Source organism: Rudaea sp. 3F27F6, assembly GCF_005503555.1.
In the GTDB taxonomy this organism is placed as follows: Bacteria; Pseudomonadota; Gammaproteobacteria; order Xanthomonadales; family Rhodanobacteraceae; genus Rudaea.
The window spans coordinates 1-56,093 of sequence record NZ_SCNG01000001.1; the positions used below are offsets into that span (position 1 = coordinate 1).

Annotated in this window: 55 protein-coding genes and 1 tRNA gene (1 of these 56 running past the window's edge); 27 read left to right on the forward strand and 29 right to left on the reverse strand. The window is 65.5% G+C overall.

Annotated features, from left to right (window positions below; genetic code table 11):
• On the reverse strand, positions 1-395 hold a 395-nt coding region (ssb, locus tag FFS30_RS00005), incomplete at its 3' end, for a single-stranded DNA-binding protein (protein WP_137911071.1).
• Positions 396-584: 189 nt separating this feature from the next.
• Positions 585-1,214, reverse strand: a complete 630-nt coding sequence (locus FFS30_RS00010) for a TetR family transcriptional regulator (RefSeq protein ID WP_212742369.1) — start codon at positions 1,212-1,214, stop codon at positions 585-587.
• A gap of 330 nt (positions 1,215-1,544) precedes the next feature.
• Here FFS30_RS00010 and FFS30_RS23690 point away from each other — a divergent pair, with 330 nt between their 5' ends.
• Positions 1,545-1,760, forward strand: a complete 216-nt coding sequence (locus FFS30_RS23690) for a hypothetical protein (RefSeq protein WP_171014330.1) — start codon at positions 1,545-1,547, stop codon at positions 1,758-1,760.
• A 41-nt stretch (positions 1,761-1,801) separates the two neighbouring features.
• Here FFS30_RS23690 and FFS30_RS00015 read toward each other — a convergent pair whose 3' ends face one another.
• Positions 1,802-2,503 carry a TetR/AcrR family transcriptional regulator gene (locus FFS30_RS00015; protein ID WP_212742370.1) on the reverse strand — a complete coding sequence of 234 codons (702 nt, stop codon included), beginning with the start codon at positions 2,501-2,503 and terminating at the stop codon, positions 1,802-1,804.
• Between the two features lie 177 nt (positions 2,504-2,680).
• On the opposite strand from FFS30_RS00015, the gene FFS30_RS00020 reads away from it, so the two are divergent.
• The 8 genes from FFS30_RS00020 to FFS30_RS00055 all read left to right on the forward strand — a co-directional run bounded on the left by FFS30_RS00020 (position 2,681) and on the right by FFS30_RS00055 (position 13,047).
• On the forward strand, positions 2,681-3,820 hold the full coding sequence (locus FFS30_RS00020; protein ID WP_212742371.1) for an acyl-CoA dehydrogenase family protein: 1,140 nt from the start codon (positions 2,681-2,683) through the stop codon (positions 3,818-3,820).
• Between the two features lie 422 nt (positions 3,821-4,242).
• A complete protein-coding gene (locus FFS30_RS00025; RefSeq protein WP_137911074.1) occupies positions 4,243-6,873 on the forward strand; it encodes a peroxisomal multifunctional enzyme type 2 in 2,631 nt (876 codons plus the stop codon).
• Positions 6,870-8,051 (forward strand): lipid-transfer protein, encoded by a 1,182-nt coding sequence (locus tag FFS30_RS00030; RefSeq protein ID WP_137911075.1) that lies wholly within the window; start codon positions 6,870-6,872, stop codon positions 8,049-8,051. The genes FFS30_RS00025 and FFS30_RS00030 overlap by 4 nt, the downstream gene beginning before the upstream one ends.
• 55 nt (positions 8,052-8,106) lie before the next feature.
• The gene (locus FFS30_RS00035) at positions 8,107-8,427 is read left to right on the forward strand and encodes an SCP2 sterol-binding domain-containing protein (RefSeq protein ID WP_137911076.1); all 321 of its coding nucleotides are present in this window, start codon (positions 8,107-8,109) and stop codon (positions 8,425-8,427) included.
• 4 nt (positions 8,428-8,431) lie between these two features.
• Positions 8,432-9,577, forward strand: a complete 1,146-nt coding sequence (locus FFS30_RS00040) for a CoA transferase (protein WP_137911077.1) — start codon at positions 8,432-8,434, stop codon at positions 9,575-9,577.
• Positions 9,574-10,353: an SDR family NAD(P)-dependent oxidoreductase gene (locus FFS30_RS00045; RefSeq protein ID WP_137911078.1), complete on the forward strand. Its 780-nt coding sequence runs from the start codon at positions 9,574-9,576 to the stop codon at positions 10,351-10,353. The genes FFS30_RS00040 and FFS30_RS00045 overlap by 4 nt, the downstream gene beginning before the upstream one ends.
• A 40-nt stretch (positions 10,354-10,393) precedes the next feature.
• The gene (locus tag FFS30_RS00050) at positions 10,394-12,064 is read left to right on the forward strand and encodes an AMP-binding protein (RefSeq protein ID WP_137911079.1); all 1,671 of its coding nucleotides are present in this window, start codon (positions 10,394-10,396) and stop codon (positions 12,062-12,064) included.
• Complete coding sequence (locus FFS30_RS00055) at positions 12,055-13,047, forward strand: alpha/beta fold hydrolase (RefSeq protein WP_137911080.1); 993 nt, start codon at positions 12,055-12,057, stop codon at positions 13,045-13,047. The genes FFS30_RS00050 and FFS30_RS00055 overlap by 10 nt, the downstream gene beginning before the upstream one ends.
• A 36-nt stretch (positions 13,048-13,083) precedes the next feature.
• On the opposite strand, the gene FFS30_RS00060 is transcribed toward FFS30_RS00055, so the two are convergent.
• Positions 13,084-13,160 (reverse strand) — tRNA-Pro (locus FFS30_RS00060).
• Positions 13,161-13,268: 108 nt separating this feature from the next.
• Positions 13,269-13,910 (reverse strand): glycine zipper 2TM domain-containing protein, encoded by a 642-nt coding sequence (locus tag FFS30_RS00065; protein WP_212742372.1) that lies wholly within the window; start codon positions 13,908-13,910, stop codon positions 13,269-13,271.
• A gap of 254 nt (positions 13,911-14,164) precedes the next feature.
• On the opposite strand from FFS30_RS00065, the gene cysS reads away from it, so the two are divergent.
• The 3 genes from cysS (at position 14,165) to FFS30_RS00080 (ending at position 18,060) form a co-directional block, all read left to right on the forward strand.
• Complete coding sequence (gene cysS, locus FFS30_RS00070; RefSeq protein ID WP_137911081.1) at positions 14,165-15,586, forward strand: cysteine--tRNA ligase; 1,422 nt, start codon at positions 14,165-14,167, stop codon at positions 15,584-15,586.
• Between the two features lie 2 nt (positions 15,587-15,588).
• Positions 15,589-16,041: a SufE family protein gene (locus tag FFS30_RS00075; protein WP_137912523.1), complete on the forward strand. Its 453-nt coding sequence runs from the start codon at positions 15,589-15,591 to the stop codon at positions 16,039-16,041.
• A 288-nt stretch (positions 16,042-16,329) separates the two neighbouring features.
• A complete protein-coding gene (locus FFS30_RS00080) occupies positions 16,330-18,060 on the forward strand; it encodes a S53 family peptidase (RefSeq protein ID WP_171014334.1) in 1,731 nt (576 codons plus the stop codon).
• A gap of 53 nt (positions 18,061-18,113) precedes the next feature.
• On the opposite strand, the gene FFS30_RS00085 is transcribed toward FFS30_RS00080, so the two are convergent.
• Positions 18,114-18,677, reverse strand: coding sequence for a hypothetical protein (locus FFS30_RS00085; protein ID WP_137911083.1), 564 nt, complete (start codon positions 18,675-18,677; stop codon positions 18,114-18,116).
• Positions 18,678-18,729: 52 nt separating this feature from the next.
• Positions 18,730-19,215, reverse strand: coding sequence for an RNA polymerase-binding protein DksA (gene dksA, locus FFS30_RS00090; RefSeq protein WP_137911084.1), 486 nt, complete (start codon positions 19,213-19,215; stop codon positions 18,730-18,732).
• 151 nt (positions 19,216-19,366) lie between these two features.
• Between dksA and FFS30_RS00095 the strand changes: the two genes are divergently transcribed.
• The 5 genes from FFS30_RS00095 to FFS30_RS00115 are packed head-to-tail and all read left to right on the forward strand — an operon-like array spanning position 19,367 to position 22,599.
• The gene (locus tag FFS30_RS00095; RefSeq protein WP_137911085.1) at positions 19,367-19,693 is read left to right on the forward strand and encodes a hypothetical protein; all 327 of its coding nucleotides are present in this window, start codon (positions 19,367-19,369) and stop codon (positions 19,691-19,693) included.
• Complete coding sequence (gene yidD, locus FFS30_RS00100) at positions 19,690-19,959, forward strand: membrane protein insertion efficiency factor YidD (protein ID WP_137911086.1); 270 nt, start codon at positions 19,690-19,692, stop codon at positions 19,957-19,959. The genes FFS30_RS00095 and yidD overlap by 4 nt, the downstream gene beginning before the upstream one ends.
• Positions 19,956-21,290, forward strand: a complete 1,335-nt coding sequence (locus FFS30_RS00105) for a dihydroorotase (RefSeq protein WP_137911087.1) — start codon at positions 19,956-19,958, stop codon at positions 21,288-21,290. The genes yidD and FFS30_RS00105 overlap by 4 nt, the downstream gene beginning before the upstream one ends.
• Entirely contained in the window at positions 21,287-22,114 is an 828-nt protein-coding gene (locus tag FFS30_RS00110) for a M23 family metallopeptidase (protein WP_137911088.1), read from the forward strand. Before FFS30_RS00105 ends, FFS30_RS00110 begins: the two co-directional genes overlap by 4 nt.
• Entirely contained in the window at positions 22,111-22,599 is a 489-nt protein-coding gene (locus tag FFS30_RS00115; protein WP_137911089.1) for a GNAT family N-acetyltransferase, read from the forward strand. The genes FFS30_RS00110 and FFS30_RS00115 overlap by 4 nt, the downstream gene beginning before the upstream one ends.
• Here the strand turns inward: FFS30_RS00115 and FFS30_RS00120 are convergent.
• Positions 22,596-23,228, reverse strand: coding sequence for a TetR/AcrR family transcriptional regulator (locus tag FFS30_RS00120; protein WP_137911090.1), 633 nt, complete (start codon positions 23,226-23,228; stop codon positions 22,596-22,598). The two genes, FFS30_RS00115 and FFS30_RS00120, sit on opposite strands and share 4 nt — an antisense overlap.
• Positions 23,229-23,312: 84 nt before the next feature.
• Between FFS30_RS00120 and FFS30_RS00125 the strand changes: the two genes are divergently transcribed.
• The 3 genes from FFS30_RS00125 to FFS30_RS00135 all read left to right on the forward strand — a co-directional run bounded on the left by FFS30_RS00125 (position 23,313) and on the right by FFS30_RS00135 (position 25,139).
• On the forward strand, positions 23,313-24,347 hold the full coding sequence (locus tag FFS30_RS00125; RefSeq protein WP_137911091.1) for an NADP-dependent oxidoreductase: 1,035 nt from the start codon (positions 23,313-23,315) through the stop codon (positions 24,345-24,347).
• Between the two features lie 124 nt (positions 24,348-24,471).
• Positions 24,472-24,909: a MarR family transcriptional regulator gene (locus tag FFS30_RS00130; protein WP_137911092.1), complete on the forward strand. Its 438-nt coding sequence runs from the start codon at positions 24,472-24,474 to the stop codon at positions 24,907-24,909.
• On the forward strand, positions 24,906-25,139 hold the full coding sequence (locus FFS30_RS00135) for a hypothetical protein (RefSeq protein WP_137911093.1): 234 nt from the start codon (positions 24,906-24,908) through the stop codon (positions 25,137-25,139). The genes FFS30_RS00130 and FFS30_RS00135 overlap by 4 nt, the downstream gene beginning before the upstream one ends.
• A 166-nt stretch (positions 25,140-25,305) precedes the next feature.
• Here FFS30_RS00135 and FFS30_RS00140 read toward each other — a convergent pair whose 3' ends face one another.
• The 6 genes from FFS30_RS00140 to efp all read right to left on the reverse strand — a co-directional run bounded on the left by FFS30_RS00140 (position 25,306) and on the right by efp (position 29,849).
• Complete coding sequence (locus tag FFS30_RS00140; RefSeq protein ID WP_137911094.1) at positions 25,306-26,145, reverse strand: squalene/phytoene synthase family protein; 840 nt, start codon at positions 26,143-26,145, stop codon at positions 25,306-25,308.
• A gap of 6 nt (positions 26,146-26,151) precedes the next feature.
• Positions 26,152-26,811, reverse strand: a complete 660-nt coding sequence (gene gph / locus FFS30_RS00145; RefSeq protein ID WP_137911095.1) for a phosphoglycolate phosphatase — start codon at positions 26,809-26,811, stop codon at positions 26,152-26,154.
• Positions 26,812-26,872: 61 nt separating this feature from the next.
• Positions 26,873-27,592, reverse strand: coding sequence for a bifunctional 2-polyprenyl-6-hydroxyphenol methylase/3-demethylubiquinol 3-O-methyltransferase UbiG (ubiG, locus tag FFS30_RS00150; RefSeq protein WP_137911096.1), 720 nt, complete (start codon positions 27,590-27,592; stop codon positions 26,873-26,875).
• A gap of 22 nt (positions 27,593-27,614) precedes the next feature.
• Positions 27,615-27,869: a YciI family protein gene (locus FFS30_RS00155; protein WP_137911097.1), complete on the reverse strand. Its 255-nt coding sequence runs from the start codon at positions 27,867-27,869 to the stop codon at positions 27,615-27,617.
• Positions 27,870-27,872: 3 nt separating this feature from the next.
• A complete protein-coding gene (locus tag FFS30_RS00160) occupies positions 27,873-29,192 on the reverse strand; it encodes a TRZ/ATZ family hydrolase (protein ID WP_137912524.1) in 1,320 nt (439 codons plus the stop codon).
• Between the two features lie 87 nt (positions 29,193-29,279).
• Positions 29,280-29,849, reverse strand: coding sequence for an elongation factor P (gene efp / locus FFS30_RS00165; RefSeq protein WP_137911098.1), 570 nt, complete (start codon positions 29,847-29,849; stop codon positions 29,280-29,282).
• Between the two features lie 144 nt (positions 29,850-29,993).
• Here efp and epmB point away from each other — a divergent pair, with 144 nt between their 5' ends.
• The 4 genes from epmB to FFS30_RS00185 all read left to right on the forward strand — a co-directional run bounded on the left by epmB (position 29,994) and on the right by FFS30_RS00185 (position 36,076).
• Complete coding sequence (epmB, locus tag FFS30_RS00170; RefSeq protein ID WP_137911099.1) at positions 29,994-31,016, forward strand: EF-P beta-lysylation protein EpmB; 1,023 nt, start codon at positions 29,994-29,996, stop codon at positions 31,014-31,016.
• A gap of 102 nt (positions 31,017-31,118) precedes the next feature.
• Positions 31,119-33,179, forward strand: coding sequence for an EAL domain-containing protein (locus FFS30_RS00175; RefSeq protein WP_137911100.1), 2,061 nt, complete (start codon positions 31,119-31,121; stop codon positions 33,177-33,179).
• Positions 33,180-33,294: 115 nt separating this feature from the next.
• Positions 33,295-35,376: an FUSC family protein gene (locus tag FFS30_RS00180; RefSeq protein WP_137911101.1), complete on the forward strand. Its 2,082-nt coding sequence runs from the start codon at positions 33,295-33,297 to the stop codon at positions 35,374-35,376.
• A gap of 154 nt (positions 35,377-35,530) precedes the next feature.
• A complete protein-coding gene (locus FFS30_RS00185) occupies positions 35,531-36,076 on the forward strand; it encodes a hypothetical protein (RefSeq protein WP_137911102.1) in 546 nt (181 codons plus the stop codon).
• Positions 36,077-36,118: 42 nt separating this feature from the next.
• On the opposite strand, the gene FFS30_RS00190 is transcribed toward FFS30_RS00185, so the two are convergent.
• The 4 genes from FFS30_RS00190 to rlmE form a co-directional block, all read right to left on the reverse strand.
• A complete protein-coding gene (locus FFS30_RS00190; protein WP_137911103.1) occupies positions 36,119-36,769 on the reverse strand; it encodes an HAD family phosphatase in 651 nt (216 codons plus the stop codon).
• A complete protein-coding gene (gene folP / locus FFS30_RS00195; protein ID WP_137911104.1) occupies positions 36,756-37,658 on the reverse strand; it encodes a dihydropteroate synthase in 903 nt (300 codons plus the stop codon). Before folP ends, FFS30_RS00190 begins: the two co-directional genes overlap by 14 nt.
• Before the next feature lie 88 nt (positions 37,659-37,746).
• The gene (gene ftsH / locus FFS30_RS00200) at positions 37,747-39,666 is read right to left on the reverse strand and encodes an ATP-dependent zinc metalloprotease FtsH (RefSeq protein WP_171014335.1); all 1,920 of its coding nucleotides are present in this window, start codon (positions 39,664-39,666) and stop codon (positions 37,747-37,749) included.
• Between the two features lie 75 nt (positions 39,667-39,741).
• Complete coding sequence (gene rlmE / locus FFS30_RS00205) at positions 39,742-40,365, reverse strand: 23S rRNA (uridine(2552)-2'-O)-methyltransferase RlmE (protein WP_137912526.1); 624 nt, start codon at positions 40,363-40,365, stop codon at positions 39,742-39,744.
• A 60-nt stretch (positions 40,366-40,425) separates the two neighbouring features.
• On the opposite strand from rlmE, the gene yhbY reads away from it, so the two are divergent.
• Positions 40,426-40,722 (forward strand): ribosome assembly RNA-binding protein YhbY, encoded by a 297-nt coding sequence (yhbY, locus tag FFS30_RS00210; RefSeq protein ID WP_137911105.1) that lies wholly within the window; start codon positions 40,426-40,428, stop codon positions 40,720-40,722.
• Positions 40,723-40,785: 63 nt separating this feature from the next.
• Entirely contained in the window at positions 40,786-41,160 is a 375-nt protein-coding gene (locus tag FFS30_RS00215; protein WP_137911106.1) for an MTH938/NDUFAF3 family protein, read from the forward strand.
• A gap of 13 nt (positions 41,161-41,173) precedes the next feature.
• Here the strand turns inward: FFS30_RS00215 and FFS30_RS00220 are convergent, their stop codons facing one another.
• Together FFS30_RS00220 and FFS30_RS00225 are read right to left on the reverse strand one after the other, a co-directional pair.
• Entirely contained in the window at positions 41,174-41,821 is a 648-nt protein-coding gene (locus FFS30_RS00220; protein ID WP_212742373.1) for a response regulator transcription factor, read from the reverse strand.
• Positions 41,818-43,152, reverse strand: coding sequence for an ATP-binding protein (locus tag FFS30_RS00225; protein ID WP_137911107.1), 1,335 nt, complete (start codon positions 43,150-43,152; stop codon positions 41,818-41,820). Before FFS30_RS00225 ends, FFS30_RS00220 begins: the two co-directional genes overlap by 4 nt.
• 135 nt (positions 43,153-43,287) lie before the next feature.
• Between FFS30_RS00225 and FFS30_RS00230 the strand changes: the two genes are divergently transcribed.
• Positions 43,288-44,586 carry a SpoIIE family protein phosphatase gene (locus FFS30_RS00230; protein ID WP_212742374.1) on the forward strand — a complete coding sequence of 433 codons (1,299 nt, stop codon included), beginning with the start codon at positions 43,288-43,290 and terminating at the stop codon, positions 44,584-44,586.
• Positions 44,587-44,707: 121 nt separating this feature from the next.
• Here FFS30_RS00230 and FFS30_RS00235 read toward each other — a convergent pair whose 3' ends face one another.
• The 9 genes from FFS30_RS00235 to FFS30_RS00275 form a co-directional block, all read right to left on the reverse strand.
• A complete protein-coding gene (locus FFS30_RS00235; protein WP_137911109.1) occupies positions 44,708-46,441 on the reverse strand; it encodes a hypothetical protein in 1,734 nt (577 codons plus the stop codon).
• Positions 46,442-46,792: 351 nt separating this feature from the next.
• Positions 46,793-50,743 carry a YhdP family protein gene (locus FFS30_RS00240; RefSeq protein WP_137911110.1) on the reverse strand — a complete coding sequence of 1,317 codons (3,951 nt, stop codon included), beginning with the start codon at positions 50,741-50,743 and terminating at the stop codon, positions 46,793-46,795.
• Positions 50,744-50,854: 111 nt separating this feature from the next.
• Positions 50,855-52,339 (reverse strand): ribonuclease G, encoded by a 1,485-nt coding sequence (gene rng / locus FFS30_RS00245; protein ID WP_137911111.1) that lies wholly within the window; start codon positions 52,337-52,339, stop codon positions 50,855-50,857.
• Between the two features lie 85 nt (positions 52,340-52,424).
• Positions 52,425-52,997 (reverse strand): Maf family nucleotide pyrophosphatase, encoded by a 573-nt coding sequence (locus tag FFS30_RS00250; RefSeq protein WP_137911112.1) that lies wholly within the window; start codon positions 52,995-52,997, stop codon positions 52,425-52,427.
• Between the two features lie 3 nt (positions 52,998-53,000).
• A complete protein-coding gene (locus FFS30_RS00255; protein WP_137911113.1) occupies positions 53,001-53,942 on the reverse strand; it encodes an alpha/beta hydrolase in 942 nt (313 codons plus the stop codon).
• 52 nt (positions 53,943-53,994) lie between these two features.
• Positions 53,995-54,465, reverse strand: a complete 471-nt coding sequence (gene rlmH / locus FFS30_RS00260; RefSeq protein ID WP_137911114.1) for a 23S rRNA (pseudouridine(1915)-N(3))-methyltransferase RlmH — start codon at positions 54,463-54,465, stop codon at positions 53,995-53,997.
• 27 nt (positions 54,466-54,492) lie between these two features.
• Positions 54,493-55,176 carry a phytanoyl-CoA dioxygenase family protein gene (locus tag FFS30_RS00265; protein ID WP_212742375.1) on the reverse strand — a complete coding sequence of 228 codons (684 nt, stop codon included), beginning with the start codon at positions 55,174-55,176 and terminating at the stop codon, positions 54,493-54,495.
• Positions 55,173-55,538 (reverse strand): ribosome silencing factor, encoded by a 366-nt coding sequence (rsfS, locus tag FFS30_RS00270; protein WP_212742421.1) that lies wholly within the window; start codon positions 55,536-55,538, stop codon positions 55,173-55,175. The genes FFS30_RS00265 and rsfS overlap by 4 nt, the downstream gene beginning before the upstream one ends.
• Before the next feature lie 303 nt (positions 55,539-55,841).
• Positions 55,842-56,093, reverse strand: partial view of a nitronate monooxygenase gene (locus FFS30_RS00275; RefSeq protein ID WP_137911115.1) — the 3' end only. 825 nt of this gene lie beyond the right edge of the window; only the last 252 of its 1,077 coding nucleotides appear in the window; its start codon lies beyond the right edge, outside the window — the gene reads right to left on this strand; it ends in the stop codon at positions 55,842-55,844.

Below are 56,093 nucleotides of genomic sequence, written 5' to 3' on the forward strand. Positions count from 1 at the left end.
CCACCGCCGTATCCACCACCGCCGCCACCGCCGCCATAGCCGCCGCCCTCGCCGCCGCCTTCACGGCCGCCGAGCATCTGCATTTCGTCGGCGACGATCTTGGTCGAGTAGCGCTTGACGCCGTCCTTTTCGTATTCGTCGGTGCGCAGCTTGCCTTCGACGTAGACCTGACGGCCCTTCTTCAGGTATTCGCCGGCGATTTCGGCGAGACGGCCGAAAAAGTCGACGCGGTGCCATTCAGTGCGCTCCTGCTGTTCGCCGGTCTGCTTGTCTTTCCACGACTCGCTCGTGGCGATGCGGATGCTCGTGATGGCCGTGCCCGAGGGCGTGTAGCGCGTCTCCGGATCGGCGCCAAGATTGCCCACCAGGATGACTTTGTTGATACCGCGTGCCATGTGTTTTTTTCTCCGATCCGGCGCTATTGCTTGAAACAAATGATACCACGCGCACCCGGCCCCGCCGTGGGAAAGCATGGCCTGCCGCGGTAGGAAAATGCCGCCGGCGTGGGGATTTGCCCGAGGCGACGCAAAGACTTCCAGCCGCATGCGGCTGACTTGGCCCACTCCGGCGCATGGTCGCGCAAACTATGCGCTCAAGTTCTTCAGGGCGATGCGGCCGAGGAACTGCGCATGGATGAAGCTCACGATGTCGTCGCGGATGCGCCGGCGCTGGCGCGGATGCTCGATGTAGTCGAGCGCGCGGTAGAAGCTGTAGTACGTCGTTGCGCGCGTCGCCTGCAGCAGCGTGTCGCGGTCCATACCTCCGAACAGATTCAATTCGGCGAGCTGGTCGGCGCGGTTCGCGGCGATGTCGTTCATGGCATGCTGCAGGATGCGCCGCATGGCCGAGTCGTGGCTGTGCAGTTCGCGCAGACCGACGACGATGGTTTCCGGATGGTCGCGCACGAAATCGAGAAAATACTCCGTCGTACGGATCGTCGCGTCCACAGGGTCGGCCACCTTACTGCGAATTTTCTTCAGTTCCGTCATAAGCCGCAGTGCGACGCGCTCCGCGGCGAATCGCCCAAGTTCCTCTATGCTTTCGAAATGCCGGTAGAACGTGTTGTGATTGAGGCCGGCCTCGCGCGCAAGCTCGCGCAGGCCGAGCGAAGACACCGCTCTGCCGTCGCGCGCAGCGAGGCGCACTGCGGCATCGATCAGACGCGCCTTGCCTTCGGGCAGGGGCTCGGCAATAACCGGCGGCGATTTTTTCACTGCAGTCCGCCTTGACAACGAGCAATCAGAGGCATAGCTTTTTTTGTATCCAACTGGATACCGAGTTCCATTTGCGAAACGACCGGCTGACAGGAAACACAGAGCGGCTGCAAAGCCACCGGGGATGGCAGGCCTGCCTGCATCCGCCGCCGCTTGGTACGCAACCGCGGTCGCCACTGTGCGAGCCCGACGCAGGAAGCGCAAGTCCCGTTCGTACCGTTTCCGCAGGGCCATATTCGAACCGCGCCGCTGTACGCCACGGCGGCGAAGCCGGGGACATTCTCCCCGGCGTCGCCTTCGGCCCAAGCCGTCAATCTCTCGGAATCTCGCATGCCGGATGATCTGAAGAAAGTTGCGCTCTCCGCCACTCTCGCAGCAGAGGTGGAGTTCCTCACGCGTTCGAGTCGGCCGATATCGATTCGCGCGCGCCCGCAATGGCAGACCGTGGATATGGCGGTCGACGTGGAAATCGACCCGGGCCGCGGCATTCTCGATTGGGTCACCGCGCTCGGGCTCGAGCCGGTCCATCTGCAACGGGAAAATTGAAACGGCCGCATGGCCGGCCGCGGCGCCCGATTCCATTGAGGCTACTGCGATGCCTCGCCCCAGCCGAGCGGCCGCGGTGGCGGCGTACGTACGCCTTTGCGCGCACGCATATGCATACCGGCATGCTTGATCCACGCCGATAGCTGCGCCGGAATGAACTGCGGGCCCGGCATCAGATGCGCGTGACTGATCAAGCCGTGGAGCAAGGCGGTGAACTGGGTGAACAGGGCCTTGATGTCGGCATTAGAACCCGGCGCAACCGCGAAGTAGTGGTCGATCGCGACGTCGAACACCTCGGCCTGACGCAGCAGTAGCTTGCGCAGCGCTGCGGCCAGAGCCGCATCGCGCTGACTCGCCGCAAGCAGTTCGTTGTAGGCACGATACAGCTCGGTCGCGAACAACTGCTGCCAGATCGCCTCGACCAGGGCCTGCAGGCGGTCGTCTTCCTTGGCGACCGACAACATCAGTTCGCCGAGCGTGCGGTAGATGCGTCGCAGCAGATTCTCGGCCGCGTCGATCATCAGGGCCTGCTTGTTCGGGTAGTGATGCACCTGGGCGCCGCGCGACACCCCGGCGCGACGCACGATCGAGGACAGGGTCGAGCCCGTGTAGCCGTCCTCGGCAAGACTTTCCAGGGTCGCCGCGAGCAAGCGCTCGCGCATCGCCGCGCTGCGGTCGGACTGCTTGCGCCGCGGTTTCTTCCTGGCCGGCTTCTTCGCCGCTGTGCTCGTTTTTTTCTTCATCGATCGCTTTCCCAAAAGCGCTTCGGACATCGGCAGGAGCGCGGCGCTAGTGTGCAGTTTTCCATCTGCATCGGCCAGCCCGCCGCGGACGCGGCGCGACTTGACTTCGCTTTCCGCCGCGGATATTTTCGCATTTACATACAGTCCAGACTGCAAAATATTTCGCAGGAACCGTACGTGATCCCGAGAACCCTGTTCAAGCCCGAGCACGACGAGTTCCGCCGCAACGTGCGGCGCTTTCTCGAAACCGAGTGCACCCCGCACCGCGAGCGATGGGAAGAGCAGCAGCACGTCGACCGCGCGATCTGGAACCGCGCCGGCTCGCTCGGCATGTTGTGCATGACCATGCCCGAGGAATACGGTGGCGCCGGCGCGGACCGCGCGTTCAGCGTCGTGCTCATGGAAGAGCTGATGTACGCCGGCAACAGCAGCATCGGCTTCGTCCTGCACAACGATATCGTCGCCAACTATCTCAATAATTTCGGCAGCGACGCACAGAAGCGGCTATGGCTGCCGCAGATGGCGAACGGCGAGGTCGTCGGCGCGATCGCGATGACTGAGCCGGGCACCGGTTCCGACCTGCAGGCGGTCAAGACCAGGGCGATCGTCGACGGCGACGACTACGTGATCAACGGCTCGAAGATCTTCATCACCAACGGCTATCTGTGCGATCTCGTCGTCGTCGTCGCCAAGACCGGCGACGCCACGGGCGGCGCAGAAAACGTCTCCCTGCTTCTGGTCGAGGCCGATCGCAAGGGCTTCGGCAAGGGCAAGCCGTTGAAGAAGATCGGCATGAAAGGCCAGGACACTTGCGAGCTGTTCTTCGACGACGTGCGCGTGCCGCGCGCGAACCTGCTCGGCGACGAGGGCACCGGCTTCTTCGCCCTGATGAAGGAGCTCGCCTGGGAACGCCTAATCATTGCGATCAACGCCATCGCGGCGTGCGAAGCGGCGATCGCCTGGACGCTCGACTACGCGCGCAGCCGCAAGGTATTCGGCAAACCGGTCGCGAGCTACCAGCATTCGCGCTTCAAACTCGCCGAACTGAAAGCGGAAACCGCGATCGGCCGCGTCTTCGTCGATCGCTGCATCGAACAGGTACTGGCCGGCGAATTGAGCGTCGAAGCCGCGGCCGCGGCGAAATACTGGACCACCGATCTGCAAGGCAAGGTGATGGACGAATGCCTGCAACTGCACGGCGGCTACGGCTACATGCTCGAATACCCGATCGCACGCGCCTGGGCCGACTCGCGCGCGCAGCGCATCTACGGCGGCACGAATGAGATCATGAAAGAGCTGATTGCCAGGAGTATGTGAGGGCCGGGATTCGGGATTCGGGATTCGGGATTCGGGATTCGGGAAGAGCTTAAAGTCTTGCGCTTTTGATCTCTGCTCGATCTTTTTATTCTTCGGGTCCCCGTCTGCCGCGGCGAGGGCATGACGAAAAGGCCCGCAGGGTCGGCGCGATGGATCGCGCCGATTCCGCTGCCAGTACAGGGACGTGCAGTCAGCGAACCCGGCATGTCCTCGCGAACCGCCGCAGGCGGCGCGGCATCCGGGCGCATTCTCTTTGGTGACTTTCTCTTGTGCGAGCAAGAGAAAGTCACCCGCTCGCGGGATGCGAGCGGAAAAACGAATGGACGCGCCCGCCGATTGGACATACCTGCACACAGAGTCAGATAGAAGAGCCCAAGATACCAACCTCGTCGAAACGACGAGCCAGAACCACCGAGGACAAGATGACGCAGCAATTGAGATACGACGGCAAAGTCGCCGTCATCACCGGCGCCGGCAATGGTCTCGGGCGCGCCTACGCGCTGATGCTCGGCGCGCGTGGTGCCAAGGTCGTGGTCAACGACCTCGGCGGCGGCGCGTTCGGCGACGGGAAATCGTCGAACGCCGCGGACACGGTCGTCGATGAGATCAAGGCACTCGGCGGTCAAGCGATCGCGAACTACGACTCCGTAACCGACGGCGACAAAATCGTGAAAACCGCGCTCGACGCATTCGGCACGGTCGACATCGTCATCAACAACGCCGGCATCCTGCGCGACATCAGCTTCGCTAAGATGAGCGACGATGACTGGAATCGCATCTATCAGGTGCACGTCTACGGCGCCTACAAGGTGACGCACGCGGCGTGGCCGGTGCTGCGCGAGAAGAACTATGGGCGCATCATTTTCACCGCGTCGGCTGCAGGCATCTACGGCAATTTCGGCCAGGCCAACTACAGCATGGCCAAGCTCGGCTTGCACGGTTTCGCCCAGACACTCGCCGAGGAAGGCCGCAGCAAAGGCATCCACGTCAACACGATCGCGCCGATCGCCGCCTCGCGCCTGACCGAGACGATTCTGCCCCCCGACGTGCTCGCCAAGCTCAGCCCCGACTACGTCAGCCCGCTGGTCGGCTGGCTCTGTCACGAGGACTGCGCCGAGACCAAGGGCTTGTTCGAAGTCGGCGCGGGTTTTGTCGGCAAGCTGCGCTGGGAGCGCAGCGAGGGCCACTTCTTCCATGCCGGGCGCAAGATCGACGTCGAGAACGTCGCCGCCGCCTGGAACGAGATCGGCGACTTCACGCGCAAGAACGAACATCCGGCGGCGATGGCCGAAGCCTTCGCGCCGCTGCTCGCCCGCGTCGACAAGCCGAGCCTCGGCGGCAACGAATACATCGATCTCGACGAAGCACTTGCGGCCAAGCTCGAATCGGAATCGAGCTACGACGAACGCGACCTCGCCCTCTACGCGCTCGGCATCGGCGCGGCGCGCGACGCACTCGACGCGAACGAACTGAAGTTCGCCTACGAACTCGGCGACGGCTTCCAGGCGCTGCCGACCTACGCGGTGATTCCGCCGACCAGCGCGATGCTGGCGATGGTCAAGGAAGGCCGCTCGGTGCCGGGCATCCGCTTCGGCCTCGAAACCGTTCTGCACGGCGAGCAGTACACTGAAGTGTTCCGCCCGCTGCCGCCGAAGGCGAAGCTGCGTCACGTGTTCAAGGTCAAGGCCGCCTATGACAAGGCGCCGAATGCGGTCGTCGTGTTCGCGACGGAGACCTTCGACGAGAGCGGCGAACGACTCGCCTACAACGAGATGAGCGCGTTCGTGCGCGGCGCCGGCGGCTGGGGCGGCGAGCGCGGTCCGGCGGGCGAGATCAATGTGCCGCCGGCGCGCGAAGCGGATGCGACGCTCGAAGAGCGCGTCGATGCGAACCAGGCGCTGCTGTACCGGTTGTCCGGCGACTGGAATCCGCTGCACGCCGATCCGGCCTTCGCCCAGGCGTTCGGTTTCGAGAAGCCGATCCTGCACGGCCTGTGCACCTTCGGCATCGCCGGGCGTCACGTGGTCCGCGCATTCTGTGCGGGCGACGCACGCAAGTTCAAAAGTATAAAAGTGCGCTTCGCCGAAAGCGTGTATCCAGGGGAGACCCTCGTCACGCGCATGTGGAAGGAGTCGGACACGCGCATCGTCTTCGAAACGCGCGTCAAGGAGCGCGACAAAGTCGTGCTGCGCAATGCGGCGGTCGAACTGTACCGCGAGATTCCGCAGATTCAGGCCAAGCCGGCCGTCGCCGAAGCCACACCTCGGACCGAAGCGGCGACCACTGCGACTGCGCTGTCCGCCGCTGATGTTTTCGCTGCGATCGGCAAACATCTGGCCTTGCACAAGGGCCTTGGCGACCAGATCAAGACCTCGTTCCAATTCGACCTGTGCGCGCCCGACTCGACCTGGACGCTCGACCTCAAGTCGGGCGACGGCGCGGTCAGACAAGGGCCGGCCGACAAGCCCGACACCACGCTGAGCCTGAGCCACGCCGATTTCATCGACATGTCGACCGGCAAGGTCGATCCGAACAAACTCTACTTCGGCGGCAAGCTCAAGATCGCCGGCAACGTGATGGCCTCGCAGAAGCTCGGCTTTCTGCAGAAGATCGATCCGAAACTGCTGCGGGATATCGTCGCTCAGCGCGGCGAGAACGCAGTGCCTGCCGCAGCCGCCCCTGCCGCGCATGCGGTGGAATCGGCGCAGGCCGCGGCGCAAGCGAGCGCCGCCGCGCCGCTCTTCGCTGCGCTTGCCGACAAGCTGAAGACGAATCCGAAGGCCGCCGACGGTCTCGGCGGCCGCGTCGTCGTGTTCAAGCTGCGCGATCCCGATGCTAGCTGGGTGATCGACCTGTCGGGCAAGACACCGAAGGTCGAACTAGGCGAGAACGCGCAGGCGACAGCCGTATTCGGTCTGTCCGACGCCGATTTCATCGCCCTCGCCAAAGGCAACGCCGATGCGCGCGACCTGTATCAGCGCGGCAGCCTGCGCGTCGACGGTGACATGCGCCTCGCGCACGAACTCGATTTCCTCAAAGGAACACACTCATGAAACGCAAAGTCAACGTGATCGGCGTCGGCATGACCAAGTTTGCCAAGCCCGGCGCGAGTCCCGAGTATTACGAGATGGCGCGCGACGCGGGCCGTATCGCGCTCGAAGACGCCGGCATCGAGTACCGCGAAATCGCACAGGCTTACGTCGGCTACGTTTATGGCGATTCGACCTGCGGCCAGCGCGCCGTCTACGAACTCGGCCTCACCGGCATCCCGGTCGTCAACGTCAACAACAATTGTTCGACCGGATCGACCGCGCTCTACCTCGCCCGCCAGGCGATCGAAGGCGGTCTTGCCGAGTGCGTGCTCGCGCTCGGCTTCGAGCAGATGGAGAAAGGCGCGCTCAACTCGAAGTTCAACGACCGCGAAACGCCGCTCGGCAAGTTCGCCCAGGTGATGAACGACGTGCAAGGCATGAACGGCGCGCCAGTGGCAGCGCAGATGTTCGGCGGCGCGGGCCGCGAGTACCGCTGGCGGCACGGCACGAAGAAGGAAACCTTCGGCAAGATTTCGGAGAAGGCGCGCCGGCATGCGGCGAACAATCCCTACGCGCTGTTCAATCAGCCGCTGACCCTCGACCAGATCATGGCTTCCGACGAAGTGTTCGATCCGCTGACGCGCTTCCAATGCTGCCCACCGACCTGCGGCGCTGCGGCGGCCGTGCTGTGCTCGGACGAATTCGCGGCCAAGCACAGCATCGCCAAGCCCGTGTACATCGCCGCGCAGAGCATGACGACGGACTATGCGACTTCGTTCGAGCCGCAGAGCATGATCAAGATGGTCGGCTTCGACATGAGCCGCAGTGCAGCGAAGCAGGTCTACGACCAAGCCGGCCTCGGCCCCGAAGACGTCGACGTGGTCGAACTGCACGACTGCTTCACCGCCAACGAATTGCTGACCTACGAAGCGCTCGGCCTGTGCAAGGACGGCGAAGCGGAAAAATTCATCTGGGACGGCGACAACACCTACGGCGGCCGCTACGTGACCAACCCTTCGGGCGGCCTGCTCTCCAAAGGCCACCCGCTCGGCGCGACCGGGCTGGCGCAGTGCACCGAGCTTGTCTGGCAATTGCGCGGCACGGCCGACAAGCGCCAGGTCGCAGGCGCGCGCGTCGCCCTGCAGCACAATCTCGGCCTCGGTGGCGCGTGCGTCGTCACTATGTATCGCAACGATTGATTTGTTTGTTCCCGCGCCGCTGCGCCGGCGCTCATTGCAACCTTGAGGAAACCCGATGGACGCCAATACCCTCGTGCAGCAACTCCCGAAAGCCTTCCGCCCGGCCGAAGCGGCCGGCAAGTCGCACACGATCCAGCTCAACATTTCGCAGCCGGCCTATGCGGTCATCGAGAACGGGGCATGCTCGATCCATTCCGGCACGGCGCCGAAGAGCGATCTGACCTTGACCGTGTCGGACGAAAATTTCGTCGAGCTGATGCAGGGCCGGCTCAACGGCGTCGCCGCATTCATGAGCGGCAAGCTCAAGGCGTCGGGTGACCTGATGCTCGCGCAGCGGCTGTCGAAGATTTTCGACGCGAGCGCGCTGCAAGGCTGATCGCATGAGTCCGCTCGCCGGCGTGCGCGTGCTCGATCTGACCCGGCTGCTGCCGGGTCCGTTCTGCACGCTGTATCTGGCGCAGCTCGGCGCGGACGTGATCAAGATTGAAGATCCCGACGGCGGCGACTACGCACGCCTCATGTCGCCGGAACTGTTTGCGCTGATCAATCGCGGCAAGGCTTCGGTCACGCTCGATCTGCGCAAACAGACGGATGCGGAAACCTTCCGCCGCCTCGCAATCGATGCCGATGTCGTCATCGAATCGTTCCGCCCCGGCGTGATGGACAAATCGGGCTGCGGCTATGCGGCGCTCAAGGCGATCAATCCGCGCCTCGTCTATGCCGCACTGACCGGCTACGGCCAGACCGGGCCGTATCGCGACCGCGCCGGCCACGATATGAATTTCCGCGGCTATGCCGGCGAACTGGAGCAGACCGGCGCCGGCGGCGGCGCGCCCGCATCGGGCAACTTCCAGACCGCCGATCTTGCCGGCGGCGCGCTCACCTGCGCGGTCGGCATTCTCGCCGCATTGCTCAAGGCGCGCGAAACCGGCGAGGGTTCGTTCGTCGACGTCGGCATGCTCGACGGCACGCTAGCCCTGCAGGTGGTCGCATTGTCGACCTTGCGCATGCTCGGCCACGGCCTGCCGCGCGGCGCCGACGCCTTGTCCGGCGCCATGGCGAATTATCGGGTCTATGCCTGCGCGGATGGTCGCCATCTCGCCGTCGCGCCGCTCGAGTACAAATTCTTCGTGCGCCTCTGCCGTCTCGCCGGCCGGCAGGATTTGCTGGAACTGGCGCTCTCGCCCGACGAATCCGGGCAGCCTTTGCACGACGCCCTGTCCGTACTGTTCGCCGGCAAGCCGCGCGACGAATGGGAACGCCTGCTCGCCGGCGAAGACACTTGCGTCAGCGCAATACTGAGTCTCGAAGAAGCGCTCGCCAACGAACACGTGCAGGCGCGCGGCATGATCGCCGATGACGCCGGCAAGCCGGCGTTTCGCCTGCCGATCCATTTCGACCGGCCGCTGCCGGAAGTCGGCGCCGCACCGGAACTCGGCGCCGACAACGCGCGCATTCTCGGCGCCGTGGTCATGGCCACCAAGGTCGACGAGGAAACCGAAATGCGCAGCGGAGCCGAGACATGAACCTGCACGGCGTGGCCGCAGTCGTCACGGGCGGCGCGTCGGGCCTCGGCGAGGCGGCCGCACGCGCGCTTGCGAGCGAAGGCGCGAAAGTCGCGATCTTCGACTTCAATGCCGAGCGCGGCGACGCGGTCGCACGCGATATCGGCGGCGTGTACTGCAAGGTCGATGTGACCTCGGACGCCGAAGTCGATGCGGCATTCACGCATGCGCGTACGATCCACGGACAGGAACGCGTGCTGATCCATTGTGCGGGCACGGGATTCAACGGGCGCACCGCGTCGCGGTCGAAGTCGAGCGGTGAAATCCGTCATTTCCCACTCGAACATTTCGAAGCGCTGATCAGGATCAATCTCGTCGGTACGTTCCGCTGCATCGCCAAGTCGGCGGCCGGCATGCTCGCGCTCGACCCGCTCGAAGGCGGCGAACGCGGCGCGATCGTCGGCACCGCCTCGGTCGCGGCCGAAGACGGACAGATCGGCCAAGCCGCCTACTCGGCCTCGAAGGCCGGCGTTGTCGGCATGACTCTGCCAATCGCGCGCGACCTGATGGACGAAGGCATCCGCGTCAACACGATCATGCCGGGCACGTTCGACACGCCGCTGCTGCATCTGCTGCCGCCCGAGGTACAGGCTGGGCTCGACGCCGCGGTGCCGTTTCCGAAGCGCGCCGGCCGCCCCGACGAATTCGCCTCGCTCGCGTTGGAGATGTGCCGCAACAGTTATTTCAACGGCGCGGTCGTCCGCCTCGACGGCGCGATCCGCATGCCACCGCGGTGATTTAGATACTTGGGAAAACCGATCCGGACGAGGCATCACGATGAGCATCGCGCCAGGCATCTTCGATTACGTGCACCTGCTTCTGCAGCGCGGCCGCGACATACCGGAGCGGCCGTGGCTGTATCAACCCATCGATGGCACGGAACGCGTCTACACGTGGGGCGAATGCGCATCCCAGGTGCAGCGCATGGCCAGCGCGCTGCGCGCTCGCGGCTGGCCGCCCGGCAGCCGCATCGCAATTTCCGGGCGCAATACGGCGCATTGGTTTCTCGCCGACCTCGCCATCACCATGGCCGGCTACGTCAGCGTCGGCCTTTATCCGAAACAAAGCGCAAAGGTCACGAAGTATATTTTTGAGCATGCCGAAGTGCGCGCGGTCTTCGTCGGTCCGGCGCTCGACGTCGACGAGCTGATCACCGCGGTACCTGCGGGCATTCCGCGCTGGTCGCTGCCCTACCCCGGCGTGCCGCAGCTCGACGACGGCTGGGACGCGATGCTCGAAGGCCACACGCCCTACACCGACTATCGCCTGCCGCCGCCGGAGCAGATGGTGATGCTCGTCTACACCTCGGGCACGAGCGGTTTTCCAAAGGCGGTGATGCTCAGCGCGGGCAATGTACAGTTCACCGCCCAGCGTCTGCTCCAACACATCCTGATCCCGCACGGTTTCATGCAGCCCGGAGGCAGCGACCGCCTGCTGTCGTATATGCCGCTTGCGCACTTCTTCGAGCGGCTCGTCGGCGAAGGCGCTTCGCTGATCACCGGCGCGCAGGTGCACTTCCTCGAAAACCTCGAGGTGTTCGCCGCCACGCTCGCGCGCGTGGCGCCGTCGATGTTCTGCGGCGTGCCGCTGGTCTACAGCCGCATTCAATCCGGCGTGCTGAAAAAGATGCCGCACCTCGACACGCTGGTGCGCGTTCCTGTGGTCAACCGCATCGTCCGGCGTTCGCTGCGCAAGGCGATCGGTCTGCAGAATGCGAAATTCATTCTGTCCGGCTCCGCGCCGATCGCTTCGTCCCTGGTCGAATGGTACGAGCGGCTCGGCATCCGCGTGCTCAACGGCTGCGCGCCGACCGAAGCGTTCGCTTACATCGCCTGCAATCTCAACTGGGCCAACCGCATCGGCTCGACCGGCAAGGTGCTGCCCGACGCCGAGGTGAAGCTCGGCGAGGACGGCGAAATCCTCGTGCGCCATCCGGGTGTCATGCTCGGCTATCTCAAGGACGAGGAAGCCACGCGCAACGCGTTCACCGAAGACGGTTTTCTGCGCACCGGCGACAAGGGCCGCTTCGACGAGGACGGCTATCTGCACGTGATCGGCCGCACCAAGGAAATTTTCAAGACGATGAAAGGCAAATACGTCGCGCCGGCACCGATCGAAGAAGCAGCGCGCACGCCCGACGTCGAAACCTGCTGCCTCGTCGGCCCCGGCGTGCCGCAGCCGATCCTGCTCGTATCGCTCGCGCCGGACGCGCTGAAGAAACCGCGCGACGCGATACAGCGCGATCTCGCTTCGGCGATGGAACGCGCAAACGCGTCGCTCGACTCGAACGAGCAGATCGGCAAGATCGTCATCGTCGCGCAACCGTGGACGATCGACAGTGGCTTGCTTACACCGACAATGAAAATCAAGCGCGAGCCGATCCAGCAGCACTATGCCGAGCTGATCGCGCGCGAGTCGGCCAATCGCAAGGCCATCGTATGGGAATGAATTCCTCGGCGCCGGAGTCGTCGGCGAACGCCGCGGCCGTCGCGCACGTCCCGACTCACCCGGCGCTGCGTGGCGGCGAACCGGTCGAGCTGATCGCCGCCGACGGCGTGCGCCTGCGCGGCGAGCTGCTTATGCCGCGCGAGCCGCCGCGCGTCGCGATCGTGCTGTCGCACGCGATGATGGCGAATCGCCGCTCGCTCGACCGCCCCGAAGGCAAAGGCCTGCTCAGCGCGCTGTGCCGAGCCGGCGCCGCCGTGCTCTGGATGGATCTGCGCGGCCACGGCCAGAGCGATCTCGCCAACAGCAAGGGCGCGAACTGGACTTACGACGATCACGTTGCCGACGCGGGCCTAATGGCTGCCGAACTCGCGCGCCGATTTCCGGACGCGGAGCGCGTCGCCGTCGGCCATAGCCTGTTCGGTCACGCGGCGCTCGCGCACCAGATCAGAGTGACGGAAGGCGCGATCGCCCGCGGTGTCGCCTTCGACCGCTTCGTCCTGCTCGGCGTCAACGTATGGACACCGGCACTGGAACCGAATCGTGCGCGCTGGTGGGCGAAACGGGCCGTTGTGGCCGTGCTGCTCGGTCTGACGCGCCTGTACGGCCGCTTCCCGGCACGCCGTCTGCGTATAGGCTCGGACGACGAAGCGCTGGGCTTCGTGCAGCAAATGCACGAATGGACGCGAAGCTACTGGAGCGACCGTGCCGGGCATTCCTTCCGCACCTCGATGCGCCTGGTCAAAGTGCCCATGCTCAGCATCGCCGGCGCGAACGACCGACTACTCTCGGTGCCGCAATGCCAGCAGAATTTCGTCGCCCAGCTCGGCGGCAAGGTGGAGCACCGCGTCGTCGGCCGTGCGACCGGCTATGCCTGCGATCCGGGCCACATGGATCTCGTGCTCGATGCACGTATGGAAAAGCTCTGGGACGAGGTCGCGCAGTTCGCCGTCGCGGGCGGCCGAACGGATGCCGCCAGCCAATAAAAAAGCCACCGCGGCGGGTGGCTTTTTTAGCAAATCTGGTCGGGGTGAGAGGATTCGAACCTCCGACTTCTACCTCCCGAAAGTAGCGCTCTACCAGGCTGAGCTACACCCCGACTTGGGTGGTCCGCTGCCTTGACGGGATTGCGCGGTGAACGCGCTGCGGCAGCGAGCCGCGCATGATAATGGTCGATCGCCTCGCGCGCAACCTCTGCGCGAAGAATTCACTCGGCGGGGACAACCGTGATCTTCACGCGCATGCGGTCACCCGGATCGAACGGCAGGCGCGCCATGTAGATTTCGCCCTTGTAGCGATACTCGACGTCGTAGCCGATGATGCGGCGTTCCGGCTGTGCGTGTGGGCGGATCGTGCGTACGTCACGACAGTCGCGCAGCGACGCGGCGACGGCATCGCGCTCGGCGTCGGCTTGCTGCTGCATCTGGTTGTTCGTCGCCTGGTCCTGCGCGGCGGCGATGCGATTGCCGGCGACGCCGCCGGCGACCGCGCCGACTGCCGTCGCGGCCTTGTTGCCGTCGCCGTGACCGAAAGCATGACCGATGACGCCGCCGATCAGCGCGCCGATCACCGTGCCGGTCGCGCGGTTGTCGGCCTGTTCGTTGTTGCCGTTGGCCGGCGGAGGCGGCGGTGACTCGTCATTGCAATTGGCCAGCGCCGCACGGTTCTGCTCCGCCTCGACGGCGGGATCGGGCGCGGGCTCGTAAACGGCATCGACCCGCAGCACGTCGGCCCAACCATAACGGGTCGACTCCGCAGCGATCGGCTGCGGGTGCGCGGCGGTGTGGTCCTGCGCGTGGCAGAGTTCCACAAGCAGCATGCTCGCAATGAGAATGCCGGGTAGCTTCATTTTGTTCACGGCTCCAAACGACATGTTTCGACGATCGCGCTGGCGATGGCGAACTCATAAAACGTGTCCGCATCGCGGCATCGGTTCCCCCCGATCGTCGCGCGCGCCACGTTGAACTGGCCGGCATTACAGCATGGGCAGGCTGAATGCGGACTAAGGAAAACCTGAAGAAATCCGCAGCGAAACCGCGTCACACCAAGGGTTTAGCGCAACTTTGGAAGCTGAACGCAAAGCCGTTGCGCTACAATTCAATTATGAAACTACGACTGCACAATTCCCTGACGCGCCGCGTCGAAGAGTTCGTTCCGCTCGACCCGAAGCGCGTCACCATGTATCTGTGCGGCCCGACCGTCTACAACTACGTGCACATCGGCAACGCGCGCGGACCGGTGGTATTCGGCCTGCTCGTGCGCCTGCTGCGGCGCATCTACGGCGCGCAGCATGTGGTTTTCGCGCGCAACATCACCGACGTCGACGACAAGATCAACAACGCCGCGGCCGAAGCCGGCGTACCGATCGGCACGATCACTACGCGCTTCGCCGATGCCTATGCACAGGACATGGCCAAGCTCGGCGTCGACGCGCCGGACATCACGCCCTACGCGACGGCGCATATCGGCGAAATCATCGCGATGTGCGAACGTCTGATCGCCGGCGGCCATGCGTACGCGGCCGAAGGCCATGTGTTGTTCGACGTCGCCTCGTTCCCTGCTTACGGTGCACTCTCAGGCCGCTCGACCGACGAAATGATTGCCGGCGCGCGTGTCGAGATCGCGCCGTACAAGAAGAATCCGGCCGACTTCGTGCTGTGGAAACCGTCGACATCCGACCTGCCCGGCTGGGACAGCCCCTGGGGCCGCGGCCGCCCGGGCTGGCATATCGAATGCTCGGCGATGAGCGAGGCGCATCTCGGCGAAACGATCGACATCCACGCCGGCGGCAACGACCTGCTCTTTCCGCATCACGAGAACGAAGTCGCGCAGTCGACCTGCGCGCACGGCGGCAAGGTGTTCGCGCGCTACTGGCTGCACAACGGCATGCTTGCGATCGAAGGCAAGAAGATGTCGAAATCGCTCGGCAATACCTTGGTGCTGCACGACCTGCTCGAACAGCATCCGCCGGAACTGCTGCGCTACATGCTGATGAAGGCGCATTACACCCAGCCGCTGGACTGGTCCGCCGCGTCACTGGAGCAGGCGCGGCGCACGCTCGACGGTTTGTATACGACGCTGCGCGATCTCGCCGTCGTGCCTTCAACGACGTCGACCGACTTGCCGGAAGAATTCCTCGGCGCGCTCGCCGACGATCTCAACACACCCGAAGCGCTGGCCGTGCTATCGCGCCTTGCCGACGCGGCGCGCCGTGCTGGCGATGCGCAGGCGCAACTCGAAGCGAAGTCTGCACTGCTCAGTGCCGGCGCGTTCCTCGGTCTGCTGCAGATCGATGCGGAAGCATGGTTCCAGGGCTCGACCGCAGACTCCGCGCTCGACGAGGCCGAAGTGCAGCAACTCGTCGACGCACGCCAGGCGGCAAAGAAGGCAAAGAACTTCGCCGAAGCCGATCGCCTGCGCGCCCGGCTGCTCGAACTCGGCATCGTCGTCGAAGACACGCCGCAGGGTCCGCGTTGGAAACGCGTTGCTCCGCCCAAAGATTCGGGTACCGAGGAACCTCGATGACCATGCAGCCTGACCTTTCCGCTACCGGCCAGTTGGGCGAAGCGACCGCGCAAGCCGCGCAGAACGCGATCGCCGAGGAATTCGCCTTCTTCGGCGACTGGACCGAACGCTACCAGTACCTGATCGACCTCGGCCGCAAGCTGCCGCCGTTTCCGGAGGCGTTGAAGACCGAGGAGCACAAAGTGCAGGGCTGCCAGTCGCAAGTCTGGCTCGTGGCGAGCGGCGACGCGCAAAGGCTGGATTTCCAGGCGATCAGCGACTCGGCGATCGTCTCCGGCCTGATCGCCCTGCTCCTACGCGTCTACTCGGGCCGTTCGGCCCAGGAAGTGCTCGATACCGAGCCGCGCTATGTCGAAGCGATCGGTCTGGCCAAGCATCTTTCGCCGACACGCAGCAACGGCCTCGCCGCGATGCTGCAGACGATCAAGGCCCACGCGCGCGCCGCGCTCGGCTGATCTCCCTACTGAAGTTCGCCGCGCAATCGGCTGATCCGCCAGCATCCTGACGCCCGGCGCTCGACGCATCGGGCGAATTCGGCATTTGCTTATTGCTGCGCGGCGCCTTTTCTTTCCCTCTCCAGTAGTGTTAACTCGATCACTGGTTACGTTTCTTTACAAAGAAACGTAACGCTGTCGGGGTGCTTCAGTGTTTTCGGGGTTTGTGGTTCCAGTGCGGTCATGGCACGCGGCTCGGGAGGCTGCATGCCGAAACCTACTCGTCACCAACTTTACGGAGAAACCTACGTGAGCATCGAAAGGATTGCAAAGTCGCCCACGCGCAACGGTCTGGCCGTCGCGCTCTCCCTGGCTATCGCCGCGATCGGCACGGCTTCGGCCGCTTCCGGCCCGCGCACTGTCCAGGCACCGTCATCGTGGGCCGCGACAGCGACGCGCGCCTTCGACGTCGGCAATGCGGCGATCGACGGTTTTGCCCAGGACACTCATCCCGTCTCGATCGTAGTTACGCTGAAGCTGCGCAATGAAGCGCTGATGGACAGCTACATTGCCGAACAGCATCGACCCGGCAGTCCGGCCTATCATCAATGGCTGAACAGCGCCGAGGCGACCGAGTATTTTTCGCCGACCCAGGATGAAGCTCAGGCCGTCGCGGACTACCTGACCGCACAGGGATTCGAGCACGTCGAAATCGCACCCAACCGCCTGCTCGTCTCGGCCAACGGCGACATCGGTAGCGCGCGTCATGCGTTCAACACCGAATTCGTCCGCGTCTCGCGCGGCGGCGAGGAAGGTATCGCCAATATCGGCGGCGCGCAGGTTCCGGCGGCGATCGCCGACCAGGTACAAGCCGTGCTCGGCCTGCAGACCGTCGAGAAAATGCAGGTCTATTCGCACGCGGAGCCGGCTTTCGTCAGCGCGGCGCGCGTGCCTGCGCAAGGCGTCGGCAGCAACGGCTATCCCTACTATCTGCCGCACGATTTCCAGATCGTCTACCACGCCGGCACCACGTCGAACGGCCGCCAGACGAACGTCGCCATCGTCGGCTGGGGCAGCATGACCTCGTCGGTCGCCGATCTCGCCCACTACGAGTCCGACTACGGTATCAGCGCAGTGCCGACCTCGGTCGTCACCGTCGGCGGATCGAGCACGGACAATTCCGGTGAAGGCGAATGGGCGCTCGACGCCGAAGCCATCGTCGGCATTTCCGCCGGAGTGAAGTCGCTGACCTTCTACGCCGCGCACGACGCGTACAACAGCACTCTCGCCACCACGCTCAACCGCGTCGTCACCGACAACACAGCCAAGGTGGTCAACATGTCGTGGGGCGGCGGCGAAAGCGCGGCTTCGTTCGCCGATTCGATCTTCAAGACCGGCGTGACCCAGGGCCAGACGTTCTCTGCGGCCTCGGGCGACCACGGCTCGTACAACTGCGGCAGCCTCGGCAACAACGGCACCTACGGGACGCAGCGCTGCGTATCCGACCCAGCCAATTCGCCGTACGTGATCGCGGTCGGCGGCACGACCCTGACCACCGACGCGAACTCCAACTACGTCAGCGAAACCACCTGGCCGTACAGCGGCGGTGGGGTCAGCAAGTACGAGGCGAAACCGTCGTGGCAGAGCGCGCTGTCGGGCTCGTATCGCCAGGTGCCCGATGTGGCCTTCGACGCCGACTGGACCAAGTCGGGCATCGCCTACTACGTGAACGGCTCGCAAGGCGCCGGTTACTACGTCAACGGCGGCACCAGCCTCGCTTCGCCGCTGTTCGTCGGCGCGTGGGCGCGGCTCGAATCGGCGAACAACAACACCATCGGTTTCGCGCCGAAGGCCTTGTACGCCTATTCCTCGACCTTCCCGTTCCACGACATCACCACGGGCAAGAACGGCCCGAGCGCGACGTATTACTCGGCCAAAGTCGGTTACGACAATACGACCGGCTGGGGCAGCTTCGACATCCAGGCTGCGGCGACCTTCATCAGTAGCACGCCCGGCTTCATCACGAAGTCGAATCAGTAATTCTGCGAAGCGTTGGGAATACGACAGGTCCGCCGCAAGGCGGGCCTGTTGTTCTAGCGCAGACGCGCAAACAGCAGGGCGATATAGGCGATCATCATGATCGGCATCGCCACTACCAATAGCTTGTGACACGGCTCGCGCGACGTGACGAGACCGGTCGCGGCAACGAGCGCAAAGCACAGGTGGAACAGCAGGTTCATGCCCTCGCCTGCGAGGCTCCCCAAGGCGAATTCCTTGAGAAAGCTCACCACAATCAAGGCCACGAGCAGGCCGTAGAAAATGCGCCGATGGCCGTAATAGTGCGCGCGCAGATCGACCGTCTTCTCGCCGAAGAAATCGGGCAGCACCAGGGCGGCAAGCATGTAAAGCACGACAGTCTGCAGCAGCACGACCGCGAACATCGGGAACATCCAGTTCGAGATCGCGCGCATACCGAACATCGACCACCAGCTCTGCACGTCGACCATGAGCAGAAAGCCGACGAGCACGAAACTGGGCCAATACGGCACGACCAGCGCGCGCGCAAGCACGACGCCGCGCACGCCTTTGAGGGTCTGCGTGATGGCAAGACCCAGGATGATCGACAGCAGAACCGAGAGATAGCTGAATGCGTCCATCGCCTACGCCATCCCCCGTCGGGACGAATTTCTCTCGCGACGAATCGTCGGTTTAGTCGCCCATCTGCTTCTGGCGATGCTCCCAACGCTCCTGCGCGTCGAGCGACAAGGTCGCGATCGGACGCGCTTCGAGGCGTTCGATGCCGATTTCCTCGTCGGTTTCTTCGCAGTAGCCGTAGCGGCCTTCTTCAATGCGCTTGAGCGCCTTGTCGATTTTGCCGATCAGCTTGCGATAGCGATCGCGCGTGCGCAGTTCGAGCGAATTCTCGGTCTCGCGCGTGGCGCGCTCGGCCTCGTCGCCGACGTCACGCACTTCGTCGCGCAGGTTGTCGATCGTCTGCTTCGATTCTTCGACGAGATCTTCGCGCCACTTCTGCAGCTTCGCGCGGAAATAGGCGAGCTGCTGCGGACCCATGTACTCGTCTTTCGCAGACGGGCGATAGTTGGGCGGAAGGTCGATGTTGACCGTGTTCGGTAGCGCGTAACGTCCATCTTCGCGCGTTACGGTCTCGGGTTGGGTTGCTGGTACTGCGGACATTTTGCCTTTGGGTGACGCTGCTTGTTTCGGGGGCGCAGGCTTTTTCGCGGCCGGTTTTGGCGCCGGCTGAGCCGGACGCGAGGGCGTTGCGGAGATTTTCTTCGGTGCAGGTTTCTTCGCTGCGACAAGTTTCTTCAGCGGGCGTTGCGGTTTGACGACAGCTTTGGCTTTGGCGGGAGGAGCCTTCTTCTTCGCCGCGACTGCTTTCTTCGGCACGGGCTTCTTCGGTTTCGCCTTCACCGCTTTCTTCGCCGGCACCGCCGCTTTCTTTGGCGTAGGTTTTTTCGACGAGCCAGCCTTGGGCGTTCCTGCCTTTTTCTTGGCCGGGACTGCGGATTTTCGCTTCGATGTCGCCATAATCCTTCACCATTGTCGCTTGGCGGTCGCGTTTTATAGCCCAATCGCCCCCTCCCGGCAACCATTGCCTGTGCTGCGCCTGCCGCAAGACCGGCCGGCGACGCTTCCGGAACCCCGATGACCCGCCTCCTGCTTGCCCTGATCGCCCTCTACCAGCGCCTGCTGAGCCCCCTGCTCGGCTCGCGCTGCCGTTTCCATCCGAACTGTTCGGAATATGCGCGAATCTCGGTCGCGCGCTTCGGCCCGGCGCGCGGCGGCATACTGGCGATCTGGCGCCTGCTGCGCTGCCAGCCGTTCAGCGAAGGCGGTATCGACGAAGTGCCGTTGACGTTTACACTGCGCAGACCGCCCGTGCGGCCGGGCGATGGAGAACGGGAAGAACCATGAGCGATGTCCTTATCGTCAACGCCGATATCGTCAATGACGGCCGGCGATTTGCCGGCGACGTGCGCGTGCGCAACGGTCGTATCGAAACTGTCGGCGCACAACTCGCCGCGCAACCGGGCGAACGCGTATTCGACGCGCGCGGCCGCCTGCTGCTGCCTGGCATGATCGACGACCAAGTGCACTTCCGCGAGCCGGGGCTCGAACACAAGGGCGACTTCTTCACCGAATCGCGCGCGGCCGTCGCCGGCGGCGTCACTAGTTTCATGGAGATGCCGAACTCGAAGCCGACCACGACCAATCGTGCCGCGCTCGAAGACAAATACGCACGCGCTGCGCAGAAATCGCTCGCCAACCATGCGTTCTACCTCGGCGCGACCAACGACAATCTCGAAGACATCCAGCGCCTCGATCCGCGCGCCGCATGCGGCATCAAGATTTTCATGGGCGCTTCGACCGGCAACATGCTGGTCGACAACCCCGCGACCCTCGACGCCATCTTCCGCGACGCGCCGACCCTGATCGCGACGCATTGCGAAGACACGCCGATGATCGACGCCAACCTCGCCGCGGCGCGCGCGAAGTACGGCGATGCGATCCCGGTCGAGCAACATCCGTTCATCCGTTCGCGCGAAGCCTGCATCAAATCGACGCGTCTGGCGATGGAGCTCGCGCGCCGCCACAACTCGCGCCTGCACGTCCTGCACGTGACCACCGCCGAAGAGCTGGAATTGTTCGCACCGGGCCCCGCCGACGGCAAGCGCATCACCGCCGAGACCTGCGTGCATTTCCTCCAATTCAGCAGCGACGACTATCCGGTCAAGGGCAACCTGATCAAGTGCAATCCGGCGGTCAAACTGCCGTCCGACCGCGCCGCGATCATCAAGGCGATCAACGACGGCCGCATCGACATCCTCGCCACCGACCACGCGCCGCATACCTGGGAAGAGAAGCAGCAGAGCTACGAGAAGGCGCCTTCGGGCCTGCCGCTCGTGCAGTCGGTGCTGCAGTGCGCGCTCGAACGCTGGTTCGACGGTCAACTGCCGCTCGAACTGATCGTCGAAAAGACCGCCCACGCGCCCGCGCGGCTGTACAACGTGCACGAGCGCGGCTATATCCGCGAAGGCTATTGGGCCGACCTCGTGCTGATCGACGCGAACCTGCCGCATACGGTGACGCGTGCGGAAACCCTGTCCAAGTGCGGCTGGTCGCCGTTCGAGGGCACGACGTTCCGCTCCACCATCGCCGCGACCTGGGTCAACGGCCATCTCGCCTGGCACGACGGCAAGCTCGACGATTCGCGCCTCGGCCGGCGCCTGGATTTCGACCGATGAAGCGGGCCCTTCTGGCTCTCGGCCTCGCCGCCGTGCTGCCCGCCCATGCCTCCGACCGCGATTTGCAGTTGCCGGAACATTTGCAGCAGGGCCAACTCGTCACCGGCCACGCGCCGAAGGGCGCGAAGATCGAGTTCGAGGGCCGCCGCCTGCTCGTCGGCGAAGACGGCGTCTTCGTTTTCGGTCTCGGCCGCGACGCGCCTGCCGCGGCCAAGCTACATGTGCGCTACTCGAACGGCAAGGCGCAGGACATCGCGCTCGACATCGCCAAGCGCGAATACGACATCGAGCGCGTCAACGGCCTGCCCCAGCATACGGTCACGCCGAATCCCGAGCTTGCCAAGCGCATCCAGCACGAGCGCGAGCGCGTCGCCGAGACGCGCCACCGCAACGATCCGCGTGAAGACTTCGAGGCCGGCTTCATCGATCCGGTCGAGAACGCCCGCATTAGCGGCCTGTGGGGGCGCCAGCGCATCGACAACGGCAAGCCGATGACGCCACATTTCGGTCTCGATTTCGCCGTGCCGACCGGAACACCGATCCGCGCGACCGCGCCGGGCGTCGTCTCGCTCGCCGAAATGGGCATGGTCCTCAACGGCGGCATCGTCGTGCTCGATCACGGCCACGGCGTCAGCACAACGACGATTCACATGAGCCAGATCGACGTGAAGCCCGGCCAGAAAGTGAAGCAGGGCGACGTCGTCGGCCTCGCCGGCGCGACGGGGCGCGCGACCGGTCCGCACGTGCACTGGGCGGCGAACTGGTTCGACGTGCCGATCGATCCCGCCCTGCTGCCGAAGGCGCCCGAACCCGACAAGCAATGAGCCTGGAAATTCGCGAAATCGGCGCCGACGAATTCGATCTCGTCTGGCCGATCTTCCACGCCGTCGTCGCCGCGGGCGACACCTACAGTTATGCACCCGATATCAGCCTGGACGAAGCGCGCGCCATGTGGACGAGCGCGCCGACGCGCTGCTTCGCCGCACTGATCGACGGCGCAGCGGCCGGCTGCTACATGCTCAGGCCGAACCAGCCCGGCCTCGGCAGTCATGTCGCCAACGCCGGCTACATGGTCGCGCCGCACGCGCGCGGCCAGGGCCTCGCCGGCAAGCTCTGCGAACACTCGATGGCCGCCGCGCGCGCCGCCGGTTTTCTCGCCATGCAATTCAACTGCGTCGTCAGCACGAATGAAGTCGCGGTGAAACTATGGCGCAAGCACGGCTTCGCGATCGTCGGCACCGTGCCACGGGCGTTCCGCCACGCGACGCGCGGCCTCGTCGACATCCATGTGATGCACCGCTTCCTCTAGCCGCCGCGCGGCCTTGACCGGCTGCGCAAATACGCGCTGACGAGTTTGCCGAGTTCCGCCTTCAGCGCGGGTGAACCGAGTTCGCCGCGCCGCGCGGCAGCATGCACGACGCCTTCGACCGCAGCGGAAAGGACGCGCGCCGCGAGCTCGCCGCCGGCGCGCCTACCCGAACCCGCGGCGACGATGGTCTGATAGCGCTGCAGATATTCGATCTCGAACGCATCCTGACTCGACCGCGGCGTGAGCGGCACCTCGTCGAGCAGGACGTGGTGCAGCGCCTGATTGACCGAATGCGCGGCGACGACGCCGTCGATCAGGCGCGCGACTCGTCGTTCCAACGTCAGCCCTTCGTCGTCCCCGCCGGACACTGATAGCGCCGCGAGTACGGCGTCGAGATGGCGGCGCCGGATCGCTTCGGCGAGCGCGAGCTTGTTCGGGAAATACTGATAAAGCGAACCGACGCTGACGCCGGCGACCGCGGCGACCTCGTTGGTCGTGAACCCCGCCCAGCCGCGGCGCGCCAGAATGCGAGCCGCGGCTTCGACGATCGCATCCACCGTCGCGCGCGATCTCTGCTGCTGCGGCGCTTTGCGCATGCTTCGGCGCTGCGCGCGAATGCGAGTAGCCATGTTCGGACCTCGGCCGGAAAATACGAATATACGCTCGCATTTTATCGAGAGCACAACGGCGGGCAATTTCAGCGAAGGAAGACCATGACCGTACAACCGCGAAAATCCCGCCAAGTCCACCTTGCCAGGCATCCGCGCGGCACGCCGCAGGCGCAGGATTTCAGCATTGTCGAAGCGACCTTACCGCCGGCCGCACCGAACGAAGCGCTCGTGCGCAACCGCTGGTTCCGCATCTCCCCGTCCGTGCGTCTGATGGCGAGCGCCGATGCGCAACACATCAAGGGCATCCCGTTTCCTCCACTGATGCCCGGCGACACCCTCGCCGATGCGGCCGTCGGCGAGGTGATCGAAGCGCCGGCAGACGGCAGCCTGCGCCGCGGCGATCTCGTTCTCCACCGCTACGGCTGGCGCGACTATGCGCTGGTTCCGGCGGATTCGTACCTGCGCCTCGACGACACGCCTCTCGATCCGGCCGCCTGGCTCGGCCACGGCTGGACTGCCTATGCCGCGCTGACTCGCGGCCTGCAGATACATGCCGGCGACACGGTCCTGGTCACCAGCGGCGCCGGCGCGATCGGTTCGATGGCCGGCCAGATCGCGCGCCGGCTCGGTGCCGGCCGCGTGATCGGCAGCACAGGCTCGCACGACAAAGCGGCCTGGATGCAGGCCGAACTCGGCTACGATGCCGTGTTGATCCGCGGCTCGACGCCGATCGCCGAGCAACTCGCGGCCGCGGCACCGGACGGCATCGACGTCTGCGTCGACATGGTCGGCGGCGAGCAATTGCAAGCCGCCGTCGCGGCCGCGCGCGAAGGCGCACGCTTCGTCCTGCTCGGCGCTTTGACCGCCGAACTGGCCGCCGAGCGCGCGACGATGATCGCGCCGGTCGAACTCGACTCGTTCCGCCTCATCGTCAAAGGCGTCAGCTTGCGCGGTTACAGCGCCGACAGCGATCCCGGCGCGTTTGCGGAATGGCTGCAACGTCTTACGGAGTGGTCGCGCGACGGCGGCATGGTTCTGCCGCGCTCGACCTTCGTCGGCCTCGACAGCGCGCCGCAGGCTTTGCACGAGGCTTGCGCGGGGCGACTCAAGGGTGTGGTCCTCGTTGAATTGCCTTGATGTGCACGGGCGCGGAACGGCGCCCGCTTATCCAGCTCTGCCGGCTTCGTCCTTCGCCCTGCCGCACGCGGCGACAGAAAGCTTCGGGATTTACGAAGGAATGATCGCCGTCTAGGCTAGCCGCATGAACGAAGACGAGTTCGCGCGGACGTTCGAAGACCTGTTTCGTGCAACCTACGCGCACGCCGTGCGGCGCATCCGCGACAAACGCGAGCGGCCTTCGGCGGAAACCGCGGCGCTGCTGAATCATCTGGCCCTGTCCGGCCCGCTGAGCTTGTCCGAAATGGGCCGGCATTTCGGCCGTGCCGAATCGACGCTCTCGGAAATGATCGATCATCTCGAAGCCAAGGGTTGGCTCGAACGCGACCGCGATCCCGCCGATCGGCGTCGTGTCTTGATCTGGCTCAGCGCCGATGGGCAAGCCGCGCTTGCCGAATCCACGCGCGTGCTCGATCAGGCATCCCTCGCCCAAGCGGCGGCACGGCTGGCGCAGCCGGAGCGCGCCGATTTGCTGCGCCTTTTCACCGCGTTCGTCCGCCATCTGAAGGAGCCCGTCCCATGAAACACCCCTGCGAAAGTTGCGGCATGCCGATCGACAACGGCACTTACTGCCAATACTGCGTCGACGAAACCGGCAAACTGCAGGACTTCGCCGTGCGCTTCGAGCGCATGGTGCAATGGCAGGAACGCCGCGGCAGTCCGCGCGCCCAGGCGGAGCGCGAAACCATCGAGTACATGGCGAAAATGCCGGCGTGGAAGGACAACCCGGACCTTCTCGCCCGGCTCGGATAAGAGCTTGTCAGTCAATAAAAAACGTTCGTGCTGAGCGTAGCGAAGCTTGGCTTCGCGAAGTCGAAACGCCGGGAATTCCACGCGTGGCACTTCGACTTCGCGCCTTTGGCGCTACGCTCAGTGCGAACGGGTGTTATTCAAATAAAAAATTTCTCGACCGCGCCGGTCAGTTTCCGTTTGCGAGCCGGCGCGCTTCGCGCCACGACCACCACAGCGCTTTCCAGCGCGCCGCGCCGGGCTGCGCCAAGAGCGCGCGCAGCGGCTCGGCGGAACGCTGCGCCGTTTGCATCAAGGCAAGATCGAGCCGGCCGCGAACACGGCGCGCGAGCGGCGCGAGCGGCGAATCGCCGAGCGCCGCCGCCGTGGCACCGGCGAGCCGGCCAAGCAGATCGCGCAGCAAGTCATCCCGCTTCGCACCCGGTTCGCTCAAGGCACTGCGCGTCGATTGGTGCCGCGCGAGAACATCGAGCGGCACCGGCAACCGTTCGCCCGCATCGGGCAGATGGCGCAGTGCCTGCAGCAGATGCGAGATCGTCCAGAGCCGCGCCGCCGCAGGCGCCTGCGCGGCGGAAGCGTTGAACAGTGCTGCCTCGACGCGTGCGACCGGCAGGTACAGCGGCGCATAGCCGGCGAGCAGCGCTTCGAGATTCGATGCGGCGCCGACCTGCATCATCGCCAGCGCGCCGTCGACCACGCTTTCCCAGGCTGCTGCATCGATCGTCGCGGCCGCGGGATCGGAGAACAGCACCGCGCTGACCGGATGGCGCGGCCGGCCCGACGCCGCAGCAAGCAGCTCCTGTCGCCACCACTGGATTTTCACTTCGGCGATATGCGCCTCGCGCAGGCCGAACGCGGCCTGTTCGAGTTCGTGGATCAGGCAGCCGAACGCCGACGCGCGCAGGCGTGCCTGAGGAGCGAGAAACAATGCGACGGTGGCCTGCTCGGGATTCGCCGCCAGCCATTTTTCCTCGAAGCTGGCGAACGCGCTGGCTTCCTGATCCGACATCGGCGGTCAGTCGAATCCGAGTGCCGGCAGCAGATCGTGCGGCTTGGCGATGACGATGTCGGCACCCCACGCGTGCGGATCTTCGCCGTCGAGGTAACCCCAGGCCGCCGCGACTGTGCGCATGCCGGCCGCGCGGCCCGCCTCGATGTCGCGCGCATCGTCGCCGACGTAGACGCTGCGCGCCGCATCGACACCGGCCAGTTGCGCGGCATGCAGCAGCGGCGCCGGATCGGGCTTGCGCACCGGCAGCGTATCGCCGCCAACCAAGGCCGCACTGCGCTTGTCGAGGCCGAGTTCGGCGACGACGGCGCGGGCGAGATATTCGGGCTTGTTCGTCACGATGCCCCAGGGCAGCGCGCTGGCCTCGAAACGCGCGAGCACGCCGTCGATGCCGTCGAAGGTACGTGTGTATGCGGCGATCTGCTCGGCATAGAGATCGAGATAGCGCGGCATCAGGCTTTCGAGGCGCGCTTCGTCGACGCCCGGAAATCCCGCGCGCAGCATCGCGCGGCCGCCCTTGGACACGACCGCGCCGACCTGATCGAGCGCGATCGCCGGCTCGCCGAGTTCGGCGCGCAGCCGGCGCATGGCGTCGACCAGGTCGGGCGCCGAATCGATCAGGGTGCCGTCCAAGTCGAAAAACACCGCCTGTATTTTTGCACTCATTGCAGATCACCAAAATAAAAAAGCGGCCGTCTTTGGCCGCACTGTTCAATAAAAGCCGCCGTCATATCGGCTTCGCGGCGCAGGCCAGATAATTTATCTGCGTGTTCTTCACGATCCACGCGCGTCGCGACAACGGGTTGTAGGCCAGGCCGCTCAAGTCTTCGAGCACGAGGCCGGCGTCGCGCAGCGCCGCCGCCATTTCGGCCGGACGGATAAATTGCACGTAGTGATGGGTGCCGCGCGGCAGCAGGTTCAGCGCGTACTCGGCGCCGACGATCGCCGCGCCGAACGCGAGCGGCGTGCGGTTGAGCGTGGACAAAAACAGCCGGCCGCCCGGTTTCAGCAGGGCCGCGCAGGCCGCGATCACGCTGCCCGGATCGGGCACGTGTTCGAGCATTTCCATGCAGGTGACGACGTCGAACTCGCCCGGCGACGCCTGCGCCAGAGCCTCGACGCTGACCTCGCGATAATCGACCTGCAGATTCGATTCGTGCAGATGCAGCCGCGCCACGTCGAGCACGCGCGGGGCGAGATCGATGCCGACGACCTGTGCGCCGGACGCGGCCAGCGCCTCGCTCAGAATGCCGCCGCCGCAGCCGACGTCGAGGGCGCGCGCGCCCTTGAGCGCCGCGCGTTCGGCGACATAGTTGAGCCTTACCGGATTGAGGTCGTGCAGCGGGCGCGATTCGCCTTCGGGGTCCCACCAGCCTGCGGCGAGCTTGTCGAACTTGCCGGTCTCGGCGCGGTTTACGTTCAAATCGTCGGTCTGGGTCGAATTCATGGTCTGCCTGCTCCGCGTCCGCTTAGCGCGTGAGCCATTCGCGCACGCTGATTTCCCAGCCGCCGCTCGTATGTGCCGGGTCGCGCTGCGCGATGGCGAGCGCCTCGGCCATGTCTGGCGCACGCAGAAGATAGGCGCCGCCGCTCTTGTCGCCGAACGGACCGGACATTTCGTTGCGGTTCTGCACGCGCAATTCTTCGAGAAACTGTTGATGTTGCGGCACCACCGCCGGATCGAATCCGGCGCGACGCGTCAGGAGTACCAGATAGCGATTCATGGCTTACTGCGCGAAGGCGATGCGCTCGTGCCACTCGCGCGCCTTGCCGCGCAGCGCGTCGAGGTCGATGCCGACGAGCTGACGATCGTCGAGCTTGCGCTGGCCAGCGATCCACACGTCGCTGACCTGATGCCGCCCGGTCGCGTACACGAGCTGCGAGGCGACGTGATAGATCGGCTGCGTTTCGATCGCATCGAGGCGCACGGCGACGAGGTCGGCCTGCTTGCCGGCCACGATCGAGCCGATGCGGTCCGCTAAACCGACCGCGCGCGCGCCGTTGAGCGTCGCTGCCTGCAAAGCGAATGCCGCATCGAACGCGCTCGCGTCGTTGGCCACGGCTTTCGCCAGCATCGCCGCGGTACGCGTTTCGCCGAACATGTCGATGTCGTTGTTGCTTGCCGCGCCGTCGGTGCCGATCGCCAGATTGACGCCGGCGCGGCGCAGTTTTTCCGCCGGGCAGAAGCCGCTCGCGAGCTTGAGATTCGATTCGGGACAGTGTACGACCGACGCGCCGGCCTCGGCCATCAGCGCGATCTCGCTGTCGATCAACTGGGTCATGTGGATCGCGATCAGATGATCGTTGACCAGGCCGAGCGCCTGCATGCGCGCGATCGGGCGCATGCCGTGGTCGCGCTTGCCGTCCTCGACTTCCTGCGCGGTCTCGTGCAGATGCAGATGCACGGGCAGATCGAGCTGGTCGGACATCAGGCGGATGCGCTCGAATGCTTCGTTCGACACCGTATACGGCGCATGCGGCGCCAGGGTCGTGGTCACGAGTACCTCGTCGCGCAGCGCGTCATGCACGGCGAGATTCTTGTCGAAATACTCGTCGCGGCTCTTCGCCCACGCGGTCGGAAACTCGATGAACGGCAATCCGATCACCGCACGGAAGCCGTGCTTGATATAGGTTGCCGCCTGCGCGTCGGGGAACAGATAGTTCTCGTTGCAGCAGGTGGTGCCGCCGCGCAGCATTTCGGCGATCGCCAGCTCGATGCCGTCGCGCACGAACTCGGGGCCCATCACGCGCCCTTCGGCAGGCCAGATGTGCTCGTTGAGCCAGGTCATCAGCGGCAGGTCGTCGGCGAGGCCGCGCATCAGCACCATCGGGTTGTGCGTGTGCGTATTGACCAGACCGGGAATCAGCGCGTGCGTGGACAAATCGACGCGCCGCGCATTCGGGTACTTCTCGCGCGCGGATTCGATCGGCAGCACGTCGGCGATCGTGTCGCCGGCCACGACGACGGTGTGGTGGTCGAGCACGATGCCGTGCGGTTCGACGGGGATGACCCAGCGGGCTTCGAGTAATTGGTCGACGGGCTTCATCGTATTCGTAGGGGCGATATTCACCGCGCCCGGTTCTTCATTGCCGCAGAAAAAACGGGGCGCGACCGATCGCGCCCCGCATCAGCATCAGCTCTTGACGCGACCGACGTATTCGCCCGTGCGCGTATCCACGCGGATCACTTCGCCGTTCGGCACGAACAGCGGCACGCGCACGGTCGCACCGGTTTCGAGCTTGGCCGGCTTGCCGCCGGAGCCTGCGGTGTCGCCCTTCACGCCCGGATCGGTTTCCGTGATCGTCAGCTCGACGAAGTTCGGCGGCGACACGATCAGCGGCGCGCCGTTCCACAGCGTCACGACGCAGACCTCGTTGCCCTTGAGCCACTTCTCCGCATCGGCCATCGCGGCCTTGTCGGCGGCAATCTGCTCGTGCGTTTCCGGGTGCATGAAGTGCCAGAACTCGCCGTCGCTGTAGAGGTATTCCATGTCGGTGTCGACGACGTCGGCCGGCTCGACCGAGTCGGTCGACTTCATCGTCATTTCGACGACGCGGCCGGTCTTCAGGTTGCGGTATTTCACGCGGGTGAAGGCCTGGCCCTTGCCCGGCTTGATGTACTCGGTATCGACGATCGTGCACGGATAGCCGTCCACGATGATCTTCATGCCGTTCTTGACGTCGTTCATGCCATAGCTGGCCATAGGTCTGTCCTCAAATTGCGCAATCGTCCTTGCTTGCGCAGATCAAAAGCGGCCGTCCGTAGCCGCATTTTTCGATATCAAAGAAAGCCGCGGGTTGCGCGGCTTGGTAGAATTCGGGGTTGGATCGAAGAATCGAAGACGCCAATGATAACCGGGAACGCCACCGCCGCGCACATGGGACAGGAGCCGGGAACCGCCGACTGGCGCCGGCTCTGGCGCGACGCGGTCACCGATCCGCGCGAACTGCTCGCCCTGCTCGGCCTGGAACACCTGGCCGACGACGTGCTCCCGCGCCTCGACACGGGCTTCGCCCTGCGCGTGCCGCGCGGTTTCGTCGCGCGCATGCGCCACGGCGACGCGCGCGATCCGCTGCTGCTGCAGGTGCTGCCGCAGGCCGCCGAACTCGATGCTGTACCGGGCTTCGGCCTCGACGCGGTCGGCGACATGAACGCGCGCGCGGCCCTGGGCGTACTGCACAAATACCAGGGGCGCGCCCTGCTGATCGCCACCGGTTCCTGCGCGGTGAACTGCCGCTACTGTTTCCGCCGTCACTTTCCGTACGCGGAGCAGACCGCCGCGGCGAATCGCTGGCACGAGGCGATCGCGCATCTGCGCGCCGACACGTCGATCGACGAGGTGATTTTGTCGGGCGGCGATCCGCTCTCGCTGTCGACGGCCAAGCTCGCCGAGCTGAGCGACGCGCTCGCCCCGCTCGCGCACCTGCGCCGCCTGCGCATCCACACGCGCCTGCCGGTCGTGCTGCCCGAACGCGTGGACCGCGAATTCACCGCATGGCTGAAACAACTGCCGTGGCCGGTGGCGATCGTTCTGCACGCCAATCACGCCAACGAGCTCGATGCGAACGCGGCTACGGCCTGCGCGCGCCTGCGCGAGACCGGCGCCCAACTGCTCAATCAGAGCGTGCTGCTGCGCGGAATCAACGACGACGCCGATACTCTTGCCGAGCTGTCGTCGCGCCTGTTCGATTGCGGCGTGCTGCCCTATTACCTGCACCAGCTCGACCGCGTCGCCGGCGCGGCCCACTTTGCCGTCGGCGACGACGAGGCGCGCGCGCTCGTCAATGCCCTGCGCGAACGGCTGGCCGGCTATCTCGTGCCGCGGCTGGTGCGCGAGATCGCCGGCGAAGCCCATAAAACGCCGCTGTGACCCGGAACCGGCCGCCGCGCGCCGGGCGGGCTCTGGCGCGGACAGGGCGAATCGAGTAAAACGCGAGCTCTGCCGCATCGCGTACGCGAGTCTCGACGACCCATGAGCAAACCCACGGACGTGATCAAACTCCTGCTGGTCGAGGACTCGGTCGAAGACGCCGAGCGCCTGACCAGCATCCTGCGCAACGCCGGCATCGCCGTGCGCGCCACCCAGGCGCGCAACGCCGACGAACTCGAGGCGCAACTGCAGGCGCAGGCGCCGGACCTGATCCTTTCCGGCTCCGCACTCCAACTCGACGAAGTCGCGCAGGCGGCCAACCGCGGCGGCAAGGACATCGGCGTCGTCGCCATCCTGCACGATCTCTCCGGTGAGGCGGTCACCGAAGTGTTCCGCCGCGGCGTCACCTCGGTGGCGACGCGCAAGCATGCCGATCTGCTCGTCGGCGTGATCCAGCGCGAGTTCGCCAGCCTGCATCTGCGCCGCAGCGCACGCCGGCTCGAAGCCAGCCTGGCCGAGTCCGAGCGCCGCTGTGATTCGCTGCTCGAATCTGCGCGCGATCCGATCGCCTACGTCCACGAGGGCGCGCACGTGCGCGCCAACCACGCCTGGCTCGAAGCGTTCGGCTATGCCGATTTCGAGGAGCTGCAGGGCGTGTCGATCCTCGACCTGATCGCGCCCGAGGCGACCGGCGAATTCAAAACCCTGCTCAAGGATCTGTCGCGCGGCGAGAAGCCGCCCGCAAGCCTGCCGATCAAGGTGCGCCGCGGCGACGGCTCGGTGTTCGACACGGTGATGGAGTTCGCCCCCGCCAGCGTCGCCGGCGAACCGTGCCAGCAGATCGTGCTGCGCCAGCCGCTCGCCAATCCCGAGCTGGCGCGGCAGATCGACACTCTGCGCACCAAAGACCTCATCACCGACCTGTACAACCGCCCGCACGGCCTCGCCGAACTCGACCGCGTAGTCGCCGCCGCCGCCGCCGGTGCGCCGAACCAAGTGCTGATGCTGCTCGAAGGCGACAACTTCCGCGAGCATCTCGACGCGATCGGCCTCGGCAATACCGACCTGCTGCTCGGCGACATGGCCAACCTGCTGCGCCGCACGCTCGAATCGACCGAGCACGTCGCCTTCCGCTTCGGCGACCATACCTTCGGCGTGCTGACCACGGCGCTGCCGCTCGATGCGGCGACCGAACTCGCGCAGCGGCTGTGCAGCGTGTTCTCCGAGCACGACTTCGACATCGGCAAGCAGAGCGTCAGCCTGTACGTCAGCATCTCCGGCGTACTGATCGGCGAGAAGAACGCCAATGCCCAGGCGGTGCTGAGCCAGGCCGCAATGGGCCTGCGCGAACTGCAGCAGCGCGGCGGCAACCAGGCCTCGATCTACGATCCCGGCGTGCGCGACGCAGCCCTGCTCGCCGAGATGCAACAACTGCGCGAACGTCTGGTCGAAGCGACCAAGCACAACCGCTTCGCGCTCTACAGCCAGCCGATCATCAATCTGCACGGCGTCGAAGGCGAGTTCTACGAAATCCTCGCGCGCCTCGTCGACGACAAGGGCGAAGTGATGCCGAGCGCGTTCTTCCCGATCGCCGAGGAAGCCGGGCTGATGCCCGCGATCGACCGCATCGTCATCGCCAACGCCATCGCCACGCTCGGCGAGCGCGAAAAAGCCGGCCGCCAGACCATCTTCTTCCTCAAGCTCACCGCGCCGTCGATCGCCGACGAAACCCTGCTGCCATGGATCGCGCAGCAGCTCAAAGCCGCACGCGTGCGCGGCGACGCGCTCGTTTTCGAGATGCCCGAGAGCAAGGTCGTCACCCAGCTCAAGGCCGCGCGCACCTTCGTCAACGGCCTGCGCCAGATGCACTGCGCCTTCGCCCTCGAGCAGTTCGGCGCCGGGGTCAATTCGTTCCAGTTGCTCAAGCACATCGACGCGAGCTATTTGAAGATCGACCGGCTCTACATGCAGAACCTGCCGAAGGACAAGGAGCACCAGGACTTCGTCCGCCAGTTCTGCCACCAAGCGCACCAGGCCGGCAAGATCGTGATCGCCGAGCACGTCGAGGATGCGGCCAGCATGTCGATCCTGTTCACCTGCGGCGTGAACTTCGTCCAGGGCAACTATCTCAACGAACCGGAAAAGATACTGAGCGCGGCGTAGCGGCGATCGGCCAAGCGTCTGCGCGCACGTGGCGCGAAGCGCCGTCGCGATTTTGCCCACGCTTTGGCAGACGCGACTCAGCTTGCGCTGTACAAGCATGGCTTAGAATCGGGCCATGTTCCGCTCCCTGATCGAACTGAAGCCGCGCGACGTTCCGCTGAGCGTCGCCTTGCGCAATACCCTGGGACTCGCGGTTCCGCTCGGTATCGGCATCGCCACCGACCACGTCGGTATCGGCCTCGGCATCGCCTCGGGCGCGCTCAACACGATGTTCCTCGACCAGCCCGGTCCGTACCGGCTGCGCATGCAGCGCATGCTGCTCGGCGCGCTCGGCGCGGGCGTCTCCGCCTTTGCCGGCAGCTTGCTCGGTGCGCATGCAATCCTGATGGCGCTCGCCGCGCTGATCTGCGGCGTGACCGGCGGCATGCTCGTCGCGCTCGGGCCGAACGCGGGACGCGCCGGCCTGACCTGCGTGATCCTGCTGCTCGTCATGGGCGCCGACCCGCAGGGCTTCCGCGGCGCGGCCAGCGCGGGGCTGCTGATCTTCGCCGGCGGCCTGATCGAAATGCTGCTCGCGCTCGCGGCGTGGCCGCTGCAGCGCTACCGGCCGGAACGCTCTGCGCTCGCACGCGTCTGCCGCGAACTCGCCGCGATCACCCACCGGCCGATTTCGCCGAACCGCCTCGAACGCCCGCCGCCGGTGACCCAGGGCCTGCTCGACGTCGAGCAACTGCTCAACGGCACGCATCGCGCGCGCGGCGCCGAGATGGAGCGCTTCCGCGTGCTCGCGCGCATCGTCGAACGCGTGCGCCTCGAACTGCTCGCGCTCGGCGATATCGTCAATACTCTGCCCGATGGCGAAGCGCGGCACACCTTGCTGCGCCTGCGCGAATACGCATCGCGCACGCTCGACGGCATTGGCGAAGCGCTCGAACACGGCACGACCGCCGAAGCGACCAGCGGCGCGGTGGAAGGCTTCGACGCGGCGCTCACCTCGCTTGAAGAATTGAGCCGCGCCGAGGATCCGCCGCAAATCGCCGTCGCCTTCGCGCGCGCGCAGGCGCTCGGCGGACAATTGCGCGCGGCCATTCGCAATGCCGGATTCGCCGGCTCGCGCGGCGAACTCGAAGCGGAAGAAAAGGAAGCGCGCCTGCCGGCGGCATTGCGCCCGATGAGTCCGCTCGCCACGTTGCGCGCGAATCTGCACCTGCAATCCGTCGCGTTCCGCCATGCGCTGCGCCTCGGCGTCTGCGTCTGCATCGCGGTGATCGCCGAGCGCGCGTTCGGCTACCCACACGGTTTCTGGGTACCGATGACCACGGCGATCGTACTCAAGCCGGACTTCGCCGGCACTTTCAGCTTCGGCCTGCTGCGTGTGATCGGCACCCTCGCCGGCCTTGTCCTGACTACGGCCCTGCTGCACTACGCACTCGGCAATGTCTGGGCCCAGCTCGCCCTGCTCGCCGTGCTGAGCGTCGGCTTCCGCATGCTGACGACGATGAACTACGGCCTTGGCGTGATGATGCTGACCGGACTGATCGTCATCCTGCTCGCCTTCTACGGCATCGCCCCGGGCGACACCATGCTCGTGCGTGCGATCGCGACGACGATCGGCTGCAGTTTCGCCCTGACCGCCTATGCGCTGTGGCCGACCTGGGAGCAACTGCGGCCGTCGCTGGCGACGATGATCGAATCCTACCGGGTATATTTCTCCACATTGTTCGACGGCGGCATCGACCTGCGCCGCGACGCGCGCACCGCTTCGCGCAGCGCGCGCACGAATGCACAGGCATCGCTCGACCGCCTGCGCGGCGAGCCAAAGCGCGACGAAACACTGATCGCCCTGGCCGAAAGCGTCTTCGCCAACGCCAACCGTTTCGTGCGTGCGAGCATGGCGCTCGAAGCCGTGCTGCAGGACAGCCGCGAACGGCCGGCGCAGGACGAAGTGCTCGCTTTCGCCAAGCGCGTCGACGCCGCACTCGGCGAAATCGCCGACGGCCTGCGCTACGGCCGCGTGGCCCAGGTCGAAGGTCTGCGCCAGTGCGAGCGCGCTCTGGCGAAGACGCTCGCGGCTGAGACCCAAGGCGAAGCGCACGTCGTCGCCATCGCGATCGCCGATGCCTGCGACCGCGTCACCGACTCCATCAACACGCTGGCTCACCTGCTCGACGGCGAGCCCAGCGGTGCTGCGGTTTGAATTTCCCGCGCCGACGCGCACGAGGAAATCCCGGGAAGTGCCTCGACACGTTCGCCCGACTGCGCAAAACATGAACTACTTCACGCGGATGCCCGCGTCGCCGAACTCGGCTAGACTGCGCCGCTGACCGCGACTTCGGCCTGCACTACGCGCTATGAAACCGTCCACGAGAATCCGGCTCGCCTGCCTGCTGATCGCCTTGCCGGTCTATGCCGCCGCGCAGCCCGGAAAAAACACCGAACCGGGCACGCACTATTCGCTTTACCAGGGCGCGGTGAAGTTTTCCGCGCCGTCGAACTGGCCGGCGATCATGCAGAAGACCGAGGGCACGCCGCAGTTCGTCGCCTTCCAGGTCAGGGACCCTGCCGATCAGGGCAGCGGCGAAGCAAGCCAGGTTTCGGTCGAAGCCAAGGTGCTCAACGACGCATCGACGTTCCCGGCGCTCGTCAACGCGGGCAGCGACAAGGCCAAGCAGATGCCCGGCTACGAGGCGCGCAGCGGCGACGGCGCTAACGTGCTGCACTACCTCGCGCTCAACGGCAAACAACGCTACGAGTATCGCGAGACCTGGTATCTCGACTCGAAAATCCTGATCCACGTGCGCTGCGCGCGCCCGCTGCTCGCCGCGACGACCGCCGAGTGGACCGCGGCCTACGATGCCGGCTGCGCGCAGGTGACGCGCACGGCCAAGCCGCACTGAGCGGCGGCGTCCGGGTTTAGTACCGCCCGCCGCGGAAAACGCTCAGCCCAGCACGCCAAGCGCGGCAAGCTCGCTACGCAGCGCGGACGGGTCGCGAAAATGGATCGCATGCAGGCCCGCATGGCGTGCGCCTTCGACGTTCACCGCGCTGTCGTCGATAAATACCGCGCGCGCCGGCTCGACGCGATAGCGTTGCGCAAGCAGATCGTAGATCGCTCGGTCCGGCTTGATCAGCTTCTCTTCGCCCGACACGAGGATGCCCTCGAACCACTGCAGGAACGGAAAGCGCTGCCGCCCAATCGGAAACGTCTCCGCCGACCAGTTGGTCAATGCCAGCAGCCGCACGGGCCTAGAGCGCAGTTCGTCGAGCAGGGCGACCGAGCCTTCGATGGCATCGCCGAGGGTTTCTTCCCAACGGTCCCGGTAAGCGCGGATATGCTGCGCGTGCTGCGGATGCCGGGCCTCGGCCTCGGCGACGGCTTCGTGCCAGGTGCGGCCCGCGTCCTGGCGCAGATTCCATTCCGAATTGCACACGTTGGCGAGAAACCATTCCATGGTCTCGACGTCGTCGCCGAAGATCTTGCGGTAGAGGTGGCGCGGGTTCCAGTCGATCAGGACGCCGCCGAGGTCGAAAACGACCGTATCGATTTGCGCGGCGTGCCTGCCGCCGTCTTGCTGGTCAATCATCGTCATCGAATCTTTGTGAACCGAGCGGCTTGGAGGCTTTCCTCGCCGGAGCGGCACCGCTTGCCACGCCCTGCCATACGGCCAGGGCATCGCGCGTCGCCGCCACGTCGTGCACACGCACGATCACCGCGCCTTTCTGCACCGCGATCAACGCAGCCGCGGCGGAACCCGCGGCGCGGTGTTCAACATCGCGGCCGGTCAGCGCGCCGATCATCGACTTGCGCGAAAGCCCGGCGAGCAGCGGCACGCCAAGCGTGGCGAGCTGATCGAGGCTGCGCAACAAGGCGAGATTGTGTTCGAGAGTCTTGCCGAAGCCGAAACCGGGATCGACGAGGATGCGTTTTTTCTCGATGCCCGACAGTTCGCAGGCGAAGATGCGGTCGGCGAGAAAGCGCTTCACTTCACCGACGACGTCGTCGTAATGCGGCGCCTCCTGCATCGTGCGCGGCTCGCCCTGCATGTGCATCAGGCAGACCGGCACCTTGAGTTCGGCAGCCGCGTCGAGCGCGCCGTCGCGGCGCAGCGCATAAACATCGTTGATCAGGCCCGCGCCGGCGGCGACCGCGGCGCGCATCACTTCGGGCTTGCTCGTGTCGATCGCGATCGGCACCTGCACCTGTTTCGCCAACGCCTCGATCACGGGAACCACGCGCGCGATCTCGTCGGCCGCGGAAACTTCCGATGCGCCGGGCCGCGTCGATTCGCCGCCGACGTCGAGCAGGTCGGCGCCTTTCTCGACCAGCGTCAGAGCGTACGCGACTGCCTGCTGCGGATCGAGAAATCGGCCGCCGTCGGAAAACGAATCGGCGGTGACGTTGACGATGCCGGCGATGCGCGGGCGGTCGAGCGCCAGCGGTCGGCCGGCGCAGTCGAGCGTGGGAGTCAGGTCGAACATCTGCGGAGAATTTGCGCCATGGGCGGCGATGCGTCGCGCCCTGCCGTATGCCGAAAAGAAAAGGCCGCGACGAATCGCGGCCCGTGTTTCAGTGCTGCGTCGCCGTGCCACCGATCGGCGCGGCCGACTTGCTGCCGACGTTCGGCGCCGAACCGCTGCCGCCTTCGTTCGACTTCTGCCAATCGCGCGGCGGGCCGGGCTCGCGGCCTTCCATGATCGCGCTGATCTGCTCGCTGTCGATCGTCTCGTACTGCAACAACGCCTTCGCCATCGTATGCAGCTTGTCGATGTTCTCGGTCAACAGGCGCGTCGCATCGCTGTAGGCTTTGTCGAGAATGTTGCGCACGACCTCGTCGATCTTGCGCGCGGTCTCGTTGGAGACGTTCTTGTGCTGGGTCACCGAGCGGCCGAGGAAGACCTCGTCCTCCTGCTCGCCGTAGGTGATCGGGCCGAGTTCTTCGGACAGACCCCACTTGGTGGCCATATTGCGCGCCATCTGCGTCGCGCGCTCGATATCGTTCGACGCGCCCGTCGTCACCTTGTCGCTGCCGAAGATCAGTTCTTCGGCGACGCGGCCGCCGTACAGCGAACACAGATTGCTGTGGATGTACGTGCGGTTGATGCTGTAGCGGTCGGCTTCGGGCAGGAACAGGGTCACGCCGAGCGCGCGCCCGCGCGGGATGATCGTCACCTTGTGCACCGGATCGTGCTCGGGCATCAAACGGCCGACTATCGCGTGGCCCGCCTCGTGGTAGGCGGTATTGCGCTTCTCGTCCTCGCTCATGACCATCGAGCGGCGCTCGCTGCCCATCATGATCTTGTCCTTGGCGCGCTCGAAGTGGTCCATGGTCACGTCGCGCGAATTGCCGCGCGCGGCGAACAGCGCCGCCTCGTTGACCAAGTTGGCCAGATCCGCACCCGAGAATCCCGGCGTGCCGCGCGCGATCACGGTCGGATCGACGTCGCCGGCAAGCGGGACCTTGCGCATATGCACCTTGAGTATCTGCTCGCGGCCGCGCAGATCGGGCAGCGGCACGACGACCTGGCGGTCGAAGCGGCCCGGACGCAGCAGTGCCGGGTCGAGCACGTCGGGGCGGTTCGTCGCCGCAATGACGATGATGCCCTCGTTGCCCTCGAAGCCGTCCATCTCGACGAGCAACTGGTTGAGCGTCTGCTCGCGCTCGTCGTGACCGCCGCCGAGGCCGGCGCCGCGATGGCGGCCGACCGCGTCGATTTCGTCTATGAAGATGATGCACGGCGCGTGCTTCTTCGCCTGCTCGAACATATCGCGCACGCGCGAGGCGCCGACGCCGACGAACATTTCGACGAAGTCGGAACCGGAGATCGTGAAGAACGGCACCTTGGCCTCGCCCGCAATCGCCTTGGCGAGCAGGGTCTTGCCGGTACCGGGCGAGCCGACCATCAGCACGCCGCGCGGAATGCGGCCGCCGAGCTTTTGGAATTTAGACGGATCGCGCAGGAATTCGACCAGCTCCTGCACTTCCTCTTTCGCCTCGTCCACGCCGGCGACGTCGGCAAAGGTGATCTTGACCTGGTCTTCGCCCTGCAGGCGCGCGCGCGAACGGCCGAAGCTCATCGCTCCGCGCCCGCCGGCGCCGGCTTGCATTTGGCGCATGAAGTAGACGATCACGGCGAAGAACAACAGGATCGGCACCCAGTCGATCAGCAGGCGCGTGATCAGCCCGCTGTTGTCCTTCGGCTCGACCGTGAACTTCACGCCCTGCTTGTCGAGGATCTTGTCGAGCGAACCGTCGGTCGGCACGATCGTCGTGTTGAGCTTCTGCCCGTCCTTGAGCTTCGCGTTGACCGTCTGCAGGTCGTTGCGCAGCACGACTTCGCTGACGTTACCGTTGTTGACCTGGGTCATGAAGTCCGAATACGGCACCGTGTTCGGTTCGCTGCCGCCGAGCTTGAAACTGTTCACGACGGCGATCAGCACGACCGCAATCACGACCCAGAGAATAAAGTGCTTGACCATCTCGTTCATCGCTTTCACTCAATCAGGCGGCCGATTGCCGCTTGGGTAACGCATCGAATCCATTGCATCACCCGGTGATGATGCTCAACCGCGCTTGCCGGTCGCTAGCGCGTAAACCTCGGGACTGCGCGCGCGGGAAGCCTTCGGTTTTCGAATGCTGACGCGCTCATAGCCCTGACGCAAGTTTTTCAGGTAGCCATCGTAATCGCGTCCCTGGAAAAGTTTTATCAAAAACGCGCCTCCGCGCTTGAGATGGACAGCAGCAAAATCCGCAGCCAATTCAGCCAGATACATCGCGCGCGCCTGATCGGCCACGGTTACCCCGCTGATATTGGGCGCCATATCGCTCAAGACAAGGTCCACGGTCGCGCCATCGAGCAGGGCTTCGAGTTGCTTGAGCACCGCCTCGTCGCGGAAATCGCCCTCGATGAAGTCCACGCCGGCGATGCCCTGCATCGGCAGGATGTCCAGGGCGACGACGCGGCCTTTGTCGCCGAGCTTCTCGCGCACCATCTGCGACCAGCCGCCCGGCGCGGCGCCGAGGTCGACCACGGTCATGCCGGGTTTGAGGATCGCGTCGCGCTGCAGCAGCTCCTCCAGCTTGAACACGGCACGCGAGCGCCAGCCTTCGGCTTGCGCACGTTTGACGTAGGGATCGCTGAAGTGCTCCTTCAACCAGCGTGCGCTGGATTTGCTGCGGGAGGCCATAGATTCGGTGCGCATGATACCCTGTATGACCTAGCTATGCTCCAAATTGCCCGTCTTTCCATGTCTTTAACCAACAGTCAGATTCGTTACCTGCGCGGTTTGGCGCACGGCCTCAACCCGATCATCCTGGTCGGCAACAAGGGTGTCACGCCCGCGCTGATCAAGGAATTCGGCGCCGCGCTCGACCAGCACGAGCTGGTCAAGGTCAAGCTCGCCGGCGACGACCGCGAGGCGCGCAAAGAGCAGATCGACGCGCTCGCCGAAGCCGCGGGCGCCGAGGTCGTGCAACGCATCGGCCACGTCGCCAGCTATTTCCGCCGCAACGCCGAGGCGCCGAAGATCGCGCTGCCGCGGTAGTCGAAGCCTGCGGCCGATGCGGCCGTTTTCGATCTCCGCCCGGGCGAGCGCCGAGAAATTCCCATGCAATTGACCGAACAACGCATCGAACAACAACTGTTCGTACGCAAGGCCGACGCGACCAGCGTCGTTGTGGTCGATCGCGCGTTCGCGACGAGCCTGTTGCTGAGCGCGACCGAAGCGGTCACGGAGTTTGCCCCGCGCACGGTCGATCAACTCGACGAGGCGGCGATCGAGAAAATTCTCGCGCTGAAACCCGAAGTCGTCCTGCTCGGTACCGGCGCGCGCGCCGTGTTTCCGTCCCAGGCCGTGCTCGGCGCCTTCCTCAAGCGCGGCATCGGCCTCGAGACCATGGACAACGCCGCCGTCGCGCGCACCTTCAACGTGCTCATCGGCGAGGGGCGCAAAGCCGTCGCGGTCTTTCTTCTGCCCGGCTGAGCCGCGGCGCGACTCAGGGTTCGATCAGGCCGTTGCGCACCGCGATCAGGGTCAGCTCGGCCTGATTGCCGGCGCCGAGCTTTTGCTTGATGTTGTACAGATGCGTGCCGACCGTGTTCGGCGACAGCGACAGGGTCTGCGCGATCGCCTGCACCGACTCGCCGCGCGCGAGCTTGAGAAACACCGCGAACTCGCGCTCCGACAGCGACTCGAGCGCGTTGCCCGGCGCGCCGGGCTGCTGTGGCGCGAGCTTGCGCGCGATCTCGGCCTCGATATAGACGCGCCCTGCGGCAACCGCGCGCACCGCGTCGATCAGTTCCTCGGGCGCGCTGCGCTTGGACAGATAACCGAGCGCGCCGGCCTTGAGCACGCGTTGCGGATGCGTCGCGTCCTCGTGCGCCGACAACACCAGAATGCGCACTCCCTTGTCTTTCGCGACCAGTCGCCGCACCGCTTCGATGCCGCCGATCCCCGGCATCGACAAATCCATGATCGCGACATCGGGCTGGATGCGCGCGAATTCGCGGTAGGCGACCTCGCCGCTCTCGGCCTCGCCGACGACTTCGATCTCGCCGCTCGTTTCGAGCAGCATGCGGAAGCCGACGCGCACGACCGCATGGTCGTCGACGAGCATCACGCGGATTTTCGGCTTAGCGTTCATCGGTGCAAGGGAATGTTCACGTCGATCGAGGTCCCGCGCGGCTCGCGTCGCTCGATCCGCGCCGCGCCGCCGAGCACCTGGGCCCGCTCGACGATGCCGCGCAGGCCATAGTGACCGGCCTGCTGCCAGTCGGGCGGCAGGCCGATGCCGTCGTCGGCGACACTCACGTGCAGCGCATCGTCACGCGCGGTCAGAACAATATCGATGCGTTTCGCGCCGGCATGGCGCAGCGCATTGGTGACGGCTTCCTGGACGATGCGGTAAACCGCCACCGTCGCCGTATCGCCGACCTCGGGCAATTCACCGACGTCGAGCGCGATCTCGATCGCCGCATGTTGCCGGCGCCATTCGCCGACCGCTTCGCGCAGCGCGTCGGCGAGGCCGAGCGAATCGAGCGTCAGCGGCCGCAGACGCGGAATCATCTCGTGCATCGCCGCGTAGAGCTTGCCCGACGTGTCGGCGATCAGCTGCGCGGTATCGCGCGTGGTCGCGTCGCTCTCGGCGCGGCGCACGAGGGCGAGCGCAAGCGACTTGATCGCGGTGACGCTCTGGCCGGTCTCGTCGTGCAGTTCGCGCGCGATCGCGCGGCGCTCGTCCTCGATGCGCGCGCGCACGGTGTCGGCGAGTTCGCGGTTGCGCTCGAGCCGCAGCTTGGCTTCGATCGCCTCCTGGCGCGCATTGAGATTGTCCTCGATCGTCTTGGTCATGCGGTTGAACGCACGCGCGATCGTGCCCGCCTCCGCGCGCCAGTATCCCGGCAGGCGCGTGCGCCAGGCGCCTTGCTGCACCTCGTCGAGGCCGCGCGCGATGCGCGCGAACGGCTGCGTCGCGCGGCGCACGAGCCAGAACACGAGCACGTTGCCGAGCACGAAGATCACCGCGCCGAACTGGAACATGTGCACGGCGTCGTCCCAGCCGTCGCGGATCGCGCTGGCCGGATCGGAGTCGATTTCGAGAATGCCCTCCGGCGTCTGGAAACTACGGTGCATCGCCTCGGGCGCGACCAGGACCGCGTACCAGCGCGGCGGTTCGGCACCGGGCTTGCGCTGGTCCGGCGGCGACACGTAGACCGTCGCGCCGCTGCGGTCGTGCAGGCGGATCGTCGTCGCGCGCACGTGGCCCAGGCGCGAAAGGAACTGGAGGAAGCCGCTGCCGTTGACGCCGTCGTCGGGAACGAGATTGGCGAACAACTGTGTGGCGACGCGGTTGCCGGCCACCACCTCGACGCGCACGCTGTTGCGCGTGGCCTCGATGTGCATCGCGAGCAGGGCGACGAGAAAGATCGCGGTCATCGCCGCGACGAGCAGGTTGATCTGGCTGCGTAGGCTCATCGCGCCAGTGCCGCCGATTCGAGAGGGGCTGCGTGCAGCGGCGGCGAGGCGTTGAGTGGATCGAACATGCGCACGATGCTAGCCGAAATGGCGCCGGCATGGCGCAAGCCGCGGCGTCACGGCAGAATGCCGTCTATGCCCTCGCCCGCCTTGTTCGATCGCCTCCTCGCACTGAGCCGATTCGACGGCGATTCGCGCACCGCGCTGACCGCCCTGCATGCGCACTTCAGCGCCGACTTCCCCGACTGCTCGCTCGCCCTGCTGCTCGTGCGCGGCCAGGATGCGGGCCGCTGCGGCCTCGCCGGACTGATCGGACCGGACGGCACCGAGCACGTGCCGAACATCGATCCGAACGGACACCGCAGCCAGTTGCCGCCGTTCGACGACGCTCTCGCCGCGCGCCTGATCGCCGCGCCGCTCGCGCACGTCGCCGCCGTCGCGCCGGTCGAGCGCGGCCTGCCGCTCGCGCAGGCGCTGTTCGCGCCTGCCGCGGTGCTCGCCGTGCCGCTCGCCAACGCGGGCGAGCTGTCGCACTGGCTCGTGTTCGGCTCCACCCTCGCACATCGTTTCGACCGCTTCGACGCCGAGCGCATCCTGCTTCACGTCAATCTCGCGACGAGCCTGATCGTGCGTCCGATCGTGCTGCGTGAGCTGACTCAGGAAACCGAGCGCCAGCGTCACGAGATCGAAAGCCTCGCCGACATCCAGAAGCTGCTGCTGCCCGACAACCCGCGCATCCGCGGGCTCGACTACGCCGTGCATTGGCAGCCAGCGGCGACGGCTGCGGGCGACTACTACGAAATGAGCAATCTTTCCGATTCGGTTCCCGAGCTCATCGCGGCCGACGAGGCCGATGCCTGGGGCGTGATCGTCGGCGACGTCTCCGGCCACGGCGCCGCCGCGGCGGCCGAGGCGATGCAGTTCGATGCGATCCTGCGCACCTTCGAGGGCGACGACAAGGAACCGCCGGCGAGCGCGATCAGCTACGCCAACCGCTACTTTTTCTCGCGCCGCAGCCGCGGCCATTTCATGACTGTGTTTGCTCTGCTCTATCGACCCGCCGAGCGCCGGCTCGCCTATCTCTCCGCCGGCCATCCGCCGCTGCTGCACCGGCGCGGTGCAGATGTTGCCATGCTCGGTGAGGCCGATCAGATTCCGCTCGGCGTGCTGCGCGATTTCGAGTACGCCAACCGCGCGCACGATGCGCAGAACGGCGACGTTTTCGTCCTCTACACCGACGGCATCGTCGAGGCGCGCGACGCGCGCGGGCGCGAATTCGGCATAGAACGCCTGCGCGATCTCGTCGCCGAAACTGCCGTCGACGTTTCGGTGCAGGCATTGCGCGACCGTCTCGTCGCCGCGGTGCACGCCCATCAGGGCGGCGCGATCGGCAACGACGATCAAACCCTGCTCGTGCTGCGCATCGCGCACTGAAGACGCCGCAACGCCGCAGTGCACGGCGATCGCATAGCACGCTGCCGCCGAGAACCGGCGGCAGCGCAAACACGACACAACTCAGCGCATCGAAGCGCTTGGCGGTTGCCGCGAACGCTTTCTACGGCAACGGCTTCAGCGCCGAATAGACGTGGCTGACCACGACCTTGTTGGTGCCGTGGCAGGAGAAGCAATTCGAGCCCGCGTCCGATGTCGTCTGTCCCTGCATGAACGTCTCGATGGTCGCGTTCGCCAGATGATTCGTGCCGACCTGATTCGACGGGTTCGGCGCTGCGCCGCCGATCGTCCAGGTGGTGCCGAGTTGGAAGTACTTGGCGCGCACGTCGGCAGGATCCAGTTGCGACAACACGCTGGCATTCGCGCTGATCACCTGGGTGTTGAGCGCGGCCGCATTCGCCGGATTGCCGCCGTCGTTCGAGCCCCAGGGTTTCGCGCGGATGACCGCGGTCGCACCGATCGGGCTGCCGGCGATCGTGTTACCGCTGGCGCTGGCATTCATCAGGTTGAACGGCCCCGACGAACCGCTCGGCGTGAACAGCCACGAGCCTGTGGTGTTGCGCGCGACGGTCTTCTGCCCGCTCGTCGAGTTGTAGGCATAGGTTTCGTCCGGCGCGTTGCCGAGATGCTCGAACGAACCCCAGACCATCTCGCCGTGGCCGTTGGTCGAACCGACGACGTGCAGGCCGACCATGACCAGCTTCACCGTCTTCTGGCCGTTCGGCACCCAACTGTTCGGGTTGGACTTGTTGTACGTCGGAATGGTCGCGTCGACCGTGATGTAGTCGTTGGCGTTCGCCACTGCGCTCGCCTCGACCCAGCTCGACTTGCTCTCGATCGCGAGCGCCTGCGGATCGGTGATCGTATGCCCTTTGCCCGCAGCGAAGGTCTTGACCGTGTTCGCGTCCGCCATCGTCATCGGAAAGGTAAGATTGGTCGAGGATGGAATGACCGCCGGCCCCTGCATCGTCCGGTGGTATGCGTACAGATCGTTGACCAGGGTGATGTAGTAGATCAGCGAGCCGTTCTGCGAAATCAGCACGCCGCCGTCGGCCTGGCCTGGTTCCACGTCGATGACGTTGCCGGCGAGGTCGAAGAAGATCGGGATGTGATCGATGGTCAGCTTGCGCGCGCGGATCGCCTGCTGGAATTCCTTGGCCTCGACGACCGGCGCAGGATGATCCGGCGTCAGCATGACGATGGGCCGTTCGATCTTCGGCAGAAGCAGCTTGGCCGGCTCGAGCACCTTGCCTTTGGCGTCGAGAAAGCGCAGTTCGCCGCCGGGCGCGCGCTCGACCTTCGCCAACGGCACCGTGGTTCCGTTCTGCAGGCGGATCACCGGTCGCGGCGCGGGCTGGCGCTCGACTTCAATGACGTGCCCCGAGCGCGACAGCAGCGCCGGCAGGCCATGCGGACCAAGCTCGGTGGCGCGCAGGTTCATGATGAGCGGACGACCGGGCGTGTTGGCCACGAACGTGCGCCGCGGTGGGGTGCTGCTGTCCTCCGGACTGACGGTGTAGAAACTCGGCGAGAACATGATCCGGCTTCCGCCGCCGTAGCGCGACGGCGCCGGCGAGGTCAGCCAGAGGAACATCTGCTCGGTCCACTGGAAAAACCCGCAGTTCGGCAGGAGCACCTGGGTGCTGTCGGCCGGTTTGACCACGCCGTTGAGCGAGGGATGGCCGCTCTCGAAGAACGCCGCCACCGTCGCCGCCGGAATCGGGCAGCCTCCGGCCGCATCGGTCGGCACCGTCTGCGCCACGGCCGGCGCGGCGGCGCCGAGCAGCAGCGTTGCAATACAAAACACGATCTGGGTCTTGAGTCCGGACAAGTTCATTTGGAGACTCCTCTGCGAATGGTGAGTCCGCCCTCTCCGACAGGCGCCCGACGGCGCACGCGCGCCGACCGAGGACGCATCCCGGAGCGGGATGTGGCGGCGATGCAAAAAGGAGGGCGCGGCGATGCGCGCCGATTCCGGTCGCCACCGACGGATACGCCCAAACGCAGGTTTCTCTGACACGCCTGCCTTGCGCAGACGCGAATTCGCGCAGACGGTCACGCTATTCGCAGATCGAACTGATCGGAGAGATTCGTCTTTGCCGTCGAGGTCGGAGCGATGGATAGCGGCTTCGCTGCCGAGTCGGCAATGCGATGCGCAGTGATCGCAGCCGGTCCGGGAAGACCGGCGTCAGTTCTTCTTCGGCGCTTCGTCCGCCGCTTTCGCCGGCGCGACGCGACGGCTGCCGATCTTGACGATATCGGGCTTGTCCCAGGTGCCGGACACTTTGTATTCGGACTGCGTGGCCCAGTTGATCGGCTTGCCGAGCACGCCGCCGATCACCGCGCCCGCGGCGGCGCCGACCGGACCGCCGATCAACGCGCCCGCGCCGGCGAAGACGGTCGCGCCGATATGCGGCGTCACCTCAACGCGCAGGTTCCACTCGCTCGTGCGCAGGCCGATCGCGCCCTTGATCAGCAGGTCGGCGGTCGGGCTCTTCACGCTGAAGCCGTCGCTGTACGCATAGCCGTCGGTCATCGTGAAGCTGCCGCCGGCCGAGTCGAAGCTGAAGCCCTTGTTGAACAGGTCGCCGAAGTCGAAGGCAAGCCGGCGCGGCAGCGCGGCGAGATTGAGCAGACCGGCGAGGCGGCCCGCGCCGGGTTCGAGATTCGGAATGCGTCCGTCGGCGATTTTCATGTGCAGCGCACCGCCGTTGATGCGGTTGAGCGCGAACGCCGACGGCGTGCCGGCCCAGCTCGCGTCGATCGATGCGCTGATCTCGCCGCCGGCGAGTTTGCCGCCGTAGCCGAGCGCGTCGAGCATCGCGCCGAAATCCTTCGCCTTGAGTTCGATGCCGAAGGTCGAACGATGGTAGCCGTTCTTGCGCATCCATACTCCATGCGCCTTCATGTCGATGTCTTTCGAGTGCGAATTGACCTTCTCGAGATTCATGCCGTCGGCGATCGGCGCCGTCACCACTTCGGCCGTGCCATAGTTGGCCTTGCCGAGACGGAAATCGCCGATATCGATGCGCAGCGGCGGAATCGCGGCCGGATCGATCGAATCGTCGCGCACCTCGCCGATCGGCGCTGCGCCCGGCGGCGCCTCCGGCGATTCGGGCCAGTACAGGCGCTTGAATTCCGCGCGGATCGTACTCGTGCGCAGATTCTTGCGCGGCACGGTGAGGCTGCCTTCGAGGTTCGCGCCGTCGAAATCGACGCGCATCGCGTCCGCGGCGAAGTCGAGGCGTACCTTGGCCTCGCCGAAATCGCGCTCCCAGGCGAGCAGCGAGCGCGTGCGGATATCGACGCCCTGCAAGAAGTCGCCACCCGCCCCGCCGCCGCTGCTGCTGTCGGCGGCGAAGCTCATCCAGCCGGACAGATCGACTTCGCGCGTCGCCCCGCCGATCGCGATACCGGATTTCGGCAGCACGCCGGTCGCTTCACCGCCGAAGATCGCGTTCGCCGCGAACGGCGCGGTCGGCGTCGGCAGCCGGCCGCGCAGATTGAGCACGTCGCCGAGGCTCAGGTCGAGATTCGCGCCGACGAACGGCAGGCCGAGCGTAAGCTTCAGCGGCAACGCGCTATCGGCGGATTTTTTCAGCGGCACGGGCAGATCAATGGCGACGCCGCGCAGGTCGGAAAGCAGGCTCAGGCGCTGGCCGCCGTCGACAGCCTTGGCCTTGTCCGGTCCGTCGCGGTCGACGCTGAACTGCGCACTCCAGTTCGCTTCGCCCGACAGATATTTCCAATAGTCCTTGAGCGCCGGCGCGTAGGCGAGCACCTCGCGCACCGGCAGGCGCGTGTCGACCTTGCCTTCGACCGCATGGCGGCCTTCGCCGACGTAGCCGCCGACCGCGAGCGAGAATTTTGCCGGCTTGCCCTTGAAGGTGGTCGCGAGCTGATCGCCGAAGAAGCCGCTGCGATTGAAGCGCAGCAGGCCGGTGGCCTTGTCGAACTTCAGATCGTACTTGGCATCGGCGAGATCGGCGTCGCTCAGTTGCACCTTGCCGTCGATCTGGAAATTCTCGATCGGCTTCATCGGTGCGCGCAGGGCGAAATCGACCTTGCCCTGGCCGCCGACATCGACGCCCTGCAGCGGTGTCGCGAACTCGGTGCCGAGCGGCGAGGCTTTGACGAAGCCGAGCAGGTCCTTGCCCGCGCCCTGCGCATTCGCGGCGACGTCGAGCGTGCCTTCGCCGTAGTCACTGATGTCGACGCTGGCCTTGTTGATTTTCGCCCCCTGCACGCTGCCGCCATCGACTTCGGCGTGCAGGCCGGTGTTGAGAAAATCGACGAGAGCATGGCCATGCTCGACCGCTGGCCAGTCGCCGAGATACTTGAAGCGCAGATCGGCAATCTCGGCCGTCGCCTGGAAACGTCCGGCGTTGTTGCGGAACGGCCAGTCGGCGAGGTTGCCGCGAAACACCGCGCGTCCGCCGACGATGCTACCGCTTTCGAGCGCGCGGTCGAGCCATTCGATCGCATGCGGCGACATATTGCCGATCGGCCAGAAGCGATGCGAGGCCGGCACGTCGCCATGAGTAACGACGGCGGCGAGATCGAGCAGCGGCTTGCCGCCCTTGTCGTAGATTTCGGCCGCGCCGCGCGCTTCGCCGCCGTAGCTCTTGCCGTGCGTCGCGTTCTCGAAGCTCAGCGAATCGGTTTCGATGCGCCAGGCGTCGTCGGTGCGATACGCCGCGACGCTACCGTAGAACTCGGAAAAGCTCAGCGGCTCGCGGAACACCTTCGGCAAGAGGACGGAGAACTCGTTGTGCTGCGGCAGATCGAAGGTGATCGCATCGCGGTCGGCGAAGAGCAGACCCGACAAGCCGATCGCACCGGGAATCTTGCCGGACGCATGCGCGGCGACACCGTCGATCTGCGCGGCGGCATCGAAATCCTGCGGGTCGACGAAACGCACGGTGGCGCGCGTCAATACGCCGGACGGATTGCCCGCATACAGCCAGCGGCGCAGGTCGGCCGGCAAGGTGTCGACGAGCATCGTCGCGCTCGCCACGGTGCCGATGTCGAGTGCGCCGACACTGATCGTATGCTCCGGCTTCGCGTAATAGTCAGCGTTCGGATAACGGCGCAGCAGATGCAGCTCCGATTTCGGCAGCGGCTCGCTCTGGCGGACGATCTGCAGGTCGACGAGATCGGCGCTCAAGCCGTCCTTCTCGCGCCGCCAGCGTGCGCCGAAGGCGAGCCGGTCGATGCCGACGTGCGGCAGAAAATCGTGCTTGTCGTCGAACGCAATCGAAGTGCGCGTGGTCAGCACCAGATTGGCGAGATCGACCTCGGCGCGAACTTCGCTGACCTCGCCGTCCTTGAGCCACGCCCAGACCTGCAGCTTGCCGCCGCCGTGATCGACGATAAGGCCGTTGAGCGGATAGTTGCGCAGCACCGCGGCGAGATCGACCTCGGCGCCGCCGAGATAGGCACGGCCGCTGCGCGTGCCGCGGTCGTATTCGAGCACGGCGTTGACCGGCGCGGAATCGTTTTCGAGATTGCGCACGCGGCCGAGTACACGCAGGAAATCGCCGTGGACGATCAAGCGCAGTTCCTGCGCGCCGAGCTTGAAATGCGTGTCGTTCGGCAGGTCGTCGATATTCAGTCGCGCATCGCGCACGACCACGGTGCCGAGACTGAACAAGGCGTTGTCGTCGAGGCTCTGCTGCTGGTCGTCGGTATTATTGCCGCCGGTATCGAGACCGCGGATCTGCCACTGTCCCTGCGCGTCGCGCACGAGGTCGAGTTCGATGCCGGCAAGGCGGATTTCAGTCCAGCTCGAATTGGGCCGCGCCCAGGCGAAGAAATTGATCTTCAGGCCCGCGCTCGCCAGGCTCAACGTCTGGCTTTTCTGTGCCTGTCCCACGGTGGCCGGCGCGCCGAGATGCACGCCGGTGAGATTGAGCAAGGGCCCGGTGCGTTCCCAGCGTGCGTCGAGCTTGTCGATCGTGACCGGCCGGTGCAGCACTTGCGCGAGCTTGGCGCTGACCGCCTCGGGGTGATTCGTTATCCACGGCAGCACGACCAGTTGGGTCAAACTGCTGATGATCGCCATCAGGATCGCGAACGCCGCCAACAGCCGGAACAGCCACCATTGCGCGCGGTGCAGGTGGCGGTGCAGCGGATTCACGGGGTGAACCGCCGGGATTGGGGATTGCGGATTCGGGATTCGACAAAAGCGGGAGCAACGGAGGGTTTTGATTTTTCCGAATCCCCAATCCCAAATCCCCAATCCCCGCTTTTACAAGAGCACAACATCGTATTGCTCCTGCGCGTAATGCTCCTCGGCCTGAAAACGGATGGTCTTGCCGGTGAACTCTTCGAGCTCGGCGACCGAGGCGGATTCCTCGTCGAGGATGCGTGAAACAACTCTCTGCGCGGCGAGCACGAGCAGGCTCGACGCCTCGAACTGGCGCACGGCGCGGGTGATCTCGCGGAAGATTTCGTACGTCACCGTCTCGGCGGTCTTCACGCTGCCGCGGCCGTCGCAGGCCGGGCACGGTTCGCAGAGCTGGCGTTCGAGACTTTCGGTGGTGCGCTTGCGCGTCATCTCGACGAGGCCGAGGTTCGACATCTCGTACACGGTGGTCTTCGCATGATCGTGCGCGAGCGATTTTTCCAGCATGCGCAGCACCTGGCGCTTGTGCTCGGCATCGGTCATGTCGATGAAGTCGATGATGATGATGCCGCCGAGGTTGCGCAGGCGCAGCTGGCGCGCGGCCGCCTGCGCCGCTTCGAGGTTGGTCTTGTACACCGTCTCCTCGAGATTGCGGTGGCCGAGAAACGCACCGGTATTGACGTCGATCGTGGTCATCGCCTCCGTCTGGTCGACTATCAGATAACCGCCCGACTTCAATGGCACTTCTTTCTTGAGCGCACGCTGAATTTCGTCCTCGACGCCATACAAATCGAAGATCGGCCGCTCGCCCGAATACAATTCGATACGTTCGGCCAATTCCGGCATGAACTTGTGAGTGAATGTCAGGGTTTTGTCGTAGGTCTCGCGCGAATCGACGCGCACCTTCTCGACGTCCCCGCGCATCAGGTCGCGCAGCGCGCGCAGCGGCAGCGCCAGCTCCTCGTAGATGCGCGTGCGCGGCTCGACCCGGCGCATGTTCTCCTGCACCACGCGCCAGACGCGGCCGAGATAGGCGACGTCGTCGGCGAGCGCCTCGCGCGAGGCGCCCTCCGCGTTCGTGCGCACGATGTAGCCGAGCGGCTCGGGGCCGGCCAACTCGGTGACCAATTCCTTGAGCCGCGCGCGTTCGCCTTCGTCCTCGATGCGCACCGACACGCCGATCATTTTCGCGTACGGCAGCAGCACGAGGCAGCGCGACGGAATTGACAGGTGCGTGCTCAGGCGCGCGCCTTTGCTGCCGATCGGGTCCTTGACCACCTGGACGACGATGTCCTGGCCCTCGTGCACGAGTTCGACGATCGGCGGGGTCGGTGTCGGCATCGCCGCCGCCTCGCCGTTCTCGCCCTCGATCGGCTGCGTCGCGCGCACGATGTCGTTCGCGTGCAGGAACGCGGCGCGCTCCAGACCGATTTCGACGAAGGCCGCCTGCATCCCCGGCATCACCCGGCTCACGCGTCCGCGATAAATATTGCCCACATAACCGCGCTTGAGCGCGCGTTCGACATGCACTTCCTGCAGCACGCCGTTTTCCACCACCCCGACGCGGGTCTCGCGCGGGGTGACGTTGATCAGGATTTCCTCAGACACGGCCTGGGTTTCCGCAAATCTTCTAAGCGCGTTTATAGCTTGGCCGGGCGGGGCTTGTCGATCTTGCGTTAAATCGCGATTAGGGTCAGGCAAGCGGGATGCCGAAGCGGCGCAGCAATGCGCTCGTCTCGAACAACGGCAGGCCCATGACACCGGAATAGCTGCCGGCAAGATGGCTGACGAACGCGCCGGCGCGACCCTGGATCGCATAGGCCCCGGCCCGCCCCATGGGCTCGCCGCTGGCGACGTAGGCGGCAATCGTGGTTTCGTCGAGCGCAGCGAAGGTCACCTCGGTGCGCGAGATCGCGTGCTCCTCGCGCCCAGCGCTGACCAGCCAGACCGCGGAAATCACCTGGTGTGCGCGCCCCGAGAGCTTGCGCAGCATCGCGGCCGCGTGCTCGCCGTCGGCCGGCTTGCCGAATACTTCGTCGTCGAGCACGACTTCCGTGTCCCCGCCAAGCACAACGGCGCCCTGCACGCCGGACAATTTCAATAGGCCCGCGCCGGCTTTTTCGCGGGCGACGCGGCTGACGTAGTCCTCGGGCGGCTCGTCCGGCGCGCGCACCTCGGGCAGATCGAGTTGCACGGTGCCGAAGCGCACGCCGATCTGTTCGAGCAGTTCGCGGCGGCGCGGGGATTGCGAAGCGAGATAGAGCATAGGTCAAGTCGATATGGCGCGATCGAGCCACGCAAGCACGTCGGCGGTGGCCTCGTCGCGGCAGGTGTCGTTCAACAGTTCGTGACGCGCGTCGGGGTAGATTTTAACCTCGATCCGCGTCGCGCCCACGTAGCGATATTCTTCGGCCAGCCGCTGCGTGCCGCGGCCCTCGCCCGAAACCGGATCGGCAGCGCCCGCGATGAGAAGGATAGGCAGGGATTTCGGAATCCGTGCGAGCCGCCGGGCATCGGTCAAATTCGCGCCGGCGCCGAGCAGATCCGCCCACAGCCGTGCCGAGCAGCGGAAACCGCACAACGGATCGGCGATGTACTTGTCGACCTCGCTCGCATCGCGCGAGAGCCAGTCGAACGCCGTGCGCGCGGGCGCGTCCGGACGGTCGAAAGCCTTATTGAACGCCCTGAAAGTCAGGATATCGGCGAGAGCACTTGGATGATGCGCGCCGAACAGGGCCGCCTCGGCACGCATCAAGGCGTGGCCGACGGGCCGCAACGGCCCCATGCTCGCGCTCGTCGCCGACAGGATCGCCGCGGCCAGCCCCTCGCCGTGTTCGACCAGATAGTGCTGGCTCAGGAACGAACCCATGCTGTGGCCGAACAGGCACAGCGGCAGGTCCGCATGGCGCTCGGCGGCCCATATGCACACGGCATCCAGCGCAGCGAGCGCGCGTGCCCAGCCGTCGCGCTCGGCAAAGAACCCGCGTGCGTCGGCATTCGCCGCAGTGAGGCCGTGACCGAGATGGTCGAGCGCATACACCATCCAACCGCGTTCATTGAGCGCCGCGGCGAAGCGGGCATAACGCGCGCCATGCTCGGCCATGCCGTGCGCCACCAGCAGCACGGCGCGCGGCGGCACGCGCGGCGACCAGCGGTGCACGGCGATGCGTGCTCCGTCCGCCGCCACCCACTCCACATTCTCGACGCTCATGCGCCGATCATACACGGCGCCCGCTGTTCGATCGGCGCACGGCCGAGCGCTTTCAGCCGCGGTGATAGGGATGGTTGCCGAGCAGACTCGCCGCGCGATAGAGCTGCTCGGCGACGACGATGCGCACGAGCGGATGCGGCAGAGTCGCGGGACCGAGCGACCAGCGCTGGTTCGCGCGGTCCAACGCGGCGGGCGCAAGACCCTCCGGGCCGCCGACGAGAAAGGCGAGGTCGCGGCCATCCATGCGCCAGCGCGAGAGCTGCTCGCCGAGCTGCTCACTGCTGTAGAGCTTGCCGCGGCCGTCGAGCGCGACGGCCTGCGCGCCTTTCGGAATCGCCGCGATCATCAACGCGCCCTCGTCGGCGATCACGCGCGCGAGATCGTTCGTGCGCCCGCGCAGCTTGCTCGTGATCTCGACGAGTTGCAGCGGCAGCTCGTGCGAAAGGCGTTTGGCGTATTCGTTGTAGCCTTCGCTGACCCACGAGGGCATTTTTTCGCCGACGGCGATCAGGGTCGCGCGCATTTCATCCGCCCGCCTTTCTACGAAACGTCACGCAGCGTACTTCCATTGCAATCCGTGAGTCAGCGATCTGGGGCCATACACAAAATGCAGGACGCGGCGGCGGCCGGTGCCGTTCGCTTTGGACGAGGCATGCAGCAGCAAAGGACTCATGAGCCATATCGTTCCTTCATTCGCCAAGCATTCCCTCTGCTCGCCTGCGTTTCTGAGTTCAGCGATCACGGAAGGCATCACTCGGCCGTAACGATGAGAGCCGGGAATCACCCTCAACGGACCGTCCTCGCGGCCGCACGGGTCCAGGTGCAGCCGAACGGCAATCATCTGCTGAAGAATGTCGATCGGCGCTTGCACGAAGAGCGTTCCGTCTTTTTCGGACCAACCGCCGAGGCTTGCGTCGTCCACTCGCCGCAGCACGGGAATGCTCAAATCCTGGTGAAACGCCACGAGCCAATTCTGCGCGGGCGATTTCTCGAAATAAGTACACTGCACGGCGACGTAATCGGCCGGAATAAGCCGCGCAAGCGCAGGATGTCGTTGCAGTTCTTGCGCGAGCCCGGCGCACCAGGACGTCCCCAGCAAGCGGCGATTGCCCACCGACTCCGTCTGCTCGATTTGTGACGACAGGGATCGGCAGTCCGCGACAGTCAATACGTCCCGAAGGACGATCAATCCGTCCTTGGCAAACGCATCGAGCGCCGTTTCGCTCGGGATCAACCTGCGATTGCTGTCATTTGCGGCACGGCGTCACCGACGGTCCACAACCGCTCCAGTCCATAGAACTCGCGCACGCGCGGCAGCATGACATGGACGACGATGTCGCCGAGGTCGACGAGTACCCATTCGGCCTCGCGCTGGCCTTCGACGCCGAGCGGCGGCATGCCGTCCTGCTTGGCGAACCTGACCACTTCGTCGGCCAGCGACTTGACGTGACGCGTCGACGTCCCGCTTGCGACGATCAGCAGGTCGGCGATCGAGGTCTTGCCGCGCACGTCGATCTCCTGCACGTTCTGTGCTTTGAGATCATCGAGCGCAGTCAGCACGCGCAAACGCAGGCGCTCGACCGGATCGTTGGGAATCTGAGGTTTTTTCGGCTTGGCCGCAGCGGCTTTTTTCAGCGCAGTCTTGGCCACCGGCTTCTTGGCGACGGCTTTCTTCGCCGGCTTGCTCGATGCCTTGGTGGCGGTCTTGGCTTTGGTCTTGGCGGCCGGCTTTGCGGCAGTCTTGCTGGCTGCGGGCTTGCGCGTGCGCGCAGCGGCTTTGGTTTTGGTCGTAGTAGGCAAAAACGTATCACCTTGGGAAGAGGCACAGTCGGAGGGTCGGCTCCGCGCGGCCAGAATATACGCCGATTTGACGACGAAGGAAGTGCCGAAACTGACCGTTCAGCCGAGCAGCGCCGCGCCCGCGCGAAGGACTGCCGCGGTTTCCCGCCCGAGCACGCCGACAAGTTCGGCGGCCGGCAAAGCCCGTGCCAGCGGCGCGTTCTGGCCAGCGAACAAGGCGAGCAGATCGGCTCGTTCGGCTTTCGCCGCGGCCCGGCGCAGCGGCGAGGTCAGGGCGTTTTGCACCGGATAAGGCGGCAGCTCGGCCTCATGCGCCTGCATCGCCTGCATAAACGGATTGACGATGCCGCG

Bases quoted from the DNA above. Each gene is read 5' to 3' on its own strand.
- FFS30_RS00255 (WP_137911113.1), bottom strand. From the start codon at position 53,942: ATGAGCGTCGAGAATGTGGAGTGGGTGGCGGCGGACGGAGCACGCATC.
- cysS (WP_137911081.1), top strand. From the start codon at position 14,165: ATGAAACTACGACTGCACAATTCCCTGACGCGCCGCGTCGAAGAGTTC.
- rlmH (WP_137911114.1), bottom strand. From the start codon at position 54,465: ATGCGCGCGACCCTGATCGCCGTCGGCGAAAAAATGCCCTCGTGGGTC.
- ubiG (WP_137911096.1), bottom strand. From the start codon at position 27,592: ATGAATTCGACCCAGACCGACGATTTGAACGTAAACCGCGCCGAGACC.
- FFS30_RS00035 (WP_137911076.1), top strand. From the start codon at position 8,107: ATGGACGCCAATACCCTCGTGCAGCAACTCCCGAAAGCCTTCCGCCCG.
- FFS30_RS00015 (WP_212742370.1), bottom strand. From the start codon at position 2,503: ATGAAGAAAAAAACGAGCACAGCGGCGAAGAAGCCGGCCAGGAAGAAA.
- FFS30_RS00075 (WP_137912523.1), top strand. From the start codon at position 15,589: ATGCAGCCTGACCTTTCCGCTACCGGCCAGTTGGGCGAAGCGACCGCG.
- FFS30_RS00185 (WP_137911102.1), top strand. From the start codon at position 35,531: ATGAAACCGTCCACGAGAATCCGGCTCGCCTGCCTGCTGATCGCCTTG.
- FFS30_RS00030 (WP_137911075.1), top strand. From the start codon at position 6,870: ATGAAACGCAAAGTCAACGTGATCGGCGTCGGCATGACCAAGTTTGCC.
- yhbY (WP_137911105.1), top strand. From the start codon at position 40,426: ATGTCTTTAACCAACAGTCAGATTCGTTACCTGCGCGGTTTGGCGCAC.
- FFS30_RS00045 (WP_137911078.1), top strand. From the start codon at position 9,574: ATGAACCTGCACGGCGTGGCCGCAGTCGTCACGGGCGGCGCGTCGGGC.
- FFS30_RS00175 (WP_137911100.1), top strand. From the start codon at position 31,119: ATGAGCAAACCCACGGACGTGATCAAACTCCTGCTGGTCGAGGACTCG.
- FFS30_RS00050 (WP_137911079.1), top strand. From the start codon at position 10,394: ATGAGCATCGCGCCAGGCATCTTCGATTACGTGCACCTGCTTCTGCAG.
- FFS30_RS00055 (WP_137911080.1), top strand. From the start codon at position 12,055: ATGGGAATGAATTCCTCGGCGCCGGAGTCGTCGGCGAACGCCGCGGCC.
- epmB (WP_137911099.1), top strand. From the start codon at position 29,994: ATGATAACCGGGAACGCCACCGCCGCGCACATGGGACAGGAGCCGGGA.
- FFS30_RS00215 (WP_137911106.1), top strand. From the start codon at position 40,786: ATGCAATTGACCGAACAACGCATCGAACAACAACTGTTCGTACGCAAG.
- FFS30_RS00115 (WP_137911089.1), top strand. From the start codon at position 22,111: ATGAGCCTGGAAATTCGCGAAATCGGCGCCGACGAATTCGATCTCGTC.
- ftsH (WP_171014335.1), bottom strand. From the start codon at position 39,666: ATGAACGAGATGGTCAAGCACTTTATTCTCTGGGTCGTGATTGCGGTC.
- FFS30_RS00230 (WP_212742374.1), top strand. From the start codon at position 43,288: ATGCCCTCGCCCGCCTTGTTCGATCGCCTCCTCGCACTGAGCCGATTC.
- FFS30_RS00190 (WP_137911103.1), bottom strand. From the start codon at position 36,769: ATGACGATGATTGACCAGCAAGACGGCGGCAGGCACGCCGCGCAAATC.
- folP (WP_137911104.1), bottom strand. From the start codon at position 37,658: ATGTTCGACCTGACTCCCACGCTCGACTGCGCCGGCCGACCGCTGGCG.
- FFS30_RS23690 (WP_171014330.1), top strand. From the start codon at position 1,545: ATGCCGGATGATCTGAAGAAAGTTGCGCTCTCCGCCACTCTCGCAGCA.
- efp (WP_137911098.1), bottom strand. From the start codon at position 29,849: ATGGCCAGCTATGGCATGAACGACGTCAAGAACGGCATGAAGATCATC.
- FFS30_RS00250 (WP_137911112.1), bottom strand. From the start codon at position 52,997: ATGCTCTATCTCGCTTCGCAATCCCCGCGCCGCCGCGAACTGCTCGAA.
- FFS30_RS00135 (WP_137911093.1), top strand. From the start codon at position 24,906: ATGAAACACCCCTGCGAAAGTTGCGGCATGCCGATCGACAACGGCACT.
- FFS30_RS00235 (WP_137911109.1), bottom strand. From the start codon at position 46,441: ATGAACTTGTCCGGACTCAAGACCCAGATCGTGTTTTGTATTGCAACG.
- FFS30_RS00180 (WP_137911101.1), top strand. From the start codon at position 33,295: ATGTTCCGCTCCCTGATCGAACTGAAGCCGCGCGACGTTCCGCTGAGC.
- FFS30_RS00140 (WP_137911094.1), bottom strand. From the start codon at position 26,145: ATGTCGGATCAGGAAGCCAGCGCGTTCGCCAGCTTCGAGGAAAAATGG.
- FFS30_RS00160 (WP_137912524.1), bottom strand. From the start codon at position 29,192: ATGAAGCCCGTCGACCAATTACTCGAAGCCCGCTGGGTCATCCCCGTC.
- FFS30_RS00040 (WP_137911077.1), top strand. From the start codon at position 8,432: ATGAGTCCGCTCGCCGGCGTGCGCGTGCTCGATCTGACCCGGCTGCTG.
- FFS30_RS00155 (WP_137911097.1), bottom strand. From the start codon at position 27,869: ATGAATCGCTATCTGGTACTCCTGACGCGTCGCGCCGGATTCGATCCG.
- FFS30_RS00120 (WP_137911090.1), bottom strand. From the start codon at position 23,228: ATGGCTACTCGCATTCGCGCGCAGCGCCGAAGCATGCGCAAAGCGCCG.
- FFS30_RS00105 (WP_137911087.1), top strand. From the start codon at position 19,956: ATGAGCGATGTCCTTATCGTCAACGCCGATATCGTCAATGACGGCCGG.
- gph (WP_137911095.1), bottom strand. From the start codon at position 26,811: ATGAGTGCAAAAATACAGGCGGTGTTTTTCGACTTGGACGGCACCCTG.
- dksA (WP_137911084.1), bottom strand. From the start codon at position 19,215: ATGTCCGCAGTACCAGCAACCCAACCCGAGACCGTAACGCGCGAAGAT.
- FFS30_RS00125 (WP_137911091.1), top strand. From the start codon at position 23,313: ATGACCGTACAACCGCGAAAATCCCGCCAAGTCCACCTTGCCAGGCAT.
- FFS30_RS00085 (WP_137911083.1), bottom strand. From the start codon at position 18,677: ATGGACGCATTCAGCTATCTCTCGGTTCTGCTGTCGATCATCCTGGGT.
- FFS30_RS00225 (WP_137911107.1), bottom strand. From the start codon at position 43,152: ATGAGCCTACGCAGCCAGATCAACCTGCTCGTCGCGGCGATGACCGCG.
- rlmE (WP_137912526.1), bottom strand. From the start codon at position 40,365: ATGGCCTCCCGCAGCAAATCCAGCGCACGCTGGTTGAAGGAGCACTTC.
- FFS30_RS00220 (WP_212742373.1), bottom strand. From the start codon at position 41,821: ATGAACGCTAAGCCGAAAATCCGCGTGATGCTCGTCGACGACCATGCG.
- FFS30_RS00110 (WP_137911088.1), top strand. From the start codon at position 21,287: ATGAAGCGGGCCCTTCTGGCTCTCGGCCTCGCCGCCGTGCTGCCCGCC.
- FFS30_RS00065 (WP_212742372.1), bottom strand. From the start codon at position 13,910: ATGAAGCTACCCGGCATTCTCATTGCGAGCATGCTGCTTGTGGAACTC.
- yidD (WP_137911086.1), top strand. From the start codon at position 19,690: ATGACCCGCCTCCTGCTTGCCCTGATCGCCCTCTACCAGCGCCTGCTG.
- FFS30_RS00130 (WP_137911092.1), top strand. From the start codon at position 24,472: ATGAACGAAGACGAGTTCGCGCGGACGTTCGAAGACCTGTTTCGTGCA.
- FFS30_RS00025 (WP_137911074.1), top strand. From the start codon at position 4,243: ATGACGCAGCAATTGAGATACGACGGCAAAGTCGCCGTCATCACCGGC.